Raw genomic sequence first — 57,155 nt, 5'->3', positions numbered from 1 at the left:
GGCCGGGCGCACAGTCGCGTTCTCCGGGCTGACCGTGGCGACCTCGCTCAGCGGGCTGCTGCTGTTCCCGCAGATGTTCCTGCGCTCGATAGGCCTGGGCGCGGCGGCGGTGGTGCTGGTCGCGATGATGACCGCGCTGATCGTGCTGCCCGCGCTGCTGGCCGTACTCGGGCCCAAAGTGGACGCGGTCCGGATCGCACCGGACTTCGGCAGGCACGGCAACGGGACCGGAGCCTGGCGGGCGATCGCCTCCAGCGTGATGCGGCGTCCGGTGGTCTATCTCGTCGGAGTCAGCGTGGTGCTGATCGCGATGGCCGCGCCGTTCGTCCACGCGCGGTTCGGCAGCGTGGACCACCGGGTGCTGCCGGAGCGGTTCGAGAGCCGCCAGGTCGCCGAGGAGATCAACGCGAGGTTCGCCAAGAACGCGATGTCGCCGATCGAGGTCATCGTGCTCATCGAGCGCGATCTCGTCGGGCCGATGACGGTGTCGGCGCCCGGCGCGCTCACCTCGGAGGTGGGAACGCGGCTCGGGCCCGTCGGGGTCGGCAACTCGGGGATCACCCCGGTCACCGAGGTCGGCCCGCTGGACGTGAAGATCTTCATGGAGCGGCTGGAGGCCCTCGACCACGTCACCGGGGTGGACGTCACCGGCGTCTCGCAGAACAACGGCGCGGTACGGCTGGCGGTCCGCTACGACAGGGATCCGATGTCGGACGAGGCCCGCGCGCTGGTCGAGAGGATCCGAGCCCTTCCCCCCGAGCGGAACTTCCGGGACGTGGTCGTCGGCGGACCCACCGCAGCCCAGCTCGACCTGCAGTCCAGCATCGGATCCACCCTGCCGTGGACCGCGCTGGTGGTCTGCCTGATGACGGGCCTGCTGTTGTTCGCCGCGTTCGGCTCGATCCTGCTGCCGATCAAGGCGATCCTGATGAACGTCCTGTCTCTGGGCGCGTCCTTCGGCGTGATCGTCTGGGCCTTCCAGGACGGCAACCTGGCCGACTTCCTCGGGTTCACCCCGACCGGCAGCATCGAGGCGACCATCACCGTGCTGATCCTGGCGGTGGTGTTCGGGTTGTCGATGGACTACGAGCTTTTCCTGCTCAGCCGGGTCCGCGCGGAGTGGCTGAGAACCGGGGACAACACCGCCTCCGTGACGGTCGGCCTGGAGAAGACCGGCGGACTCATCACCAGCGCCGCCCTGTTGCTGCTCGTGGTCATCGCGGCGTTCTCCACCGCCGGGATCACGGTCGTGAAGATGCTCGGCGTCGGGATGTTCGTGGCCATCGTGGTGGACGCGACGCTGGTCCGGGCACTGCTGGTGCCCGCGACGATGCGCCTGATGGGCAACGCCAACTGGTGGCTGCCGGGCTCCCTGCGGAGCTTCCACCGGCGCATCGAGATCCGCGAGCACGACCTCGACGAGCTCGCTCCTGGCTACGCCACGGTGGAACGCGAGGACACGTATGTCACCGTGGAGCGCGCAGACGGCCCCTACGCTCCGGCGGAACGCGCAGACGGCGCCTACGCGATCGTGGAGGACGAAGACGGGGTCTTTGTCACGGTTGAGCGCGAGGACGGGGTCTATGTCACGGTAGAGCGCGAGGACACCTACGTCACGGTGGAACGGGAAGAGGATCCCTACGTCACCGTGGAACGGGAAGAGGACCCCTACGTCACCGTGGAGTGCGAGGACGATCCCTACGTCGCCGTGGAACACGAGGGCGATCCCTACGTCGCCGTGGAACACGAGGACACGTACACGGTTGAGCGCGAGGACGACCCCGGCCGTCCCACCTCCACCTCCACCTCCACCGGAACCGGCATCGGCGCAGGTCCGGCCCGTGCCCTTCCCGCCCCCGCGCGCCGTCTGGAGGCCTCCCCGCCCCGGCAGCATCGGACGAACCCTTACCCCCTTCCGATGCTCGATCCCGAGCCGCCTTTCGCCACCCCGGCAGTCCCCGCGCAGGCCGGCAAGGTCAGGAAGGTCGTCAAGCCCAATCTGGACGGTCCGGGCTGGCACTGGGCCGAGGAGCACGAAGACGACTCCCCGCCGCAGCCCCTGCTGACCGTCCAGGACGCGGTTGGGCTCACCCCGCGTCCGCCACGTGACCCGATCGCCCCTCCTCCCGGAACCCCGGCAGCCTCACCGGCTCCCAGCACACCGGCCATCCCTCCGGCTCCGGCTCCCAGCACACCGCCCGTCCCACAGGCTCCGGCTCCCAGCGCACCGCCCGTCCCCCCGGCACCGGTACGGCCCTCGCTTTCCCCGCCTTCGCCCCCGGCTCCACTCCCACTCTCACCCCCACCCCCCTCTCTCCTCCCGGCGTTGCCCGAACCCCCTCCCTTCCCGGTACGGCGCGAGCCCACCCCGCAGCCGCGTCCCGCGCGGAGCGCGCAGCCCGTCAGCAGCCATCTGATCGACCAGCTGGAGCCGCTCATCCAGCCGGAGCGCATGCCGGTCCCGCCGGTCGTTCGTCCCGTCGAATCTCGTCCGGAGCAGGTGGAGGAACCGCGAGCCATATCTGCACGAGGGGAGGAGCCGCGAGCATCTGCACGAGGGGAGAAGCCGCGGGCCGTACCCGCACGAGGGGAGGAGCCGCGGGCCGTACCTCCACGGATGGGAGAGGAAGCGCGAGCCGTGCCCGCGCGGGTGGAAGAGCCGCCCCTTCCGCATGCCGTACCACCCGTGCCACCGGTCGGGGACCGGCCCGCGCGCTCCGTGGCGGGGCGGCCGGAACCGGAAGCGGACACGGCCGGTGGCTGGGTCGCCGTGCGGACCCGGACCACGCGGGTCGTACGGCCCACGCCGGACGGATCCGGCTGGGAATGGGTGGAGGTGGAGGAATGAGTGATTTCGCCGCGAACTCCACCGAAGCCACGGTCGAGGCCACGATCACCCCTCCGGCGGCTCGTCATGGCTTGTTGCTGCTGGTCGTCGGCCTGGTCGGGTTCGTGACGACGCTGGACAACACGGTCGTCACGGTTGCCCTGCCCACCCTTCAGACCGAGCTGGGCGCGTCGCTGGCGGAGCTCGAATGGGTCGTCACCGGCTACGTTCTCACCTTCGCGGGCTTCATGCTCGCCGGAGGCCGCCTGGCCGACGTCTACGGCCGCCGCAAGGTCCTCATCGCCGGGATCGCGGTCTTCACGGCGGCGTCGGCCGCCGCCGGGCTGGCCACCTCGTCCGGCGTGCTCGTCGCCGCCCGCCTGGTGCAGGGCTCCGGCGCCGCGCTGATCCTGCCCGCGATGCTGGCGGTGGTCTCGGTGGGCAATGACGACCGGCAGCGGTCCGCCGGTGTCGCGGTCTGGATGGCCTCGGGGGCGGGCGCGCTCGCCCTGGGCCCGGTCGTCGGAGGCTATCTGACCCAGCACGTCCACTGGAGTTGGGTCTTCCTGCTCAATGTGCCTCTTGGAATCCTCTCCGTCGTGCTCGCGGCCGTCGCGGTCCCCGAGTCACGCGACGAGGCGGCCGCCCACGTGGACGTCGCGGGGGTCGCGACGTCGGTCGTCGTCCTGTCGGCGGGCACGTTCGCGCTGACCTTCGGCGCCGAGCTGGGCTGGACCTCGCCGGTGATCCTGGTCGCGGCGGCCGTCAGCGTGGTCGCGGCCGTCGTCTTCGTGGTCGTCGAGAGGCGTGGCAGGGACCCGATGGTGGACCTCGCGCTGTTCCGGGCGCGGGCGTTCACCGGCGGGGTGGTCGCCCAGGTGCTGTGGGGACTCGGTGTCAACGGGGTGTTCTTCTTCACGGCGCTGTTCCTCCAGAGGACCCTGGGCTTCAGCCCGACCATGTCCGGGCTGGCGTTCGTGCCGCTGGCGCTGCTCGTCGTCGTGGTCACGCCGCTGGTCCCGTTCGTGGAGCGCAGGTTCGGCGCGGCCCGTGCGGTCGGGCTCGGACTGTTCCTCGTCGCCGCGGGCATGGCCGCCGTGGGGTTCCTGCGCCCCGGCGACGGCTGGATCGACCTGCTGCCCCCCATGTGCGTGATAGGGGTCGGCTCGGCACTGACCATGCCGCTGGGCCCCGCGGTGCTGGGAGCCGCGCCGGAGTCCAGGGCGGGGGTGGCGGGCGGTGTGTTCAGCGTGGCGCGCGAGATGTCCGGGCTGTTCGGCATCGCGGTCATCGGAGTGATCGTCAACAGTTCCGCGAGCTTCACCCTCGGCTACTCGACCGGTCTGCTCACCGCCGCCGGGCTGGTCGTCGTCGGAGCCGTCGTCAGTCTGGTGACCCTCCGTTGAGAATCGCTGTCCTGGCATTCGGGTCGCGGGGGGACACCCAGCCCTGCGTGGCGCTCGGGGCGGGGCTCGCCGCGCGGGGGCACCGGGTCACGGTCGTCGCGTCCGAACGGTACGGCGCCCTGGTCGGGGACGCAGGGCTCGAACTCGCGCCCGTCGGCGTCGACCCGCTGGAGATCGTGGAGTCCGAGGAGGGGCAGGCGTGGCTGCGCAGCGGTCCCGCCGGGTTCGTCCGGGGGTTCCGCGGGATCGTGGAGCCACTCGCCGAACAGCTGGTCACCGAGGTGGACAAGGTCTGCGCCGATGCCGACCTGGTGCTGTCGCCCGCCCTGGGCGGCTTCGGGCACCATCTCTCCGAACGGTACGGCATGCCGTACGCGCTGCTCCATTTCCAGCCAAGCGAGCCGACCAGGACCTTCCCCAACCCGCTGGTCCCGCTGCGCACGCTCGGCGGGGTGGGCAACCGGGCCAGCTACGCGCTGGTCGAGGGGCTGAGCTGGTTGATGCTCGGCCGCATGGTGAACCGGCTGCGGAGGAAGGTGTTCGCACTCGGTCCCATGCGGGGAAGCCCGTTCCGGCGGGCGCGTGCCGACCGGGTGCCGGTGCTGTGCGGGGTGAGCCCCTCGGTCGTCGCGCGCCCGGCGGACTGGCCCAACTACGTGCACCTGACCGGGTTCTGGTCGCTGGAGCGTGCCTGGACTCCCGAGCCCGAGCTGGTGGCGTTCCTGGACGCCGGGCCGCCGCCCGTCTACGTGGGATTCGGCAGCATGGTCCCCGCCGACCCCGCCGGGACGGCGGAGACGGTGGTGGCGGCGTTGCGTCTGGCCGGAGTGCGGGGAGTCCTCCAAGGCCTGCCGTACGGCGGAGCGGACGACATGTTCGTGATCGGCGACGCCGACCACCAGAGGCTTTTCCCGCGAATGGCCGCAGTGGTGCACCACGGGGGCGCCGGGACGACGGGGAGCGGGTTGCGAGCGGGGGTCCCCGGGGTGGTCTGCCCTTTCTTCTCCGACCAGCCGTTCTGGGGGGCCCGAGTGGCACTGCTGGGCGCCGGGCCCGCGCCGCTGCCGGTGCGGAGGGTCACGGTCGAGGCATTGGCCGAGCGGGTGGCGCTTGCCGTACGTGATAGGGGGATCCGAGCGGCCGCGGCCCGGCTGGGGGAGCTGCTGCGCGCCGAGGACGGGGTGGGACGCGCGTGTGAGGTGTTGGGAGTCTGACGAGCGGATGTTTCTCTTTCTCTCTGTTCTTTCCGTTCTCTCTGCGCTCCGACTCTCCATGCTCCGGTTTCTCCGGTCCGGCGAGGGATGAATAAGGCGTATCCGGAGTCTGACGTTTTCCTGACTGGGCCTGTTCGGGTGATGGTGATCTCGATAGAGTGCGAAAACGATCGTTTTGACTGGCTTTCAGGGAGTTTCAGGACATGCGATTTACTTTGCGGCGGGCCCTCGCCGTTGGCGCCATGCTCACGGTCGCCGGTGTCGTGACCCCCGCGGTCGCCGCCTACTCGCAGGACGATCCTCGAAGCTGCAACGATCTGCTGGGGGCCGACACGCCCGCGTACGTCGTGTGCCACTGGCTGGCCACGCCGGAAGAGGCTCTCGGCGTCGCGATGTTCTGGGGCGCCAACGACAACGCCAACCTCAAGGAAGCCACCCCGTTCCAGGGGAAGTTCATCGACTGCTCGGCCTCGGGCAGTTCCTGCCCGGAGCTTGAGGGCGAAGGCGTCATCGGCGACGAGAACTCCCCGGCCCCCGACGGCGTCGAGGACGGCGGAACGCCCGAGTGTGAGACCGGCGAGCAGTGTTCGGTCGACGGGCACGACACGGGCGGCGCCCCCGTGGGGAACGGCTCCGAGCGGACCAGAACCGCCGCCTCCACCGCCTCCACCACCAAGCCGGCGACCACGCAGGAGACCGCCGAGGCCGCGCGGACCCCCACCGGTCAGGCGATCACCGCCGCGAAGGCCACCGGGCTGCGGGTCTGGCTCGACACCGAGCTGGCCGACGACTGGAAGGCGGGCACCGAAAGCTTCGCCGCAGCCGTCAAGCGGATCGGCGCGCTGGCCGCGCGGCCGGAGGTGGCCGGGATCCGGTTCACCTCGCAGCTCGGCTACAACACGACGTTCAAGACGGACGCCGAGGTCAACGCCTTCGTCACGGCCGCGTCGGCGGCGCTGCGCCAGGCGGCCCCCGGCAAGCGGCTGGGCGTGCACACGGTCGTCCCGGAGTTCGCCTGCGGCGCGGACGACGCCTGCAAGACCGAGATGCGCAAGCGCTACCCGCTGGTCGCCCCCGAGAAGGTCGAGCCCTACCTGAGCGCGGGCCACATCGACCAGATCTCCCTGGACACCGGCCTGCTGCGTGGCGGTTACGAGACCTGGAAGATCAACGCCGAGCAGGCCCAGCGCAACCAGTGGATCCAGGTCCGTGCCCGTGCCTGGGACGTCCTGGCCCAGGTGGCCGCCGAGGAGACCGGCCTCGTCGGTCAGGTCACCGCCGAACAGGTCGCCGCCCGGGTGTCGACGCCCGTCATGGACGGCGCCGCCCAGCAGGTCAACCTCTGGACCCGCGTCCAGGACGCCCAGGGTACGGTGAACCGGCTGACCGCCTGGGAGGAGCTGAAGAAGCTCAACCCGATCCAGCGCCGCGTGGCCGCCGTCTACAACCCGGCCACTCCTGAGACGGACGCGGCCACCGACCTCAAGAAGATCGCAGAGGCCTTCGGCCAGGTCTATCTCGTCACCACCTGAGTGGAATGGCCCCGGTGAGACATAGGTTCTAGCTGCCGACATGGCGGAGCCCCGCCCCGGATGATCCGGGACGGGGCTCGGGGCCTCGGTCAGCTTTCCAGGTCATGGGCCAGGCGCAACCATGTGGTGAACAGGTCGGGGTCGATGTCGGCCGGGGTGTGGAGCCTGACGGCGGCCATCTGCCTGGCGGCCGGCTCCAGGCGGCCGGAGGGGTCGGAGATCTCCTGGCCCCGCCACAAGCCGAACGTCACGTAGGAGGAGTAGGCCTTGAAGTAGGCCACCGGGGTCTTGCCCGGGGCCGGGCCGAGACTCCAGACCGGGTGCCCGTGCCAGATCGCACCCGGCTGGGGAAGCGCGGCGTCGACGATGGTCTGCAGCTTCTCGGCGATCTCGCGCAGCGGCTGGTCGAGGGCGGCGGCGTAATCGGTGACGGTGGAGGGCTTGGTCATCTCTGGCTCCTTAGGCGGGCTGGAAGTGGAGGTTCAGTACACCGGACCTGAAGGTGGTCGAATCGACCAGCGTGAGCGGCAGGCGGCCGGTGCTCTCGTCGAACAGCCGGGTTCCGGTGCCGAGTACGATCGGGTGGACCATCAGGTGGAGCTCGTCGACAAGGCCCGCACGCAGCAGTGTCCTGGTCAGCGTGATGCTGCCGGTGATGCTGATGTTCCTACCCGGCCGCTCCTTTGTCCTCCTCAGCTCGTCGATCACATCTCCGCTGATCAGGGTGGAGTTGTTCCACTCCGCCGTCTGCAGAGTGGTGGAGGCGACCAGCTTGGGGATGTTGTTCAGCTGGTCGGCCATCTCGCCGGTCTGGTGGGGCCAGACCGCGGCGAAGGACTCGTAGGTGGCCCGGCCGAGCAGGAGCGTGTCCGCCTCGGCCTGGATCGCCATGACCGCTGCGCCCATCTCCTCGTTCATGTAAGGGAAGTGCCAGGTCTCCGGCGCCTCCACGACGCCGTCCAGCGAGACGAACAGCCCGGCAACGATCTTCCTCATGGTGTTCTCCTCAGGGGGAAGTGGTGTGTGATTCAGGCGGACTTGCGGAAGAGGGCCGCGACCAGGGAGACCCAGGCCATCGCGATCATGACCCCCGCGGCGAGCGTCACCGAGCCGGCGTGCCCGCCGGTCATCGCCCAGCCGTCACCCACGATCAGGGCCACACCGGCCAGGCGGGAGGCGACGGCCGTGCCGCGGGCACCGGTGCGGGTGAAGTACCGGCCGAGGACGAAGCAGGCCGCGGCGAGGGCGATGAACGTCACCGACCCTGCCACCAGGTGCAGGATGGCGTGCCAGCTCATCGCCGCAGGCGGCCCGGCCGGGGTGCCCACAGGGAAGCCATCGGCAGGATCGAGGACGAAGACACCCGCTCCGATCATTCCGATGCCGACGATCAGCGTCAGGCGCGGCACCCAGGTGCCGCCGGGCTTGCCGTACAGAGCCCCGCGGAACCCGAAGGAACCGGCGATGAACAACGATCCGACGATCAGGAAGTTGGTGATCTGGATCCACCCGAGCGAGCCGGTGGAGAGCTGGCTCAAGGGGTGACGGACCAGGTCGAAGCCCTCGCGAGTGAACGCCTGTGCCAGGGCGACCACGGTCCAGACGGGCATGGCGGCCGCCGCGGCGGTGAGCAGTGTGCGGGTGGAGGCGTGGCTACGGGTGGTGGTGGTCATGTTCCCGGTTCCCTTCGTGGTTCTGCCTACGCGTCGTCCAGGCGATGTGACAGGGAACGCAGGAAGGCTAAGGTTGCTGGAACTGAAAAGGAGCGGGAGTACGGCATGCGATTTCTCTTGACGAGCGTGAGCGAGCAGAAGGCGGACGAGACCCTTCAGATCGAGATGGGCAAGTTCATCCAGGAGCTGACCCAGGCCGGGGTGCTGCTGGCGAGCGGCGGGATGGAGCTGGGGGGCAGCGTGCTCAAGTCCGTCGGCGGCGAGCTCATGGTGACCGACGGCCCTTTCGCCGAGGCGAAGGAGATGGCGGGCGGGTTCGCGCTGATCGATGTGGGGTCCAGGCAGGAGGCGCTGGAGCTGTCCCGCCGCTTCTTCAAGATCATCGGCGACGGTGAGGGCCGGATGCAGCAGATCTACTGATGAGTGGCGCCCGGGACGCTCACGGAGCGGTCAACACGGTCTGGAAGCTCGAGTCCGCGCGGATCATCGCGGGCCTGACCAGGATGGTCCGCGACGTCGGCCTGGCCGAGGAGCTCGCCCAGGACGCGCTGGTGGCCGCGCTGGAACAGTGGCCCGAGCAGGGCGTCCCGGACAACCCCGGCGCATGGCTCATGACCACGGCCAAGCGTCGCGCGATCGACCACATCCGCCGCCAGGAGCGGATGGGGCGCAAGCACGAGGAGATCGCCCGCACGCTGGAGCGCCAGGATCTCGAACTCGACGACGACGTGCTGCGCCTGATGTTCATCTCCTGCCATCCCGTGCTGCCCCCCGAGGAGCGGGTCGCGCTGACACTCCGGCTGCTCGGCGGCCTGGGCGCCCTCGAGATCGCGCGGGCGTTCCTGGTGCCGGAGCAGACCGTGTCCCAGCGCATCGCCAAGGCCAAACGCACCCTCACCAAGGAGCAGGTCCCGTTCGAACTGCCGCCGGGGCCGGAGCTCGCCGACCGGCTGACGTCCGTACTCGACGTCATCTACCTGATCTTCAACGAGGGCTACTCGGCGACCTCCGGCGACGACCTGATGCGCCCGTCGCTCGCCCTGGAGGCGCTCCGCCTGGGCAGGCTGCTGGCCGAGCTGGCGCCCCGCGAAGCCGAGGTGCACGGCCTGGTCGCCTTGATGGAGATCCAGGCGTCACGCGCGGCCGCGCGCACCGGGCCTTCGGGCGAGCCCATCCAACTGCACGAGCAGGACCGCGGGCTCTGGGACCAGCTCCTGATCGCCGGCGGCTTCGCGGCGATGTTGCGGGCGAGGGAGGCCGGTGGCCCGCTCGGTCCTTACGTGCTGCAGGCCGCGATCGCCGTCTCCCACGCGCAGGCGAGGACCGCAGACGATACGAACTGGGCGCAGATCGCGACGCTCTACGAGGCGCTGGTACGGCTGACGCCGTCCCCGGTGATCCAGCTGAACCGGGCCATAGCCCTCGGCATGGCCCACGGCCCCCAGGCAGGTCTGGACCTCGTCGAGACGGTGACCGCCGATCCGGCTCTCAAGGACTACCACCTGCTGTCGGTGGTGCGCGGCGAATTGCTGGCCAGGCTCGGCCGGCACGACGAGGCCGGCAAGGACTTCGAACGCGCCGCCGCACTCACCGGCAACGCCGCGGAACGCGCGTTCCTCCTCAAACGCGCCGCCACCGGCGCGGCTCAGGCGCACTCCACGCAGGCAGGCATCACGTTGGGCGAGGCCGCGGAGGGCTTCCTCGCCCGTGGCGACCTGAACGCCGAGACGATCCGCTCCTACGGCCAGACCCTGCGCCGCCTGCGGCTGGACCTCGGCCCCGGCACCCCGTTGGCCGACGTGACCGCAGGGAAGGTGGCCAGGGTCTTCGCCGTCGTCTGGGGGACGGCGGCGCCCAAGACCTGGAACCGACACCGCGCCGCCGTACGCTCATTCTCGTCATGGGCCGCCATCGAGGACCTGTCGGCCGAGCTGGACAGGAAGCCGGAAAGCCGCGAACGGCGCCCAGCGGTCTACGGGCCGGACCTGGAGGCCCTATGGCGGCATCCGTCCCTGCGCGAGCGGACGCTGTGGCGGCTCCTGCATGAGTCGGGAGCGTCCGCGAAGGCGGCCCTGTCGCTCAACATCGAGGACCTCGACCTGACCGCCGGCCGCGGCCGAGTCACCACCAGGACCGGGCAGGTCTGGATCTCCTGGGGGTACGGCACGGCCGCCCTGCTGTCCGAGCTGGTGGCGGGCCGGACTCGCGGCCCCCTGTTCCTGGCCGACCGGAGACCCGCCCCAGCCCGCAGGCCAAAGCCCGCCGACCTGTGCCCGGACACGGGACGGGGGCGGCTTTCGTACGAGCGCGCCGAGTACCTCTTCAAGAAGGCCGCGGGCCACACCCTCCACCAGCTTTCATCCGTACGGCGTCAGATCAGCCGGGTGACCTGCCCGGTGTCGAGGGAGTAGTAGGCGCCGACCACCTTGAGTCGCCCGCGAGCGATGCGGGGTGCGAGCAGGGAGTCGGCCTTCAGTCGCTTGACCACGTCGACGGTGTTGATCCGGATCATCTTGTCGACGTCCCCGCCGGAGCGTTCGTAGGCGGGCCTGAGCGCGGTGACGATGCGCTGCAGTTCGCCGGGCAGCGGCTTGCCCTCGTGCAGGGCGTGCGAGGCCGCCGTCACCGCGCCGCAGCGCTGGTGCCCCAGAACGACGACGAGCGGTGTGCCCAGCTCCACGGGCCCGTACTCCACGGCACCCGTCACCAGCGGGTCGATCGTCTGCGCGGCGCTGCGTACGGCGAACAGGTCGCCCAGCCCGGCGTCGAAGATGATCTCCGGCGCCACCCGGGAGTCGATGCACGACAGGACCACGGCGTACGGATCCTGCTTCTGCGCGGTCTGTGCCCGCCGTTCCGAGTCCTGGTGCGGGTGGAGGGCGCTGTCGGTGACCCACCGCCGGTTGCCGGCGCGAAGGGCGGCCCAGGCGGCGTCGGGGGTGGCCGGGCGGCCGGTGCGCTCGTAGGAACGCACGGCCGCCTGGGCGGAACCGGTCCCGACCAGCAGGCCGCTCGCGGCGAGACCGGCGCCTCGCAGGAGGGTACGGCGATTGACGATCTTCCAGTCCATGACTGGAATTATGATGATTGATTACATCTCTAGGTAATGCCTCCTTTGGGTCATTTCTCGCGGCAGTGGCGTTTCGTGCTCCCACGGGGCCGGTCGACCCCGGCCGCGCCCGATCGGGCGGAGCGCGGGGTCACCTTCGCCAGACGCTGGAGCCGCGTCGAGACACCGTTTGCGATCCTCGCCGGGCTCGGGATCGGCGCGCACAACATCGCGATCCTGCTCAGATGGCGTGACTGAGCGATAATCCGTGCGGCGGGCGATCACTGCGGGCATATAGGCGAGCCTGAAGATCAACGTAGGCAATCTCGCCTCGTGTGACCCCGATCGGCCGGTTATAACCGCCGGGGCTCGGCTAAAAGTGCGTCAACATCGGCCGGGGATGCCCGCCGGACCAACGGCGTAAATCCGGCCTGCCGTCAAACGTCGCCCATCCGGGCATTCGGCCCCGATGGGCGAGTGCCCCCGTTCGGCCCAGACGGATTAATTCGCCGGTAATGATTTTCCATCGGCCCGTGACGGCCGTTTTCCCGTTTCACGGTCGCCCGCCCCCGAGTTTCGCCGATATCCCGGCTTACCCTGGTCCCGTTTCAGCGTTCGTCGCGATTACCACCCGCGGTGGGCCATGCCAGAAGCGATCGAGCCGGACGAATCCGGAAGGAAGGCGTTCCCAAGTGCGCGCGAATTCGGGAAGAGTGCTTGTCGTCGGGGCCGGTGTGAGTGGGTTGACGACCGCGCTGTGCCTGGCCAGGGAAGGATTCCGGGTCACCGTGGTCGCGGAGAAATTCGCGCCCGACATCGTCTCGGTCGTCGCGGGGGCGCTGTGGGAGTGGCCGCCCGCCGTGTGCGGTTACCACCACGACCAGATCTCGCTCGCCCGCTCCAAGAACTGGTGCGTCACCTCGTACAAGATGTTCGAAGAGCTGGCCCGGGCCAGGGTTCCCGGGGTGGCCATGCGCAGGTCCAACTTCTATTTCAAGCATCCCATCGAGGAGAACCCGCACGACCTGCACAAGATGCAGGAGCTCACGGGGAAGGTGCGCGGGTTCGTCCGCGACCGGTCACTTGCCGAGCGCAACGGCGTCAGCCCCGACTACGGCGTGGTGGACGCCTACTCCCACATGGCTCCCATGATCGACACCGATCAGTACATGGTGTGGCTGATGCGGCAGGTCAAAATCCACGGGGTGCAGGTCGTGCGGCACCGGATCGAGGGATTGCTGGCCGACCAGAGAGCCGAGCTCCTCGACCGGTTCGACGCCGAGGTGATCATCTGCTGCGCGGGGCTCGGCACCGCCCAGCTCCGCGGCATCAGCATGTATCCGCTGCGTGGCGCGCTCGTGCGGGTCCGCAACGGCGGGATCCGCGGGCCCCGGATCGGCGAGGCCCACTGCGTCTCCCACGACGAGAGGCAGGACGAGCAGGACATCGTCTTCATCGTGCCGCGCAATCCCAGGCTCCTCGTTCTCGGCGGGCTGGCGGAAAAGGATGAATGGGACACGAGTATCAATCTGGGGAACCACGGGCCCGTGCGGGAAATGTACGAACGCTGCCTGGCCTTCATGCCCGCGCTACGAAACGCGAAAATAGACCCCGATGAGCCGGTGCGGGCCGGTCTGCGTCCGTTCCGGGCGGAGAACGTCTGCCTGGAATGGGACGAGGAAAGCCAGGTGATTTACAACTTCGCGCACGGCGGGGCGGGATTCAGTTTCTCCTGGGGGTGCGCCCGGGAAGCCGTCGGTCTGGTGCGTGCGGCCGTGGAGGACCGTAAATACTCGCGCTCCTTCTGAACGGCTCGCCCGAGACTTCCGAATGGCTCACTCCAGACCGAACGGACGTGAAATATGCGAAGAACCACCAAATATCTTCTGATCGCCGGAACGGGTCTCGCGCTGGTCGCCGTCCTGCCGTTCGATCTCGCGCCCGCCGGCATCGCGTCACCCTGGCATTCCGAGGACCCCGAGCCGAGGCATCCCAGGAACCCCGCGCCTCCTGTAGCGGGCGGGGACTCCGCGCCCCCGGCCGTGAACGAGAGTCCCACGCCCCGGGCCGGACACGGAGGTCCCACGCCCCGGGCCGGACACGCGCCGCCCCGCTTCCCCCTTCTCCGGCTCGGCGACAGCGGGGATCGGGTCCGCGAGGTCCAGAGGCGCCTCAACCAGCTGGGGTTCAACTCCGGGCCGCCCAGTCCCGAGTACGGCCCCGCGCTACGCGTGGCCGTGTGGGCCTTCCAGAAGGCGAACGGGCTGCCGCCCGTTGACCAGATCGACCCGCCGACCTGGCACGCGCTCTCCCGCCCGGCACGCATCAGGCCGCTGGTGCGTTACGGGGAGCCCGCGAGGGTGGAGATCGATCTACGCCGCCAGCTGCTCACGGCGTGGCAGGGCGACAAACCTGCGCTGGTCTCCCACATCTCGACCGGCAACAACAAGCACTACTGCAAGAACGGCCACTGCGGGGTCGCGGTGACGCCACCCGGCGACTTCCGCGCCTGGTGGCGGACACCCGGATGGACGCACGGACCCCTGGGCGACCAGTTCTACACCGTCTATTTCAACGGTGCCATAGGCTTCCACGGCTCAGAACGGGTTCCCCGGCATCCCGCGTCCCACGGATGCATCCGCCTCCCGCTCCACAACGCCAGGCCCCTTTTCAACATGATCCAGACAGGGCAGCAGGTTTACGTCCGCCTTCCCGAACGGGACGCGCGCCGGTCGGGTACGGAGTAGCCCGCCCCGAGCCCCGGTTTTCCCGGAAGCCGGAAGAGATCCGGACGCGTGGCGGGAGGTTCCGATCAGACGTCTCGTGACTCCTCCGCTCCTTTTTCCTGGGAGCCCTTTCCTGGGAGCCCTTTTCAGGGAGCCCTTCACGGGCGGCGGAAGGCTCTCACGGAAGACGGGAGACGTGGGGCGCCGCCGACGGGGACCGAGGGAATCTGCCCGAGCAGGCCCCAGTCGTCGTCGCCGTCCTCCTCCTGCGGCGGGGGCTCCTGGTCCTGCGGGGACGGAGCGTTCAGGTGGAGGGCGGACAGCACCATCGGGAAGGACCGGTTGAACTCGCGCTGCCAGTAGGGCCAGCTGTGGGTGCCGTCCTTGTACAGGTTCACCACGGGCTTGATGCCGTATCGGTGGAGCTTGGCGATCAGGTCTCTCGCGGTGTAGGCGGAGATCGGCTCACCGAGGTGGGCGATGCTCCAGCTGGCACCGGGCGGGTCGAGCTCGCCGGGGCGGGCGGTCGTGCCGCTGGAGATGTAGATGCGCACCCCGCGCAGATTCCTGGCCAGGTAGGCGGGGTCGTTGGCCTTCCAGACGTTCTGGTTGAAGATCGGGTCTCCCCACAGGGCCTTCGGGTCTTTCCGCTCGGCGGACTGCGCCCGCATGATGAGCTCGGGGATGCCGGGGAGACGGGTGGACATGACACCGCTGTAGGAACCGACGAAGCGAAACATCCCGGGGTGCCGCGCGGCGTATTTCATCGCGCCGTAGGCGCCCATGGAGATGCCGGCGACGGCGCGGCGGGTACCGGCCCGATAGCCCAGCTCCAGCAGGCGGCGCACCTCGTAGGTGTGGAAGGTCTCCCAGGCGGGCGGGCCGCCCTTGCCGCCGTTGTACCAGTTGGAGTAGTTCCCGGCCCGTCCGGCCTCGGGCATCACGATGATCGCGTCCATGTCCGCGGCCTTGTCCGCGATGTCCGTCATCCGGGTCCACGAGGTGTAGTCGTCCGCGCCGCCGTGCAGCAGGTAGAGCACCGGCCAGGTGCGGGAGGCCTTCTTGGACCAGCCCTTCGGCACCAGCACCCGGACCGGCAGTATCGCGTTGACCGAAGGTGACGACACCTGGAGGTCGACCATGCGCGGGCTGAACCAGCGCTCCTTCACCACCCGCGCGCCACCGGGCAGCGCGGCGGGCCAGGGGCCGGAGGGACTCCTGCCGGTTCGCGGGCCGGGGGCGGCGTGCGCGGCCGTCGGCAGTCCGACGGCGAGCGCGGTCGCAAGCGCCAGAAATCCGCGTCGAGCAGGTCGCATCGTCTTCCTCCACACAGCCTGACGGCGGGGGCTGTGGCAGGCGACCCTAAGCCTGGTTACCAGGTCGCGACTATGCGCGCCGGCAACGAAATACACGTGCGCCTTGAGCCTGTCGAACAAATCACCTTTGTGTGGCCGTTATCACACTCGTTACAAAACGCGCTGGTGGATTGTGGTCTGTCAGGTCTCCCTTATGCCGATATGTCTCTGTAAGTTTGCCGATCACCCCGCGTGTTCTTTGGGAGCCGCCACGTGGACCTGCTCGGCGAAGACGAGATCCGCCGTTTCCTCACGGAGCGAATCGCGACCCGCTGCCAACTGCCTCTGACAGAGGTCGACCCTGATCGTCCCCTGGAGGAGTTCGGGCTGTCCTCGCGCGACGCGGTCGCGGTGGCCGGCGAGTTGGAGACGTTGCTCGGCCGGGAGCTGGGGCCCACGCTGGTCTGGGAATACCCCACGATCAACCGTCTCGCCCGCGGCCTGGTAGCCGCCCCGCCCGCCGGACCGGCGGCGGACCGGCGGGCGGATCCCGACGAGCCGGTCGCGGTGATCGGCGTCGGATGCCGCCTCCCGGGATCCGTGAGGGGACCGGAAGACTTCTGGCGGCTGCTCCTCGCGGGCGGCGACGCGGTCGGCCTGGTGCCCGAGGGCCGGTGGGACGCCTTCGACGACGGTTCTCCCGCCACCGCCGAGGTGCTGGCCAGGACCACCCGGCACGGCGGGTTCCTGGACGACGTGGCCGGGTTCGACGCGGGCTTCTTCGGGATCGCTCCGGGCGAGGCCGAGACCATGGACCCGCAGCAGCGGCTGCTCCTGGAGACGGCGTGGGAGGCGCTGGAGCACTCCGGGGTCGCGCCCCGGTCGCTGCGCGGCAGCCGTACGGGGGCGTTCGTCGGCATCTCCGGCAACGAGTACGCCTACCTGACCACCGCGGACGCGGCGAAGGTGGACGCCTGGACGGCGACCGGGGCGGCGTTCAGCATCGCCGCGAACCGGCTGTCCTACCTGCTCGACCTGCGCGGGCCGAGCCTGTCGGTGGACACCGCGTGTTCGTCCTCGCTGGTCGCCACGCATCTGGCCGTCCGCAGCCTGCGGTCGGGGGAGAGCGACCTGGCGCTCGCCGCAGGGGTCAACCTGCTGCTGTCACCGGTGATCACCATGGCGTTCGACCAGGGCGGGGGGACCGCGCCCGACGGGCGCTGCAAGAGCTTCGACGCCTCGGCGGACGGGATGGTCCGGGCGGAGGGGTGCGGGGTCGCCGTGCTCAAACGGCTGTCCGACGCCCAGCGCGACGGCGACCGGATCCTGGCGGTCATCCGGTCCACCGCGGTGAACCAGGACGGGCGGTCCAACGGCCTGGTCGCGCCCAATCCCGAGGCCCAGGAGGAACTTCTCCGCGCCGCCTACGCCGGTCTGGCAGGTCCCGACTACGTCGAGGCCCACGGCACCGGCACCTTCCTCGGTGACCCCATCGAGGCCCGCGCCCTCGACGCCGCCCTGTGCGGCGGTCGCGACACGCCACTGCTGATCGGCTCGGCCAAGAGCAACCTCGGCCACCTCGAAGCCGCCGCCGGGATCACCGGCCTGATCAAGACCGTTCTCTCCCTCCACCACGGAGTGATCCCGCCCAGCATCCACTTCCACCAGCCCAACCCGCACATTCCCTGGGACCGCCTCAAGGTCGTCACCGCCCCGACCCCCTGGCCGGGCGACCGTCCCCGTGCCGGTGTCTCCTCCTTCGGCTTCGGAGGCACGAACGCCCACGTCGTCCTCGACCGCGCCCCGAACGACGCGGCGGAGCCTCCCGGCCCCGCCGCCCCGCATGACGAGGTGGAGTCCTCCGGTCCTTCCAGCTCGTACGGCGAGCGGCACGACCGCCCCGGGTCGAAGGTGTTCCTGCTCACGGACGTGTCCGCCGAGCGGGTCCGGGACCACGCCGGAGTGCTCGCGGACTGGATCGGCGAGGACGGCTCCGGGATCCCGCTCGACGACGTCGCGTACACGCTGGCCCGGCGGGCCGGGCGGGGACGGGCCGGGGCCGCGCTCGTGGCCGGGAACCGGGAGGAGCTGGTCGCTGGGCTGCGAGCCGTACGGGAGGGGGGAGGCGTCACCGGAGCGGCGGTGGTCGGCGGGCGGGGACCGGTGTGGGTGTTCTCCGGGTACGGCTCGCAGTGGGCGGGGATGGGGGCCCGGCTCTACGCCGGGGAACGGGTGTTCGCCGAGGCCGTCGACGAGCTGGATCCGATGTTCCGGGAGGAGGCGGGCATCGGGCTGCGGGAGATCGTCGCCGAGGGGCGGGAGGCGACGGGGGTGGTCACGGCGCAGCCGCTGATCTTCGCGGTGCAGGTGGCGCTGGCCCGGGTCTGGGTGTCACACGGGATACGACCCGCCGCGGTCATCGGGCACTCCATGGGAGAGGTCGCGGCCGCCGTGGTCGCGGGCGGAATCGGGCTGCGCGACGCGGTCCGGGTGATCTGCCGCCGGGCCGGGCTGCTCGGCACGCTGGGCGGCGGCGGGGCGATGGCGGTGCTGGAGGTCGCGGCCGACGAGGTTCCGGACGATCTGCACGTCGCCGTTTACGCCTCTCCGAAGCAGTGCGTGGTCACCGGCGATCCGGACCGGGTCACGGCCTTCGCCTCCGAGGTCGGCGCGCGGGGCCTGCTCTCCCGGGTGCTCACCGCCGAGGGCGCCGGGCACTCGCCCCAGGTCAAACCGCTCCTGCCGAAGCTCCGCGCGGCACTGGCCACCATCGCCGGAGGCAAGCCGGAGATCCCCTTCTACTCGACCGTGTTCGACGACCCCCGCGAGGTTCCCACTTTCGAGCCCGCCTACTGGGCCGCCGGAGTCCGCCGGCCGGTGCGGCTGCTCGCGGCGGTCCGGGCCGCCGCCGAGGACGGCCATTCCGTTTTCACAGAGATCAGCCCGCACCCGGTCCTCGCCGCGGCGCTGCGCGACACCCTCCCCTCGGGAACGGTGATCACTCACTCGCTCCGCCGCGGCCACGACGAGGAGCTGTCCACCCAGCTGGCGGCCACCGTGGTGGCCCTGCCCGCCCTGGCCGGGGCGTCCTCCGGCCGGCTCGCCGACCTTCCCTCCTCGCCGTGGAGACATGAGAACCACTGGGCCCGCGCCGCCCGGCGTGCCGCGCTCCCGCCCGGCAGCCACCCCCTGCTCGGCGTGCACGTCGAAAGCCCCGCCGGGCATGTGTGGACCACGACCCTCGACGACCTCTGCGACGTTCCCTGGCGGCTGGACCCCTCGGCCTGGCGGGTGCACGGCCTGCCGATCCTGCCGCTCGCCGCGGTGGCCGCCCTCGCCCAGGCGGCGGCCTTCGACGTCCGGGGCCGGGCCGAGCTGACCGACGTCACCCTGAACGCGCTGCTGCCCCTGCCCGCCACGATCACCACGACCCTCACCCCGTCCGGCGAGGTCGAGATCGACGCGAAGAACGCCGCGGGCGTCTGGGTCCGGTACGGCACCGCCACCATCACATCAGGTCCGCCCCAGCTCGAGACCATCCCGAGCCCCGCCGAGCTGGACGAGCGGCTGCGAGGGGCGCCGGAGGCGGAGGACGGGCGGTCATGGGGCCCGGAGGAGGAACCGCGGGCGGAGGACAGGCGGTCATGGGAGCCGGAGAAGGAACCGGAGGCGGAACGGCCGCGGGATCCGGAGGCCGAGCGGCCGGGGGACGTCGCCAGGGTGCCGATCGAGATCGAGCGGCTGGGGCAGGACGGCACTCCGGCCGGGGTGCTGAGCAGGGAGATCCCCGCCACCGCCGTGCCCGTCCCGCTGGCGGGCAAGCTCGTGGCACGTGTGTGGACGCCGAGTTCGGGTGTGGAAGCCGTACCGGCGGGGAATGGATCCGACCCACGCCCGGCTCGCGGCTGGCTCATCGTGGCCGGTAAGGGGGATTCGCGAGCCGGGCGTCTCGCCTCCGGCCTCGTCGCCGCCGGGCACGCCGTCCACCGCCTCACCCTGCCCGGGATGCCCCGGGCGGGATCCACACCGTCTCTGGTTCCGGCCCAGCGCCCGGCACCGCATACGACTCGCCCGGCGGCATCGGTCACGGTTCCGGCGAACGACGAGGTCGTCGTGCTGGTCCCGGGCGGGCTGAACCCGGCGGGTGCCGAGGCGCTGTTCCTCGCCGTCACCCGGATCGCCGGCGACCTCGCCGGGACCGGGTCACGCCTGCGGCTCGTCACCGATCGGGCGCAGGCCGTATTGGCCTCGGAGCGTGGCGACCCCGGCGCCGCCGCGCTGCGCGGCCTGCTCCGGGTCCTCGCCTTCGAGCACCCGGACCTGCGGGTCTGCCTGGTCGACGTGGACGACCCCGACGTGCTCCTGGCCGAGCTGACGGCCGACACGCCCGATGACGAGGTGGCCTGGCGGAACGGAGTCCGCTACACCGCCCGCCTGTCCGCGATCGCCGATCCCGGAAGCGAGGTCCCGCCCGCGGGCGGACGGCCCGGCGGCCGGAGCCGTGTCATGGCGGGCAGGCCGGTGGTACGGCGAGGCGGGGGCTACCTGATCACCGGCGGATACGGCGGGCTGGGGCTGGTGGTGGCCCGATGGCTGGCCGAGAGAGGGGCCGGGCGGATCGTGCTCAGCGGACGGTCGGGGCCGTCCGCCGAAGGGGCCGAGACGATCGAGAGGCTGCGCGGCCTGGGCGTGGACGTCCAGGTGGTGGCCGGGGACCTGGCCGTGCCGGGGGTGGCCAGGGGACTGGTCGACGCGGTCAGGGCCGACGGGGTCCGGCTGCACGGGGTGGTGCACGCGGCGGGGGTCCTGGACGACCACCTCGTCGCCGACATCGGCCCCGAGGATCTGCACAGGGTCTGGTCGGCCAAGGTCCACGGGGGTCTGGCGCTGCACGAGGCGACCCGGGACGTCGGTCTGGACTGGTGGGTGGCGTTCTCCTCGGCGGCGGCGCTGATCGGCTCGCCGGGACAGGCCGCGTACGCGGGGGCGAACGCCTGGCTGGACGCGCTGTGCGACCTTCGCCGGTCGGAAGGGCTGCCGGGAACAACGATCAACTGGGGCACGTGGGCCGAGGTCGGCGGGGCGAGCCAGACGGCGCTGCCCGCGGTCTCGCCCCTCACCCCGGACGAGGGCGTCGAGGCGCTGGAGGCGCTCCTGGCCCGGGGTACGCCCGCCGCGGGCGTGCTGCGGCTGGACGCGGCGACGGCCGTCGCGGTCTTCCCCGGCATCGCGCGCATGCCGTACTTCGCGGATCTGGCGGGCGCGGTCCCGGCCGACGGCGATTGGGCGGGTGGCGACGCCCTGACCTCGATGGAGCCCGAGCAGGCCCTTGAGGTCATCTTCGCCAAGATCGCGGAGCGGACGGCTGTCGTGCTGGGGTTCGAAACCACCTGGCTGCGGGAGAGCACGGTGCTCACCGAGGCCGGGCTCGACTCGCTCGCGGCCACCCGGGTGCGTGGCACGATCGAACACGACTTCGGGGTGGCCGTCCCCACCGCGTTGCTGCTCCAGGGCGCGACGCTCGGGGACGTCGTCAGGGCCGTGGCCGCCGAGCTGGGCATCCACGGCATCGCCGGGACCCGCCCGGTCGAACCCAGAGACGCGGCGGAGCGGCAGGTCGTCGCGGCTCTTACCCGGATCCTCGGGCACGAGCCCGGAGTCACCGACGAGATCCCGGCGGACGTCCTGCCCGCCGTGCTGGACGTGCTCGGCCAGGAGGCCGGCCGCCCGTTCACCGCCACGGGCGTGCTGACCGGCGCCCAGGTCGCCGACCTGCTCCGGGAGGTCGATGAGGAGGAGGCGGCCCAGGGCGTCATCCGTCCGCTCACTGAGGCGGCCCGCGAGTACCTGGCCGCCCGCCGTGCGGGGGCGGTCACCGTACCGGCGTCTTCGGAGGGCGGACGGGCACGGCCGGAGGAGGTGCCGCTGTTCCTGGGGCACCCGGCGGGCGGGACCACGGGGGTGTACTCGCTGCTGGCAAGGGGGCTGGGACCGGGCCGGGTGGTGTTCGGGCTGGAGCGCCTGGACGACGTGGGGCCGCTCGGGGCGGAGCCGGGGGTGAGCGAGCGGGCGGCCCGGTACGTGGAGGAGATCAGGAAGGTGCAGCCGGCGGGGCCGTACCGGCTGGGGGGATGGTCGTTCGGGGGGATCCTGGCGTTCGAGATCGCGCGGCAGCTCGGGACGGAGAACGTGGAGCTGGTCGCGATGATCGATTCGGGGCTGCCGGACGAGGTGGCTCCCGCGGAGCGGAGAAAGATCATCGCCAGGCGGTATGCCGACTTCGCCGCCTACCTCGCCGCGACCTACGGGGTCAGGGTACGGCTCACCTACGACGAACTCACAGGACTGGGCGAGGCGGACCAGCTCACGCTGGTGGAGACGCGCGTCGCCGAATCGGGGGTGCTGGAACTGCTGGGGGAGGCCATCCTCCGGCATCAGATCACCTCACACTCCGACACCCGGGCCCTTGAGGGGTACCGGGCCGGAACCTACGAGGGCCGCGTGGTGCTCTACCGCTCCACGGACCCGACCCCGTGGGCGGTCGAGGATGTTCGATACGCCCACGCCGACGACCCCACAAGGGGATTCGGCCCGTTCAGCCCGGGGCTGGAGATCGTCACGGTCCCCGGGTCACACCATCTCAACCTGCTCGACCCGCCGCATGTCGAAGTCATCGCCGCTCACCTTGGAGGCCAGCTGTGACACTCGCACAGGCCGTCGTCGACGGTGCCGATCCCGAAGAGCTCGCGCGGCTGGAGGTCCCCTCGACCTTCCGCGCCGCCCACACCCGCAAGGACGAGGTCGGCATGTTCGGCCGCAGTCCGCACGGCGTCAACGGTGTGGACAAAGACATCACCAAGTCCATCCATGTGGGCGACGTGCCGATGCCGGAACTGGGTCCGGACGAGGTGCTGATCGCCGTCATGGCCAGCGCCATCAACTTCAACACCGTGTGGACGGCCATGTTCGAGCCCATCCCCACGTTCGCGTTCCTGGAGCGGTTCGGGCGCGTGGACCCGCGCCATGACCAGGACTTCCATGTGCTCGGCTCGGACGCCTCCGGGGTGGTCGTCCGGATGGGCGACGCCGTACGGCACTGGAAGATCGGTGACAGGGTCGTCGTCTCACCCGCCTACGTCGACGCGCAGGACCCGGTCACCCACTCCGACTCCATGCTCGGCTCCGACCTGCGCGCGTGGGGGTTCGAGACCAACTACGGCGGATTGGCCGAGTTCGCGGTGGTCAAGGCCACCCAGCTGCTCCCCAAGCCCAAGCACCTGACCTGGGAGGAGGCCGCCTGCAACATGCTGTGCGCCTCCACCGCCTACCGGATGCTGGTCAGCGAGCACGGCTCCCGGATGAAGCAGGGCGACGTGGTGCTGGTCTGGGGCGCGACCGGCGGGCTCGGCGCGTACGGCGTGCAGCTCGTCAAGAACGGCGGGGGCGTCCCGGTGGGCGTCGTCAGCTCCGAGGAGAAGGCCGACCTGCTCCGCAGGATGGGCTGCGAGCACATCGTGGACCGCTCGCAGTTCGAGCATCTCAACGACGAGAAGGCCTGGCGCAGGCTCGGTGCCGAGGTCCGCCGTCAGGTGGGGGAGGATCCGCACATCGTCTTCGAGCACACCGGAAAGGACACCTTCGGCGCGTCCGTTTACGTCGCGCGGCGAGGTGGCTCGGTCGTCACCTGCGGATCGTCCAGCGGCTACGCCCACGAGTATGACAACCGGCACCTGTGGATGAAGCTCAAGCGGATCATCGGCTCCCACGGGGCGAACTACCAGGAGTGCCACGAGGTCAACCGGCTGCTCTCGCTCGGCGTGCTCCAGCCCACCCTGTCCACGGTCTACTCCCTCGACCGGACCGGCGACGCCGCTCGTGCCGTGCAGCTCAACAAGCATGTCGGCAAGGTCGGCGTGCTGGCCCTGGCACCTGCCGAGGACCTCGGCGTCGAGGACCACGCGCTCAGGGAGCGCATCGGCGAAGACCGGATCAGGATGCTCCGGAGCTGACGGACTGCCGGGCACGCAGGACGATCTCCAGCTCGAACCGGATGTCGGGGTCGCTGAGCTGGTCGCCGTAGAGCTCCTCAAGCTGCCGCAGCCTGTAGCGCACGGTCTGCGGGTGCACGTGGAGCCTCGCGGCGACCTCCCCGGCGCCCCGGCCGTGCCGCAACCACGCCAGCAGCGTCTCGGCCAGCCGGTCCTGCTGGCTGGGGCGCAGGTGGGCCAGGGGGGCCAGCCGCACCTCGGTGAGGGCGCTGACCAGCTCCTCGTCCTTGAACACGATCAGGGTGGCCATGTGGTCGGCGCAGCGGAGCAGGCCCCGCTCCTCGACGAGGACGCCTCTCCTGCGCAGGTCCAGCGCCTCGCGGGCCCAGCGCAGGGAGGTCGCGGCGGCGGCCAGCGGTACGGCGGGGCCGATGGCCGCCTTCCAGCCGCGTAGCCCGGCCTCCAAGGTCTGGGCCTGACCGGGGCCGTTGGGGTCGGGCACGATCAGGCAGGGGGCGGGCCGGTCGAGGCCGGTCAGGACGTCCGGCGGGAGCGGGAGGTTGCGACGGCCGTTGGACCGCTCGTCCAGCGCGACCCCGGCCACGGTTCTGGGCAGCCGCCACCCCGCGGCCTTGGCCAGGTCGGCGATCGCCTCGGGGGAAGCGGCCGGTTGGCTGAGCAGCAGGTCCATCAGCCGGTGGCGACGGCGCCCGATCTCCCCGGCCGCACGGGCCCTGGCCTCGTCGAAGCCCTCGGAGGCGGCGTCGGCGAGCTGGTCGAGGTAGACGAAGATGGCCTCTCCCAGGTCGTAGAGGTGTTGCGGGGTGAGGCCGAGGTGCTCGGACTGCTCCGTCAACCGCCGCCAGGCCACCCGGGCGCCCAGCCGCATCGCGGTCTGCAGCGGGTCGAGGTTGCGGCCCTCGTTCGCCTCTCCGCGGCCGATCGTGCGGAACACGTCGGGATCCCACGGCCTGCTGGGGTTTTCGATCCGGTCCACGAACTGACGCAACGCCTCATCCACAGCCAGCCGGATGGCTTTGATGTAGGTCTCGTCGGCCGGCCGGGCGTATTCGGGAACCCGGGCCGTGATCTCTTTGATCACCTGGTCGGCCACTTCGGTGAGCCCCGGTCTCAGCCGTCTGGCCACCTCCGCCGGAGCCGATCCCCAAAGCCGCTGGTCCGAGGCGTTGTGAGCTCTCCTCTTGCGGCCGCCGGAGATTGCTACGACGATTCCGGTGTCCTGCTTTGTCGCCATGAACCCTCCCGTCGGAGTGCGCCTCACATTCTGACGTCATTGACATTTTGAGCGAGTAGCAAACGCTTGTTCTTGTCTCAAATGCAACATCTAGGCGCGCTCCGCGGGAGACGTACGGCTTACTGGAGGTAACCGGCGAACTCCTCCAGGGAGATGAGCCCGTCACCGTCCAGGTCGATCCTGTCCATGGCCGCCTTGGCGGCCTCGGGAGTGAGCGGCTGGCCGAGCACCTCCATGAGGCGCATCATCTCGGCAGCCGAGATCAGGCCGTCACCGTCGACGTCGAGGATTCTGAAAGTCGTCGCGTAGTCGTCCATCGTGAGCGCATCCGCCTTTGACAACAGGGAAATCGGACGCCAAGCACATTAGCGGGACGGCGTGTCCCACAGGAGGGGCGAGGACCCGTGGAGAGCTTGTGGAGAGCTCGTGGAGGCGCCGTGGAGGGCTCGTGGAGGTGTGGTGGAGGGCTTGTGGGGGTGCGGTAGAGGGCCTGTGGGGGCGGCGGCCGTCCGGAAATTCGGTCCTATCGCCGGTGCTACGCGAACATAAGCCACTTGGTCCACCTAATTCGCATGGTGTGAACATTGGGCTTTATGTAGGGAATTAAATTGGCGGCGGGTAAGGAAGTGTGTTTCCTTGGGCAGGTGTGCCGGTCGGATCTCAAAAGCATCGCCCCGTAGGTTTCCGGCTGGCCCAAGAGTTTTCGTTCCAGGTTTCCTCGTGAAGGCGAGGGGAGAGACAAGACGACATGTCCACGCTTATGAAAAGAGTCCTCGCGGGCGGCGTGCTCGCTGGGGCCGTTCTTGTCAACTCGCCTGTTCCAGCAGGCGCCGAAACAACGTTGACCGGGCCGCCCGGCCAGGCGCAAGCCGCCGGTGAGGTGGGCGTTCCCATTCGGCACAAGCCGGCCGGCCTTCGTTCCAAGAGAGCTCGTTCCGGTTATGTGGCGAAGCCCGGGAAAATCGGCCGCGCGCTCCCGGAAACCGGGTTGCCGGCCGATCCGTCGACGTACATCCGGCTGTGCGAGGCGATTGGCATGCCACAGATTTACTGCCAGGTCGTCCCGATCCCCAAAAATGCCAACAAAAGCACCAAGAGCGTGACGGGCTCGGGAGAGGCCAACGGCCTGCAGGAGTCGATCAGCTCCACCACGCCATAATCTCTGGCGAGGGGACTGCCGGGTTTGCCTGGCAGGAGAATCGCTTCCCTGTTGCGGTTTTCTTGCTTGAAACGGTCAGGGCTCGGCCGTCGCCTACCTCAGCCGAGGGAAGCGAGAAGCCGCTCTCTTCAGGGAGCGGAGGAGTCACAGGAATCCGGTCGATCTTACCGGTCTACCGAATCGGCGCGCCACGCCGGGAACCTCGAAGGTCGAGGGTGCCGACCGGCGCGGTTGAGCAGGACAGATGGCCTGGCAGATGAACCAAAGGGAGGTGCGGGACGTTTCTTCCCGCACCTCCCCGGCTGTTCTTCCGGCGCCTTCCCCTCCGCTGATCTTTCAAAGAACGGTGCTCTTCAGACGGTGCCGTTCAGATGGTGCCCTTCGAGCGAGGCTCTTCAGGCAGCGGCCGTCAGACGACGGCGCCCGATCCCGTGCGAGGCCGGACCGGCTGCCCGTGCCGGGGTTGCGGAGGCGGGAGGGAGCTGCGCTTGTCGAGCTCGATCGCCAGAGGGGCGGCCACCAGCGCCGAAGAGAGTGTGCCGACGACGATGCCGACCAGCAGGGCCACCGCGAAGTCGGTCAGCGAGGCGCCGCCGAGCACCGCCAGCGCGGCCAGTATGAACAGCGCGCCCAGGCCCGTGTTCACCGTGCGAGGCACGGTCTGCAAGATCGCTAGGTTCGCCACCTCGGCGAGTGGCGTCCTGCGCCGTGCTCCCCACAGCTCACGGATCCGGTCGAAGACCACGACCTTGTCGTTGACCGAGTAGCCGATCACCGTGAGCATCGAGGCCAGGAACACCCCGTCAACGGGCTTGCCCAGCCACGCGAACACACCCACCACGATCGCCGCGTCGCCCACCAGGGCCAGCACCGCGGCCAGGCCGAACGTCCAGCGGAACCGGAAGGCCAGGTAGGCGAGCTGCGCCGCGAGGGCGAGGGCCAGGGCGATCAGCGCGTTGCGGCGCAGTTCGTCACCCAGACTCGGGCCGATGAGCTCGTCGCGTTCCTTGGTCAGCTTCCCGGCGTCACCCTCCAGCGCCGCCTCGATCCTTGTCACGTCGGTGGAGCTGATCTGACCGGTTCGCACGGAGATGCCAGAGTCGGAGGACTGCACCACCGCGTTCGGGAACCCCGCGTCGCCGACCAGCTCGCGGGCGGCGTCGACGCTGATCGGGGTGCTCATGGAGTACTCCATGATCCGTCCGCCGGTGAACTCCACCCCGAAGTTCAGCCCTCGGATCGCCACTCCGGCCACCGACACCGCCACCAGCAGGGCGGTGATCGCGAGATACGCCGTCCGCCGTCCCATCACGTCGGGCTCACGTTCGTTCAGCCATGTACGGACCCGTCCGATCCCGGCGAGCCCCGTGATCTCCGGCCGCTTCGTCACGGCCTGACGGGTCACCGCCCAGTGGGCGAGGATCCGGGTGATGACCATCGCGGTCACCAGTGACGCGATCACACCGATGCTCAGCGTGACACCGAAGCCGCGAACCGGCCCCGAGGCCAGGAAGAACAGCAGTCCCGCCGCGAGCAGCGTGGTCACGTTGGAGTCGGCCACCGCGCTCCAGGCGTTGCGGAACCCCTTCTCCAGGGCGGGTTTGAGCTTCGGCCCGGCCGCGTACTCCTCCCTGGCCCGCTCGAAGACCAGCACGTTGGCGTCCACCGCCATGCCGATCGCGAGCACGAAGCCCGCCAGGCCCGGCAGGGTGAGCGTGGCGCCGAGCGCCACGAGGGCCGCGTAGGAGATGAGCGCGTAGCAGGCCAGCGCGATGGCGGCGATCATGCCCACCAGCCGGTAGGCCACGATGATGAACAACGCGGTGAGCGCGACGCCGATGACCGCCGCCTCGGCGCTGGCGGCGATCGCGGCGGCGCCGAGCGTCGGACCGACGATCCTCTGCTCGACGATCTTGACGGGCACCGGCAGCGCACCGCCCTTGATCAGCGCGGCCAGGTTCTCCGCCTCCTCCGGGGTGAAGGAGCCGGTGATCTCGGTGGAGTCGCCCGGCATGCCCACATTGCAGGCCACGCCCTGGTTCACCTGCGGTGAGAGGATGACCTTGGAGTCGAGCATGATGGCGACCCGTCGTTTCGGGTCGCCCAGCGGGTTGCAGGCGGCCTTGCCGGTCAGGTCGGCCCACGCCTGGCGGCCCTTGTCGCGGAAGCCGACGGTGACGAACCAGCCGCCGCCTCCCTGGGAGTCGAGCCCGGCGCGGGCGTCGTTGACGCTGTCGCCGGTGAGCTTGGCCGGGCCGATGAGCAGCCTGGCGCCGTTCTCGTCGGTCAGCAGCCGTTCGCCCTGTCCGGCCTTGGCGCTCTGGTCGGGCACGGCGATGACGGGGTGAAAGGTGAGCTGGGCGGTCTTGCCGATGACCTCGGCGGCCTTGGCGGGATCCTGCACGCCGGGCAGTTCCACGATGATGCGCCGATCGCCCGAGCGGGCCAGCGGCGCGTCCGCCACGCCCAGGGCGTCGGCCCGGCGGCGAAGCACCTCAAGAGTGCGGTCGGTCGCCTCGGCGTCGGCCTTGGCGTGGGGGGCGTCCTGGGTCTCCAGGACGATCTGGGTGCCGCCGCGCAGGTCGAGGCCGAGGCGCGGGGACGTGGTCAGTGTTATCAGCAGTGAGATGGCGATGACGGCGAACGCCGCTATCGCGCGCACCACGGGGGCACGCGACATGGAAGCCTCCACGGGCTGGGGGAAGTTTTCGGGCATGGCGAAGCACCCGGAGCGGCTCCGGAGTGCCTCAGTTGTCCGTGGAGGGAGGGGCGCGGCCGGGCCTGACCAGCAGGGCCGCGAGTGGGGAGGAGTCGTTGTCGCGGGCGGGGCGCGAGTCGAAGCCGGGAGTGAGGGACGGGGGCCGGGTGTCCGGCACATGGGCCGCGGGCGATGGGCCGCCCCCGGCGCCGGTTCCGGTGAGCCCTGTGACGAAGGCCTGCCGCTGCCACCCGGCGAGCGCCTCGCGTGACGGGGAGGGGCGTTCTCCGGCGACCTTGGCGATGGTCGTGTGCGGTGAGAAGGCGGTGATGCCGCCCCCGCCCAGACCCGCGGAGACGAACAGCGGGAAGAGGAGGGCGAACAGCCAGCCGAAGGGCGCGCCGCGCCTCAGCTGTCGCATGCCGTCCTCCAGGTGTCGGAGTCCACCGTAGCCCTCGAAGGGCGGGACCGGGCGCCGATGAAGGGCATCTGCCGGATCGGACTCATGAACTCCCCGAGCACGGGTAGTGCGAGCCCATGAGACTGACCTACACGGCCGACCTGTGGTGGAAGAACGCCGTGGTCTACTGCCTCGACGTCGAGACCTACAAGGACGGCAACGGCGACGGCATCGGTGACTTCCGAGGTCTCACCCAGGAGATCGACCATCTGCGGCGGCTCGGGGTGACCTGTATCTGGCTGATGCCGTTCTTTCCGACGCCCGACCGCGACGACGGCTACGACATCACCGACTTCTACTCCGTCGATCCCCGGCTGGGCACCCTGGGCGATTTCGTGGAGTTCATGCGTACCGCCAAGGACCGGGGCATGCGGGTGATCGCCGATCTGGTCGTCAACCACACCTCCGACGAGCATCCCTGGTTCAAGGAGGCCCGCGCCAGCCGGGATTCCGCCAGGCGTGACTGGTACGTGTGGCAGGACGAGCCCGATCCGGTCGACCCCAAGACGATCGTCTTCCCCGACAAGGAGGACAGCATCTGGGAGTTCGACGAGAAGACCGGCCAGTACTACCTCCACACCTTCTACCGATTTCAGCCTGACTTGAACGTGAACAACCCCGAGGTCCGCGACGAGATCGCGCGCATCCTCGGTTTCTGGATGGAACTCGGGCTGTCCGGCTTCCGGGTGGACGCGGTGCCGTTTCTGATCGAGGGCGTCGGGGGTGACCCGCACGAGTTCCTCGCCGACCTGCGTGCCTTCATGAACCGCCGTGACGGCACCTCGATCCTGCTGGGTGAGGTCAACCTGCCCTATCCGGAGCTGATGAAGTACTTCGGCGAGGGCAACGGCGACGAGGTCACCATGTGCTTCGACTTCATCGGCATGCAGCGGTTCCATCTGTCGATGGCCCGCCGGAATCCGCGGGCTCTCGCCGAGGCCCTGCGTGAGAGGCCCAAGGCCCCCGACGACTCCCAATGGGCCACCTTCGCCCGCAACCACGACGAGCTCACCCTGGACAAGCTCACCGACGCCGAGCGGCAGGAGGTCTTCGACGCCTTCGGCCCCGAAAAGGACATGCGGCTCTTCGGCCGGGGTCTGCGTCGCCGCCTGCCGCCGATGCTCGGCGGCGATCCGCGGCGGCTCAAGCTGGCCTACAGCGTGCTGTTCTCCCTGCCGGGCACGCCGGTGCTCTTCTACGGAGAGGAGATCGGCCTCGGGGAGAACCTGGAGGCCGAGGGCCGGATGGCGGTCCGGGTTCCGATGCAGTGGTCCACCTCCGGAGGCTTCTCTCCTGATCCCAAGGTCTCCGTCCCGTCTCCCGACGGTGAGTACGGCCCGCGGAACGTCAACGTGGACGACCAGCGCCGCGATCCGGGCTCGCTGCTCAGGTGGATCATGCTGCTGATCGAGCGCTACCGGGAGTCGCCCGAGCTGGCGTGGGGTGACTACGAGGTGCTGGAGGCCGGTGACGACGCCGTGCTGGCCCATCGGACCGACGCCGAGGGCGGCACGGTGATCGCCGTCCACAACTTCGCCGACCGCGAGGCGGGGGTGGAACTCGCCCTGTCCGGTCTCGGCCACTGCGACGTGCTGGTCGACCTGCTGGTGGACGGCAGCCTCGACCTTCGTTCAGACGGCCGGGTCACCTTCACGCTGGAACCATACGGCACCCGCTGGCTCCGCGCCTCCGTCGCCGACGCGCCTCCGGAGGACACCTCGGCCCTGAGCCAGTGACCACCCGGTAGCCCGGCACGCGTTCTCGAGCAGGCGTCCGTCCCCGAGTGAAGTGGGTGCCTCGGGGTGATCATCCTTCTCCCGCCGGCCAGGCGAGCATGGCCAGGGCGGCGACCCGCTTCAGATCCTCATGGGTCGCGCCGTCGCGGGCCTGGGTGGACATGCCCTGGATGACGCCGGCGTAGAACGTGGCGAGGGCACCGGTGTCGGTGTTCTCGGGGATCAGGCTCGCCGTGACCCCGCCGGCGGCGGTTCGGGGCCGGTGGTGAAGCCCGCCGGGGCGGTGTCACGGGCGGTGGTAGGGAGCCTTGCCGCGCGGGTCCCGCCTGGTCTTGAGCTTGTCCAGCTGGCGGATCAGCTCGTCGCGGACCTCGATCAGCGCGGCGGGCAGCTCCGGCGCGGTCGAGGTGGCCACCAGCGGCGGCACCCGGGAGACCCGGCATTCAAGGGTCACCCGCTGATCGTCCTGGTCGCGGTTCTTGACGCTCAGCTGCAGGTCCACAGACTCCTTGGGAAAGGAGCGCAACCGCTTCCGCAAAGGGACGAATCGTTCGACGATCTCGTCGCGGTCGGCCTCGGTGAAGCCCGCGCCCAATCTGAGCCGCTCGGCGACGGCGGGTGTCTCCTCGTCATCCACGTCTTGCATGATCTCCCCATTTCCATTGAATGTAGTCATCACACTACATTCAGTGACGAAAGCGGTCTCGGTTGGCGCCGTACCGGGGTCATTGGCTAGCTTCCCGGTCATGCTGCACGGCCGGAAGAACGAACTGGCGGAGATCGATCGCCTTCTCACGGACGCCAGGGCGGGGCACAGCTCGGCGCTGATCGTGCGAGCCGAGCCGGGCTGCGGGAAGTCGGCCCTGCTCCGTCACGCGGAGCAGGCCGCGGACGGGTTTCGGATCCTGCGCGGCACCGGCATCGAGAGCGAGGCCGAGTTGCCCTTCGCCGCCCTGCAGATGCTGCTGGCACCCGTCGCCGACCGCATCGACACGCTTCCCGGCCCGCAGGCGGCCGCGCTCCGGGGCGCGTTCGGGCTGGCACCCGCCACCGGTGCCGACCGGTTCCTCATCGGGCTGGCCACCCTCACGCTCCTGGCGGAGCTGGCCGAGCAGGGGCCAGTGCTGGGCCTGATCGACGACGCCCAGTGGCTGGACGGGTCCTCGGCGGAAGCGCTTCTGTTCGCCGCGCGGCGGCTGCACGCGGAGGGGGTGGTGCTGCTGTTCGCCGCGCATGAGGACTTCGCCGCCCCGGCGCTGCCCACGATGCGGCTCGGTGCCCTCGAACCCGCCGCCGCGGCGGCGATGCTGGCCGAGCGGGCACCGGACCTGCCGCCGCACCTGCGGGACCGGATCCTGGCCGAGGCGGAGGGCAATCCGCTGGCGCTGGTCGAGCTGCCGAGAGCGGACGCCGGCTCGCCGCCGGTCGGACCGCTGCCGCTGCCGCACCGGCTGCGGGAGGCCTACCAGCGGAGGATCGCCGAGCTGCCCCCGCGGACGCGGACGTTCCTGCTGGTGGCCGCGGCGGATGAGCGATGCGAGCTGGCCACCGTCCTGCGGGCTCTTGCGGTCCTGGGCGTCGCCGGGGACGCGCTGGAGCAGGCCGAGCGGGCCGGGCTCGTCACGGTCTGCGAGCGGTCGGTGGTCTTCGAGTACCCGCTGATGCGCGCCGCCGCCTACCAGGCGGCGTCCTTCACCGAGCGCGCCGCCGTACACCGCGCCCTCGCCGAGGTGCTCGCGGTGGACCCGGACCGGCAGGCCTGGCACCTCGCCGCCGCCGCGACCGGTCCGGACGAGGAGGCCGCCGCGGGGCTTGAGTCAGCCGCGGAGCGGGCCAGGCAGCGGACCGGGTACGCCGCCGCGGCGACCGCGCTCGAACTCGCGGCGCGGCTCACCCCCGACCGGGAGCGGCGGGTGAACCGTCTTCTCAAGGCGGCCGAGACGGCCTCCCGGGCGGGACAGCCGATCCGGGCCATGGCCCTGGCCGATCAGGTGGTCGCGCTGGCCGAGGATCCGGGGAAGCTCGTGAGGCTGGCCGTCCTGCGGGCCGGGGTCGAGTTCGAGCACGGTTCCCTGCGCGCGGTTCACGAGATCCTCATGGCCGCGGCCGAGGCGGCCCCCGACCCCGCCGCCGCTGTCGCGCTGCTGCTGGACGCCGCGCGGGCGGCCTGGTCCACGGGCGATCCGGGTCGGTTGAAGGCGGTGTACGGCAGGGCGCGGGCACTGCCCCTGCCGCCCGATGACGCCACCGTCATCTCGATCGGCGCGATAATCGAGCTCGTCACCGGTGATCCGGCCACCGGCCTGGCCCTGCTGCGGAGCCACGCGGAGAAGGTGCCGGGCCGCGCGCTCAGCCACGACACCGTCATCGCCTTCCTCTCCGGGGACTTCGAGTCGGTGCGGGAGGGCATGCTGGCGCTGGCCGGAGAGTGCCGCGCGCAGGGCATGGTCGGCTGGCTGCCGTCCACCCTCGCCGCCCTGGCCGAGGCCGAGATCCACCTGGGCCGCTTCCGCGACGCCTCCGCGACGGCGGCGGAGGCTTTGCGCGTCGCCGAGGACACCGGCCAGTCGCACCGCGCCGCCCATTTGCATGGCGTTCTCGCCTTCGTCGCGGCCGTCGGCGGCGACGCGGACCGGTGCCGCGACCTCGCCGAGCGGAACCTGAGCCACTTCACGCTGGACTGCAACGCCTCGGGCGCGGCCTGGGGGGAATGGGCTCTGGCGACGCTCGACCTCGGCTCCGGCCGCCTGGGGGCGGCCCTCGACCGGCTGGAGGCCGCCGCGGACGGGCCGATCGGGTACCAGAATCACGCGAGCCACTTCGCCCCGGACCAGGTGGAGGCGGCGGTGCGGCTGGGCGTCCCCGAGCGGGCCGCCGGGCCGCTCGCCCGGTTCGAACGGTGGGCCGCCGCGGCCGGCGCCCCCTGGACGGATGCCGTCCTGCACCGCTGCCGTGCCCTGCTGGCCGCCGATCCGGAGCCTCACTACGCGCGGGCCGTACATCTTCACACGACCGGCGGGCGGCCGTTCGACGCGGCCAGGACCCGGCTCCTCTACGGTGAGTGGCTGCGCCGCCTGCGCCGCAAGTCCGAGGCGCGCGCTCACCTGCGCGCCGCGCTGGAACTCTTCGAGCGAATCGGGGCGACGCCCTGGGCGGACCACGCGCGGGTGGAACTGCGAGCCGCGGGCGAGGCCGTCACCTCGGCCGAACCCGACGTGGCGGCGCTGCTCAGCCCGCAGGAGCTCCAGGTCGTACGGCTGGCCGCCACGGGCGCCACCAACCGGGAGATCGCCGCGCAGCTGTTCCTCAGCCCCAAGACGGTCGGCCACCATCTCTACCGCGCCTTTCCCAAGCTCGGGGTCTCGACCCGGGTCGAACTCGCCAGGCTCGCCATCTGAGACACGCCCGCCGGGCCGGTGCGGTCAGGTGCCATACGGGTGCGAGTATGAGGCTGCCCTCCGGCTCACATATGCTGCGCATGGCCATTTTTGTGGTTTCAGCAGGGCTTAAAGGGAGGAAATGACCGTGTACAAGGAGTTCGCAGTCGAGGCTGTGGTGTGGCTGATCCCCGTCATCGTGCTGCTCGGCCTGGCCTTCATGATCACTGCGACCTGACCTGGGCACGGCCGAAGGTCCACCAGAGCCACACCTGCGATGCCACCAGCAGGGGAGTGATCACCAGCAGTGAGGGAGTGAGCAGGGCGAGGGTCGCCGGGTCGGCCAGGTTCTCCGCCAGTGGCAGGCGGAATCCGGCCAGCAGGCAGACCAGTGCCATCCCGCCCGAAGTCAGGGCGTAGATCGTACGCTCGCCCGAAGAACCGGAGAAGCGCCGGGCCCGCTCCTGCAAACCGTCGCGCAGCCTGAGGCCGGCCAGTGCCAGCCCGTGGACGCAGAACAGCGCGGCGACGGCGGGCACGACGATCAGCGAGCTGAGGCCGGCGGCGAGGCCGGTGAAGACAGAACCCCAGCTCAGTGTGACCGTCCAGCTTCCCGCGACCACGGCGCCGTCACATCCCGCCCGCCAGGCGCCGCGGTCGACCCGGCCGCGCAGCCAGATCCCGGCGTCCCGGACCACCCAGCCGAGCAGCAGGGTCACGAACGGCACGTACATCCCGCTGAGCAGTTCCCCTTCCAGGGTGGGAAAGGCGCCGGTGAGGATCCCGGCCGCGGCGACCAGCCACACCTCGTTGCCGAGGAAGAACGGGGTGATCGAGGCGAGGACCAGGCCGCGCTCGGCGGAGGTGCGGCCGAGGTACGGCAGGAGCATGCCGACCCCGAGGTCCGCACCCGCGAGAACGAAGTAGCCGACGGCGAAGAACGCCAGAAGCGCGATTTCCATGGCGGAGATTCCTTGGGAGGGTCTGGGGTTTAGAAGGTCAGGGCGGGGAGCGGCTCGGCGGGGAGGGAAGCACGGCCGACGACGACCGCCTGAGGACCTCGGCGGGCGTTGCGGGCGAGCATCCAGGTGTTGATCGCGATCAGCAGGCCGAACACCGAGGCGAAGGCGATCAGCGAGAACCGGATCGCGCCCGGCGAGAGGTCGCTCAACGCGTCTTCGGTCCGCAGCAGGCCGTACACCACCCAGGGCTGGCGGCCCACCTCGCGGAACACCCAGCCGGCGAGCATGGAGACGAACGGCAGCGGGATCGCCACGGTCAGCAGCACGTGCCAGATCCGCAGCCGGCGGACCGCCCAGGGGATCAGCGCCAGCAGGGTGCTCAGCCCCGAGATGAACAGCATCAGCGCGAAGACGATCATCATCGTGGTGGCGCTGCCCTCCACCAGCCCGGCGGGCGGGGTGTAGTCACCCGCGCCGTGCGCGGCGGCCATCTCGGCCTGAAGCCGCGCGACGGTCTCCGCCTTGCCGCTGTAGACGGCTATCTTCATCGGCTGGGCCGTGCCGAACTGGATCCCGCCGAACGCCGCGGTGGCCATGAGCGCGGGCAGGGTGGTGAACACGCCGATCCGCAGGGACCGGCGGAAGAACTCCTGCTCCTCGGTCTTCCTGCGCAGGTGGTAGGCACTCACTCCGGCCATGAAGAACCCGGCGACCACCAGCGCGCCGCAGAGGATGTGGCCGAACGCGGCCAGCGCCGCCGGGTTGGTGAGCACCGCCGTCGCGTCGGTGAGCCGGAGCACGCCGTTCACGACCTCGGCGCCGACCGGGTTCTGCAGGAAACCGTTGGAGACCAGGATCCAGTAGGCGGAGGCGTAGGCGGTGAGCGTCACCACCCAGATCACGCCCAGGTGCGCCCACCGGTTCAGCCGGTTCCAGCCGAAGATCCACAGTCCGAGGAACGTCGACTCGACGAAGAAGGCGGTGAGCGTCTCCATCGCCAGGGAGGCGCCGAACACGTTGCCCGCGAAGTGCGTCAGCCCGCTCCAGGTCAGCCCGAACTGGAACTCCATCACCAGGCCGGTGACGATGCCCATCGCGTAGTTGATGACGTAGAGCTGACCCCAGAACCGCGTCATCCGCCGATGCACGGCGGAACGGGTCAACGTCGCCCGGGTCTGCATGATCGCCACCAGGGTGGCCAGGCCGAGGGTGAGGGCGACGAACAGGAAATGGGATCCCGCGGTGAGGGCGAACTGCAGGCGGGCGAGGTCGAGCGTTTCCATGCCCGCAGATTTCCGGTACGGCCACCGCCCGCGCGTCCTTCCCCGGTGTGCAACGGCCGTACTCCAGAAGTTGCGGCCCGTCCGCGGGCCGTACGACTTCCGGGGTGCCACCGGTGCCGGTCATCCGGCCGGGATCTCGCGACGGGCGACCAGGGCGAACCCCTCGACGAGGGTGTCGAGGGCGAGGTCGAAGCGGGCCTGGTGGTCCTCGGGTGTGCCGAGGCCGGCCTGGATCGCCTCCGCGATGTTGGGGAACTCCTCCGGTGCCACCTCGGGAACCCGGGGCGGGGTTCCGCCGGGCGGGTCGACCTCGGCCAGGCAGTGGCCGGTGGTGAACATCGCCACCGTGTTCATGACGTGGAACGCCTCCCGCAGGCCGAATCCCGCCTCTCGCAGGACGGTCACCCCCGCTTCCAGCATGCGCATGGCGTCGGGCGTCGTCACCGGCCGGGTGGCGACCAGGTGCAGTACCCCGGGGTGCCTCAGCAACTCCCGCCTGAGGGAGACGGCGAAGTCGCGTAGCAGGTGCTGCCAGCCGGCCCTGGGGTCGATCGCGAACGCGCGCGTCATGACCCGCTCGACCAGTCCGTCGAGGACGGCGTCCTTGTTGGGCACGTAGTAGTAGAGCGTCATCGCCTCCACGCCCAGCGCCGCGCCCAGCTTCCGCATCGACAGGCCGCCGACACCCACCTGGTCCACCAGTTCCAGCGCCGCGTCCAGCACCCGTTCCCGGGACATCTTCGTCATGCGACCCTCTTGACTCTCTTACACCGTAAGAAGCATCATAGCCGCAACGCGAAATCTTACGATGTAAGAGAGATTGATCATGGATAACAAGCAGGCCGTGCGTGAGTTCCTCGACGCGATCAGCGAGCGCAGGCAGGATGACCTCGCCACCTACATGGCGGCTGACGTCGTCGACCACAACAAGATCATTCATGGTGAGCCCGACGAGCCGGGCGCCGCGTTCGAGGGCATCCGGCAGCAGCTGGCGGCGTTCGACCCGCTCCGGATGCACGTCGAGGAGCTGATCGCCGAGGGTGATCGCGTGGTGGCCCGGATCACGATGTCGGGGGCGCACGTCGGGACGCACCCCCGGATGCCTCAGCCGACGAACAGGAGCTTCAGGAACGAGGCGATCTTCGTCTTCACGATGGCGGGCGGAAAGATCACCGAGATTCGCGGGGTCAGCGACCGCCTGGGGATGTTCCTGCAGCTCGGCTGGGCGTGGCCCGAGATCGACTGACCGGGCGTGAACCCTTGGGGCGGCATGCCGGCGGGGCTGTCGCCGAGGGTCCTGGCCTCAGCCCATCCACCCCGGCGTGACCACGCCCTCCTCGTAGGCGAGGACCACCAGTTGCGCCCGGTCCCTGACCCGCAGCTTGGTCATGATCCGGCTCACGTGGGTCTTGGCGGTGGCCGGGCTCAGTACGAGCCTCGCGGCGATCTCGTCGTTGGACAGCCCCGCGGCGACCAGCCCCAGTACCTCGCGCTCGCGCTCGGTGAGTCCGTTGAGCTCCGGCCCCGGCGTGGGCCGCTTCACCCGGCCGGCGAACTCCGAGATCAGCCGCCGGGTGATCGAGGGGGCGATGAGCGCGTCGCCCCTGGCCACCACCCTGACCCCGTGGATGAGCTCGATCGGCTCGGTGTCCTTGACCAGGAACCCGCTGGCTCCGGCACGCAACGCGCCGTACACGTAGTCGTCGAGGTCGAACGTGGTCAGGATGATCACCTTGGTGGCGGCCAGCCGGTCGTCGGCGACGATCCGCCGGGCGGCCTCCAGTCCGTCCAGCTCCGGCATCCGGATGTCCATCAGCACCACATCGGGGTTCAGCTCCCTGGTGAGCTCCACGGCCCGCAGCCCGTCGGCGGCCTCCCCGACCACCTCGATGTCGTCCTCGCCGTCCAGGATCGACCGGAATCCGGCGCGGACCAGCGTCTGGTCGTCGGCGAGCAGCACGCGAATCATGAGGTTCCTCTCAGGGGGAGCCGTGCGGAGACCCGGAAACCGCCGCCGGGACGGGGCCCGGCCTCCAGCGAACCGCCCAGGACGGTGGCCCGCTCCCGCATGCCGGTGATCCCGAAACCGGTTCCGTGGCCGGTACGGGACTCCGGGGTGCCGGTGGGCGAACCGGTTCCGGGTTCCCCGCCCGGGACGTCACGCCCGTGGTCGTCGATGCCCGGGACGTCACGCCCGTGGTCGTCGATCTGGAGGGTTATGCCGGTGTCACCGTACCGGATGACGATCTCGGCGGCGCCGGCGCCCGAGTGGCGGGTGACATTGGTCAGGGACTCCTGGATGATGCGCACGGCCGCGTGGTCCACCTCGGCGGGCAGGGGCAGGACCTCGCCGATGATCTCCGTCCGCACGGTGAGCCCGGTCCGATCGATCACCTCCTGGATGCGGTCCAGGCTCGGCCCCGGATTGGTGGGGGAGGCCTCGTCCACCTGGCGCAGCACGCCCAGCGTGGCCCGCAGCTCCCGCAGGGCCTCCTTGCTGGTCGCCTTGATGGTCCTCAGCGCCGCCTCGGCCTGCTCGGGCCGATCTTTGATCCGGTGCAGCGCGGCCCCGGCCTGCACGTTGATCATCGAGATGTTGTGGCCGAGTGTGTCGTGGAGCTCCCGCGCGATCCGCAGCCGCTCCTCGACCGCCCTGCGCCGGGCCTCCTCCTCGCGGGTGCGCTCGGCCTCCTCCACACGCCGCCCGGCCTCCTGTAGGTAGGCGCGCCGGTTGCGGGACACCGCGCCCATCGCCAGGGTCGCGAACACCCAGCCGCCCAGCAGCAGGAACTGGCTGGCGTCGAGGTGCCGGGTCGGGCCGCGCACCTCGCCGAAGACGATCGCCAGCAGGCCGATGACCGTGATGGTCGCCGCCGCCACGAGATGTCCCAGGTCGGCCGCGGTGAACAGGGCGAGGAGCACCGCGAGGAAGATCAGCCCGTCCAGGTGCGCCAGGGGGTAGTAGAGGCCGGCCGTCACCGCGGTCACGAGCAGCGCCGCCACCGGGAAGCGGAGGCGGAACGCCAGCGCGGCGCAGGCCAGCAGCGGCATCGCGTAGTCCCAGACGTTGAGCGTCGCGTGCGGCTGGAACGCGGCCACGGCGACGGTCCCGGCGAGCACCCCCACGATCACCAGAGCGGTGACGACAGTCGCGGCCGGGAAGCGGGGAAAGCGCACCTTTCGTACTTTATCGATCACTTTTGGCCCCGGGTACGGCCTGCCGTCGCTCGCCTCCGTGTCCCTCAGCGTTCGGCGAGGACGATCACTGAGTCGCCGGGCCCCAGGCGGAGCGGTTGTGATTTATCGGGATTGAGGACGACGCCGAAGTGGGGGGCCTCGTTCACCCGGTCCGCCAGCCGGTAGCCGATCGCGGTCTCGCCACGGCGACGGGCCGACTCGATCACCGAGGCGAAGCTGATCGGGGCCCCGGCACGGACATACTGACCGGCCGGCCGGGGGTAGATCTCCGAGCCGCGCGAATCGAAAAGGTAGCCGAACACCTCTGCCAGGTGCTGGTTCTCGGCCAGCTGGGCCAGGAGCAGTCCGATGACCGTGTCACTGATCACGATGTCGTCGGCCTCGGTGACCTCGGCCAGGCTCCGGTTGTTCTCGTCGTGCATCTCGCTGACGATCGAGTAGCGCTCGCCGAGCGAGGTCTGCATGTCGCGGAGCTGCAGGAGGGTCATCAGGGTCCGGGTGTCGGCGTGGTCGGGGGCGTAACGGTCGTCGGAGAGGACGATCACATGCTGGTAGGTGCCCAGGCCCAGGGACTCCAGCGCGTAGCGGTCCGCGATGTCGCACTCCTTGACGTTCACTGTGAGGTTGCGCAGCCCCTCGAAACCGATCGCGGCCTCGGGGTGGTCGGAGGCGATGTCCAGGACGGAGCCGGAGGTGACGTAGCCGTCGAGGTAGCGGACGATCTGGCGTCCCCGGCCGTTCCAGTTGAGGACCAGGGTCCGCTCCGGGCCCGGCCTGGTGTGCTCGACCAGGACGATCGACTCCTCCTGGGCCTTGGGCATGCCCTCGGCCAGATGGATCAGCGAGTCGTCATGGGCGATCACGATGATCTCGTCCTCGGCGGTGATCACGGTGTCCATGGGCGGGTTCAGCATGACGCCGCTGGCCCTGCGCAGTCCGATGACCGTGGCGGTCTGGTAGGCGGGAAGCGCCTGGCCGTACGTCATGCCGACCAGATCCGCGTCCGAGCGCAGATAGATCTCGCCGTCATCGAAGTTGAGCAGGTCCATGCAGACCACGGACATGCCCGACTGCCTGGACGACTGCACGATGAGCCGGGAGGCGGTGTCGTCGGAGTCGACCAGATGGACGTCCGGGCCGCCGGCCAGCCGGGCGGCGGCCATGTTCGCGGTGCTCGCGATCGCGGCCACCACGGGCGGGCGGTCGCCGGAGCGCTTGGCCAGGGCGAGCAGCGTCTTGATGACGTGCGCGTCGGGGTCGTCGCCCTGCGGGGACAGAACGACCACGGAGCGGGCCGTGTCCAGGTTCATCAGGTCGAGGTCCGTCGGCTCGGTGGGCCGCCCGGTCCGGCAGACCAGCTTGGTCCTGCCGGTGTCGCCCGCGTGCTGGCGGATGTCGTCCTCCATGTCGATCTTGTCCCTGTCGGCCAGGATCGAGATGACCGACCCCCGGTCGCTCGCGTGCGCCTGGACCAGCTCCGCGACGATCGTGAAGACTTGGTCCGACCAGCCCAGGATCACGATGTGCCCGCTCTCGATGATCCGGGACCGGCCCTTGCGCAGCTGCTCGAACTTGATCTTGAGTCCGTTGGAGAGCACGCCGACCAGTGCGCTCACGATGAAGATCCCGCCCATGGACGCGGCGAACATGAGCGCGATGAACGGCGCGCTCCCGGTGTCGCTGGCGACCTTGCCCGGGCTCAGCGTGCGCATCAGCGACATCCACAGCATGCCCGGCAGGCCGTTGTTCTTCGCCGCCTCGACCGGCGTCAGCCACAGACTCAACGCCGTGACCAGCAGGATCAGCCCCATGGAGATCAGGGCGAGCCAGCCGATCAGGGCCACCGTGCCGCGCGACATGGTGTTGTCGAACCAGTATCGCGTCCGCTCCCGGAACGTCGCCCTGGACACCGGAATACCTCCTGTGGGTAAACGCACGACAAACAGTCGCACCAAAAAGTACATGTCGCTCAGGTGTTCGCAAATTCGCAAAGCATGGCTGTTTTCCGCAAGCTCTGGAGCTGGGAAATCGTGCTGCCACGCCGCCACGCCGCCGTACCGCCGTGCCGCCGCACGGGCCACGCCTCCGGGCATGCCGGGCGCGGCCGGAGCCGGCGATCGGCCCGGTGTCCTCTACCCGGGAACGCCCCTGTGGAGCGCGTCGTAGATGGCGGCCTGAGCGTCGTGATCGAGCATGCTCCACACTCTAGAAGGACATTCGGGGACGATCGAACATGGAGATTTCGCACCTTTTATCGGTGGAAGAGCATTGTCACTGGGCCCGGATCTCCCCTTTAATCGGATCTCGCGAAGATCGGACGAGGACATGAGCGACGGGCATCGCCGGACACAGACCGCGATCCGGGCCGTTCTCCGGATCCCCTCCGCGTCCCGGTGCTGGTTCCTGGGGAGAGGTTTGTGATCGTCGAGCTGCGAGGGGCCTCGGTCCGCTACCGGTCCACCGGCCGGCAGGTTCTCGGCGAGGTGGACCTCGCCGTGGGCCCCGGGGATCTGGCCCTCGTCAGCGGGCCCTCCGGCGGCGGCAAGAGCACGCTGCTCCGGCTTCTCAACGGGCTCATCCCGCACGCCTACCGGGCCGAGGTCACCGGCGAGGCGCTGGTCGGCGGACGGCCCGTGGCCGGGCAGACCGTCAGGGAGCTGTCCACCACCGTCGGCACCCTCCTCCAGGACCCCCGCAAGCAGATCGTCGGCACCACCGTGGACACCGAGCTGGCCTTCGGCCCGGAGAACCTGGGCCTGCCGCGTGCCGAGATCCGCCGCCGGATCGCCGAGGTGGTCGAGCGGGTGGGCATCGGGCACCTGCTCGGCCGGGCCACCGCCGAGTTGAGCGGTGGCGAGCTGCAGATGGTCGCGTTCGCCGGGGTGCTGGTGATGCGGCCCCGCGTCCTCCTGGTGGACGAGCCGCTGGCGAACCTCGACCTGGAGGCGAGCCTGCGGCTGATGGGCGAGCTGCGCCGGTTCGTTGACGAGGGCGGCGCCGCCGTGGTCGTCGAGCACCGGGTCGAGGAGATCCTGGACTTCGCGCCCACCCAGGTCCTCTACCTGGAGGACGGCCGGAGCCGGTACGCGGGGGATGTGAACGGCTTCCTGGCGGTCGCGCCCGTGGCCCACGTGAAGCTGCCGTTCGAGACGCTGGTCGCCAGGGCCGCCGAGCTTCCCGGCGTGCCCGCCGTGCCGCACCGAGAGGGCCACGGCGACAGGCGGGACGACGGGCGGGACGACGGGGGGAACACCGTGGTGCCGGACGGCCGGAGCGGCGGTTCGGGCAGTCCGGCCGGGGGAGACGTCGCGAGGCTGGACTACCGGCGGGTCACCCTGGGGTACGGCGAGCGGACCGTGACGGACGGCGTGGACCTGGCGCTCGGGGCGCGCGAACGGGTCGCGGTGCTCGGCCGGAACGGGGCCGGGAAGTCCACCCTGCTGCGCGCCGCCGTACGGCTCCTGGAACCGCTGCGCGGCGCCGTGCACGTGGACGGCGCGCCGGTCACCGGGCGGTCGACCAGGGATCTGGCCACGACCTTCGGATACGTCTTCCAGAATCCCGGCCAGGCGCTGTTCTGCGCGACGGTCGGCGAGGAGCTGGCCTTCGGCCCCCGCAACCTGGGCTGGTCCGCCGGGCAGATCGAGCGGGCCTCGCTGGAGGCGCTGCGCGCCATGCTCCTCGACGAGGAGCCCGGCATCATGGACCGCTCGCCGCGCACGCTCTCCTTCGGCCAGCAGCGCCGCCTCACCGTCGCCCTGGCCCTGACCATGCGGCCCCGCACGCTCATCCTCGACGAGCCCACCGCCGGCCAGGACCTGCGCACCACCACGCGGTTCATGGCCCAGGTCCTGGAGGCCAGCGAGAGCGTCTACTTCATCACCCACGACGTCGATCTGGCGCTGACCTCGGCCGACCGGATCGTCGTGGTCGACGAAGGCCGGGTCGTCGCCGACGCCTCACCTGCCGAACTCACCCGGGACGCGGACGTCTGGACGCGCGCCGGGCTCCGCCAGACCAGCCTGGTCCGGGCCGCCCGCGACCACCTTCACGGCGCGGGAGGGATTCCCCACCCGTTCGACCTCGCGCGCCTCACCCCCCACCAGGAAGGAAGCCCCCCTTCATGAGTACCGAGGCATTATCGCCACGCCACTCCCCGTGGACGATCAGCTCCAGGACGGTCGTGTTCGGCGCCGTCGGCGCGGCGCTCTACGCCGTGCTCGGCCTGTTCAGCTTCCTCATCCCCGGCACCCAGAGCGTCACCGTCCGGCCCGCGTTCGCGCTGGTGCCGTTCTTCGGCAAGCGCTTCGGCGTGATCGCGGGATTCTTCGTCGGCTTCGTCGGCAACGTCATCATCGACCTCCTCCAGGGGGCCGGCCTGCTCTGGTGGAACTGGAGCGTCGCCAACGGCCTGGTCGGCGCCCTCTCCGCGCTGATCTTCGCCGCGATCCCGCCGATCTCCAGCGAGGCCGTCCGGCACGTGGTCACGGCTCTCGCGGCGCTCGCCGCCACGGCGATCGGCCTGCTCTTCACGGTCACCGACGTCTGGCTCGTGGAGGGGGTCGACTTCAGCACCTTCTTCTTCGCGAACTACCTGCCGGCGCTGCTGGCCAACGGCCTCGCGGTCGTCATCCTGGTCCCGGCGCTGGACGCCGCCTGGGAGCCGCTCGCCAAGCGGGCGGGTCTGTAGTAGCCGATGGACGTCACGCCACGCTACCTGGGTGCGGGTTCCTTCCTCGCACGCCGCGACCCGCGCGTGCTCCTGCTGGTGCCCGTGCTCTACCTCGTGGCGGTGGCGAACATCGCCGACCTTCGCGGCATGCTCCTGTGCGCCGCGATCGCCCTGGTGTACTACCGCGCCGCGGGCATCCCGTGGCGCGGTGTCAGGGCCAACTGGATCTTCATGCTGATCTTCACCCTGCTGCTGCTGGTGGTGAACAGCGTCTTCACCGTGGCGGACACCCGCTCGGGGGCAGGGGAGACGCTGTTCACCGTCCCGGTCGCCGGGACCGAGGTCACCTGGGTCACCCTGTCGTACGCGGCGACCCTGCTGGTCCGCTACGTCTCCCTGGCGATGGTCGGCTTCCCGGTGGCGTTCAACATCGCCCCGGCCGACTTCGGCACCGCCTTCGCGCGGCTCGGCCTGTCGCAGCGCCTGGCCTACGGGGTGGACCTGACGTTCCGGTTCCTGCCGTCCACGGCGGCCGCGATCCGGGAGACCGTCGACGCTCAGCGGGTCCGCGGCTACGAGCACAGCCGTAGCCGCAATCCGATCAGGAAACTCGCCTCGATGCGGCCCGTCGTCGTCCCGGTGACGGTGAACGCGCTGATCGACGCCGAGGACACCGCCAACGCCATGGACCTGCGCGGGTTCGGCGCCAAACACCGCACCTGGATGCGCGAGCTCGGCTTCGGCCGCACGGACTACCTGGTCCTGGCCGGGTTCGCGGCGCTCGCCGCGGTGATGACCGCCGCCAAGCTCCTCGGGCCGTTCGGTGAGGTGTGGACGCCGTGATCCACTCGGCACCGCTGATCCTGCCGGTCAGCGCCCCTGTTCTCCGTGAGGGCGCCATGGTCGTACGGCACGGCCGGATCGCCGCGCTCGGTCAGCGCCGGGAGATCGTCGACGCGTGGCCCGGCGAGGAGGAGACCCGCTGGGACGGGACGATCGTCGCCGGGCTGGTCAACGCCCACACCCACCTGCAGTACACGCACATGGCCGAGGTGGGGCGCCGCCGCTACGCCTCCTTCGAGGAGTGGTCCACGGCCTTCGACGACGTCTACTCCGGCTCCTCGATCGACTGGGCGGCCAGCGCCCGGGACGGTGCCCGGCAGGTGCTGCGATCGGGAACCACCTCGGCCGCCGACGTCGTCACCGACCTCGTGGCGGCCACCGCGCTGCGGGACACGGGGCTCGGCGGCCTGCCGTACCTGGAGACTCTCGGCGACACCGACGCCGGCTGGGCCGCGTCGGGACGGGAGCGCTTCGTCGCCCTGCTGGAGCAGGCGGGCCTGCCGATGGGGATCTCCCCGCACGCGCCGTACACGCTGGACACCGGGACCCTCAGGGACCTGGCCCGGCTGGCCCGCTCCAGGGGGCTGCGTCTGCACATCCATCTCGCCGAGGGCGAGCACGAGCGGGAGTACACGGTCTCGGGCACCGGGCCGCTGGCCCGGATGGTCAGGGAGCTGGAGTTCGACTTCGCGATCCTGCGCGAGGGCGGCACCGGCCTCACGCCCGCCGCGTTCCTCGACGAACTCGGCGTGCTCGGGCCCGAATGCCACATCGCGCACGGTGTGCACCTCGACGCCGACGACCGCGCCCTGCTCCGCGCGCGCGGCACGGCCGTCGCGCTCTGCCCCCGATCCAACCGGACGGTCGGCATGGACGGTCCGGACGTGGCCGCGCTGCTCGCCGAGGGCAATCCCGTCGCGGTCGGCACGGACTCGCTGTCCTCCGCGCCGTCGCTGGACCTGCTGGAGGATGTGGCGGTGCTGCGCGACCTCGCGGTACGGCAGGGCTACCGGGCCGCCGACCTGGACCGGCGGCTGGTCGAGGCCGCGACGCTGGGCGGGGCCCGCGCCCTCGGGATTCCCGGGGGCCTCGGCCCCGGCGGGCCGGCCGATTTCGCCGTCTTCGACATCGCCGGGGGGCGGGAGCCGTACCGCGCGCTGATCGAGGAGGGGGCGGGCCGGTGCGTCGCGACGATCACCAGTGGGAAGATGGCTTGGGATTCCCGGACATCGACCACTGTCGGGTGTTAATCTGCTACCTTTCGTTATTTTTATCGATATTGCAGGCATGGGGTTATGGCATCCCGGACCATTCGCTTCAAGCTCTACGCGCTGCTCAGCCTCCCGATCGTGGCACTCGTCGCGCTCTGGTCGTTCATCACCGGTCACGTCGTCGGGGACTTCTTCGACCTGCGCCAGGCCACGACGCTGTACGAGCAGGTGTCCGAACCCGCCACCGCCCTGGCCATCGCGATGCAGGACGAGCGCAAACTCTCGGCCGTCGCGCTGAGCGCCGCGGAGCCCCAGACCGAGTCGCTGGCCGCGGCGCGCAAGCGGACCGACCAGGCGGTGACCTCCTTCCGCCTGAAGGCCACCTCCCTGCAAGCCACCTCCCTGCAAGCCAGGACGACCACCGGTCCGGAGCTGCAAAAGGCGACCGCCCAGGTCATCAGCGAGGCGGAGAAGCTGCGCGCCGTCCGCCGTGACGTCGACGGCCGGACATCGGACAGGCTCGACGCCGTCCAGGCGTTCAGCCGCATCGTCGACGCGGTCTACCGGCTCCAGGACCAGCTGGTCACCGTGTCCGAGATCGGACTCTACCGGCAGGCCGTCGGGATCCAGCGGATCGCCCACGCGCGTGACCTGATGTCCCGGGAGGACGCGCTGATCTCCGGCGCGGTCCTCAGCGGCGCGCTGACCCACGACGAGTACGAGGCGATCGAGGTGCTCTCGCCGAACCGGTGGCTGCTCCTCACCGAGGGCACGGCGGCGCTGGACGAGCAGCTGCGCGGCCCCTTCGAGGCCCTCATCTCCTCCCCCGGCCACGGGAAGCTCGCCGAGCTCGAAAAGGAGATCATCGAGACCTCGCGGCTCCCCCGGAACCGGGGCGCCTGGCAGCCGGCCGCCGCCAAGGTCGGCGGCGAGATGGACCAGCTCCTCGTCACCCGGGCGGAGCTGCTGAACGAGCGCGTCACCGCCGCCGCAGGCGGGATCATCACGCAGATCGTCATCGCGGGCGGTCTCGGGCTCGCCGCGATCCTGGGCGCGGTGATCCTGTCCGCCCGGCTCGGCCGCGGGCTCTCCACGGAGCTGGGCGACCTGCGCCTGGCGGCCGTGGAACTGGCCGAGGTACGGCTGCCGCAGGTCGTCGAGCGGCTCCGCAGGGGCGAGTCCGTGAACGTGGAGACCGAGGTGCCGGCCATTTCCACGACCGGCACCACCCTGGAGATCACCGACGTCGGCCGGGCGTTCTCCAGCGTCCAGCGCACGGCCGTGGAGTCCGCCGTGGGGGAGGCCAGGCTCCGCCAGGGATTCAACCGGGTCTTCCGCAACCTGGCCCGGCGCACCCAGTCGCTGGTCCAGCGCCAGCTCGTCCAGCTCGACTCCATGCAGCGCAAGACCGCCGATCCGGAAGCGCTGGAGGACCTCTACCGGCTGGACCACCTCACCACCCGCATGCGGCGGCAGTCGGAGGGCCTGGTCATCCTGTCCGGGGCCACGGCCGGCCGCACCTGGCGCAACCCCGTCTCCTTCGTGGACGTCGTCCGCGCGGCCGTGGCCGAGGTCGAGGACTACCGCCGGATCGCCGTCTTCCCCATGCCGGACGCCAAGCTGGCCGGTGCCGCCACCGCCGACGTCACCCACCTGCTGGCCGAGCTGCTGGAGAACGCGACCGTCTTCTCCCCGCCGACCACGTCGGTCAACGTCCGCGGGGAGATCGTCGGGCGGGGCTTCGTGATCGAGATCGAGGACCGGGGCCTCGGCCTGCCGGACATGGAACGGGAGAGCATCAACGCGCGCCTCGCCACGCCGCCCGAGTTCGACGTGGCCGACAGCGAGCAGCTCGGCCTGTTCGTGGTGAGCCAGCTCGCCGCCCGCCACGGCATCAAGGTGACCCTGGCCCGCTCGCCCTTCGCGGGCACCACGGCGGTCGTGCTCATCCCGCAGGCCGTGCTGGCCTCCTCCGAGGAGGCCGGCGCCGTACCGGCTCTCGAATAGCGGGCCGTACCAGCTCTCGAACGGCGAGCGCGGCGGCGAGGCAGGCGATCGGGACCACCGGCAGGACGTATCGGTGGTCGAAGTCCAGCACCGCCACCGGGGCCACCAGCAGCGCCACCGCCACACCCCAGGGCAGCAGCACCGCCCGCCGCCGCAGCACCGCGCCCGCCGCTCCCAGCAGCAGGATCGCACCGAGCGGCGGGCCACGCAGATACGCCGGGTACTGGTAGGCGATCAGGAGATCGGCGTACGGCCGGACCGAGTACAGGCCGCGGATGCCCGGGTCGTACTCCCGCTTCACCTCGCCGATCAGCGGTTGCTCAGGCAGCGGCCGGCTCCCGTGCGCGAAACCGAACGCCGGGGTGACCCGTTGGTCGGCCGGGGGTTTGAGCACCGCGCAGTCGGCGAAGGTCATCGTGCGGGCCCACAGCGCGACCCCGTCGGCGCTGTTGAGGGCGAACCTGCCGTAATGGTGGTCGTACCAGCCCGCGTAGGCGACGAGCGGCAGGATCCCGGCGATCGCGGCGGCCGCCAGCGGCCGCCACCCGACCCGCCGGACGGCCAGCAGGACGAGGACCAGGAGGAGCAGGGGCAGCGCGATCGTCCTGGTGAGCGCGGCCATCGCGAACAGCAGGCCCGCCCCCGTGGCGGCCCGTGTCGAGAGTTCCGGCGACCACATCAGGGTGGTGAGCCCGGCGACGATGAGGAAGATGAACTGGGTGTCCGACAGGACGGCGTGTTCGAGCCGCAGGAACGAGGCGTCGAACAGGACGGGAACGGTGGCCAGGGCCGCGCCCCAGGCGGGCAGCGACCTGCGGCGGAGCAGGGCGTAGATCATCACTCCGGTGCCCAGGCCCATGGCGTGCTGGACGCCCGCGATCACCCCCACGCTGTGGAAGGGCCACAGGACCCTGAGCAGGAGCGGGTAGCCGATCGGATGGAAGGCGAACGACGGCTTGAGGTGGACGGCGGCGTCCAGATAGGTGAAGGAGTCGTACCAGTAGAGCTGGGCGGGGCGATAACCGAGCATCGTGACCACGCGCAGGGCCGCCGCCAGCGTGAGGACGGCGGCGAACAGGCGGTGGCCGGTGAGAGCGGTGAAGATGGAGCGGGTGGGGCGGGCCTCGGGGAGGCCCGCCGGGCGGATGTCTGTGAGCACGCCGAATCCGATCGTCTTGGGGAACCGGCGCATGCGAAGGAGAACGCATGGCGAAGAGGGGGGGTGCGCCCGGGTCGGCGCGGCTCAGGCCCAAGAGGCTTGGCCGGTGACCGGCATGGCTGCCTGGCACGGTCCGGTCCGGGCCGGGGCGCTTGACCGTGCTGCTCGTCCCGCACCTGCCGATCAGGTGCGCGCCCCCGGCTTTGAGAAGCACGAGCGCCGACCCGGAAGCCGGGCGGTGAGGCTCTCACCCGGACACGTCCGGAGCGTGTCCAGGATGAGGTCGTCAGGTGCTCAGGAACCCTTCCCGCAGCGGTTCTCCGGAGCGTCAGGCGCCGTTTCCGGCGGGGCGGGCTTCCTGTCGGGTGAGACCAGAATGAGCGCCGAGGTCGCGGACTCCAGGACGCCGTCGTGGACGTACCACGATCCGGCCTCCGGAATCCGCGTGTTCGCGTTGCCGCCGTAGGTGACGGGCTTCAGGCTGATGCCGCGCTTCTCCAGCAGCGGCCGCACCTCGTCGAGGGTCTTGTTGACGAAGTCGACGCAGTGGAGCAGCTCACCGGACGAAGAGAGGCTGGCTCGCCACTTGTACATCTCGCCCGGACGGGCCTTGCGCGCGAGGGAGATCTCGGCCTCTCCCTTGTAGCTGACGGGGACCTTGAGGCCGATCGGGCAGCCCATCATGCGATCACACGGCCCTGGACGGTCGACCGTCGTGATGAGGTCCTCCCTGGTCGCCAGCTCCACGTTGGACAGGCCGTTGGCCTGCGGATCCATCACCATCATCTGGCCTTCGAGACTCGGCGGCGCCGGTTCGACATCGAGAGCGATCTTGAGGCCACGGGCGTTGAGCTCGCGCTCGTACATCTTCGGATCGGCGAACAGGTCCTTGACCGTGATGACGTAGGAATCTCCCTCCTGCTTGATGTCGAGGGCGGCCGAAGCCGGTGCCGTGCCGAGGTTGCCGGGAAGCACCCAGCCCAGGGCCACCGTCGCGGTGGCGAGTCCGGCGACGGCCGGTACGGCGAACCGCCAGGGGCGGCGCTGCCCTGCGAGACGGCCGGGGCCGTGGGCGGACCGGAGGAAACGCCGCCGGGCGGGTGCGGTGGCCGGAAGTGCCGTGATCTCGTTGAGCAGTTCTCTGCCGCCGGGGGTCATGCCCGGTCCGGGGTCGGGCGCGATTTTTCCGACGAGGTGGTCGATGTCGTTCATCACAGATGTCCCTTCGCCAGCGTGATCGCACGCGATCCGTATCTGGCCATGTCGAATCCGGCGGAGTCCAGTTCTCTGGCGAGTCGCTTCCGGGCCCGGTGCAGCCGCAGGCGCACCGCGCCGCGCGAGCAGCCCAGCACCTTCGCGACCTCCTCGCTGCTCAGGCCCTCCCAGCTGACCAGGGAGAGCAGCTCCCGGTCGTCGGGGCGCAGGCGCATGAAGGCCTGGCGGACTCCGGAGGGGTCTTCCTCCACGACGTTCTCGGCCCAGACGGCCAGCTCCGAGCGGAGCCGTACGGCCAGCGCGCTCCGCCGGGTCTCCTCCCGTCGTCTGTTGACCAGGACCCACCGGGCCACGCCGTACAGCCAGAGCCTGGCGTCGTGCCCCGAGGGAATGTCGTCCCGGCGGCGCCAGGCCGTGGTGAAGGTCTCGGCGATCGCGTCCGCCGCGTCATCGGGGGTGTCGGTGCGCCGCCGGACGTAGGCGAGGAGATCCGGGTAGTGCGCGTTGTAGATCTCCTCGAAGCGCTGCTCGGGGTCAGGGGGGCCCACGTTGTTCCTTTCGACGGGTGTTCGTTGCCTACACCTGTCCGGGTACGAGGGCTTGTTTCACCTCTGATGTGATTTTTTGATCGAGGTGGTTCCGGTCAGGTGGCGGGCTTCCCGAAGGATCCGTCGGCCAGGACGAGACCGAGAAGGCCGGGGAAGCGGGCGTCGAGGTCGTCGCGGCGGAGGGCGATGTAGAGCTTGCGGCCGGAGGGGCGCTGCCGGATGACGCCGCTCTCGCGCAGCACCCGCCAGTGGTGGGTGAGGGTCGACTTCGGCACGCCGGGGACGATCGCACCGCAGCACATCTCCTCGCCGGAGGAGAGCGCCCGCACGATCGACGCGCGGACGGGATGACCGAGCGCGGCCAGCACCTCTTCGAGTTGGAGCTGCTCGCGGGACGGGTGGAGGGCGGTCATGGGGCGATTGTACGAAAGAGACGAACTTGACGGCTTAGCATCAATTGTACGATTATCCCGAACAGTCAGACCGCTCGTCCTCATCGAACGACCCGAAGGAAGCCATGTCCTCCCCAGCCATTAGCCTCGATGGTTTTGACGGTTTCGACGTCGTGGTGGTCGGTGGCGGCCCGGTGGGCATGCTGCTCGCGGCCGAGATCGCCCTCCAGGGAGTCCGGCCGGTGGTCCTGGAACGGCTGCCGGAGCCGACGGGGGAGTCCAAGGCCGGAACGCTGCACGCCAGGACCGCCCAGAGCCTGAACCGCCGAGGCCTGCTCGACGCGGTGGGCAGGTCCTCCTACGGCGGCGTTCGTTTCCACTTCTCCGGCATGTTCGAGCTGGACCTCGGCGCGGTGGCCGGAGAAGGGCCCAGCATCGTCGGCAGCCCGCAGGCCTGGGCGGAACAGGTGTTCGCCGACCGTGCCGCCGAGCTGGGCGCGGAGATCCGGCGGGGGCACGAGATCGTCGGGCTCACCCAGGACGCCGATCGCGTCACGCTCACCGTGGAGGGCCCGGCGGGGCCGTACGAACTGGTCACCCGCTACGCGGTCGGCACCGACGGCGCCCGGAGCGCGGTCCGCAAGCTGGCGGGCATCCCGTTCACCGGTGCCCCGGCGAGCGTCGCCGCGCTGATGGGCGACGTCCGGCTACTGGATCCCATCCCCGGCGGCTGGCACCGCACCCCGAGAGGCTGGCTTCTGATCTGGGGTGGGGGAACCTACGGCCACAGCCGGATCAGCACCTACGACTTCCGCGGCCCGCATCTGGAGCGGGAGGCGCCGGTGACCCTGGAAGAGCTGCGGAGCGTGGCCGAATACATCGCCGGCCGCCCGATCCGCATGACCGAACCGCGCGGCCTGAGCCGGTACGGCGACGCGGCGCTCCAGGCGGAGACCTACCGCCGGGGGCGCGTGCTCGTCGCCGGGGACGCCGCCCACGTGCACTTCCCCTGGGGAGGGCAGGGGCTCAACACCGGCATGGAGGACGCCATGAACCTGGGCTGGAAGCTCGCCGCCCAGGTGCGGGGGTGGGCTCCGGACGGGTTGCTCGACAGCTACCACGGCGAGCGGCACCCGGTGGCGGCGCGGGTCCTGTGGAACGTCCGCGCGCAGGGCGCCCTCGCCGACCCCGACCCCCGCGTCGACCCCCTGCGGGAGCTGTTCGCCGATCTCATGCGGCTGGAGCAGGTCAACGACTATCTGAGCGGCATGGTCAGCGGCACCGCCACGACCTACGACGTCGGCCACCCCGGGGCCGGCCGGTTCGCCCCGGACGCCAAGATCAAGACCGCCGACGGTGCCGTCACCCTGGTGGAGCTGCTCCACGCCGGCCGGCCCCTGTTCCTGGGCGACGACGACGAGCTCGTGGACGTCGCGGCGGAGTGGGCCGGCCGGGTGGACACCGTACGGGCACGGTGCGAGCCGCAGCTCGTCCGGCCGGACGGATATGTCGCCTGGTGCGCTCCGGGCGACGCGTCCACCCTGCGGACCGCGCTTCACCGCTGGTTCGGCGAGCCGCCCGGCGGCCGCCGGTGACGGCGAAGGGCGCCTCAGGGGAGTTTCGTCCACGGGCCGGGAGGGTGGTCGTCCTTCGGAATCCACAGTGACGGCTGGAGCTCGCGCAGTTTCGGCGCCGAGCGCGCGTCCCAGGGATACAGCCCGGCGGCGTCGGGCCAGACCACCTCCATGAAAGGCAGCGGGGGCTGCTGGTAGAAGTGCAGCGCCATGCCGAACAGCGACCGGTACCAGCTGGTGTCCACGTTCCTCGTGACGACCGAGTAGTTCCTGATGACGTCGTCCCGCTCCTGGTCGGCGACGAGATGGCGCCCGGCCGCGATCTCGTTCGCCAGGGTGTCGAGGCAGTTCTTCATCACCTCGACGCGCAACCCGAACATGGCCGCCTCGGGCGAGCGGAACGTGTGCCACAGCCCGACGGTGAACGCCCACCCCGGCCCGTCATCGTCCTCCGGCACCATGATGACGGCCCACCCGTGCTCCCGGACGCTCCGTATCGTGCTGATGTCGATCTCGTCGAGCTCGACATCGCGTTCGATGCAAAGGAGACAACGGCATACAAACTGGGCGGGCATGCCACCGAGCGTAGTGGTCCGGCCCGGGTGAGGCCGCCAGGCGTGGTTCGGGGAAGGATCTCGCTCAGCCGACGGTGTCGACGGCGGAGCCGGCCGGGTCTTTTGCGTCGGCCGGGTCCTTCTCGCCGGCCGGCCCGAAGGCCGCCGTGATGGCTCGCAGCCCCTCCAGTATCTCGGCCCCGGACGGGGAGTGCTCGGGGTCGGTCAGCCACTGGAACATCACCCCGGACAGCAGGGCCATCTGCACCGAGCCGAGCGTGCGCACCGTGGCGTCCTGAACCTCGTCTTCCGCGACGCCCTGCAGGAGCGCCGCCAGACCGCGACGTCCTTCGCGCTGGCCGGAGGCCAGATGCTGCCGTAGCTCGGACGAGTGCTCGGCCTGCAAGAGCGCCTCGATGGTGGCTATCCACAGCTTCCGGTGCGTGGTGAACGACTCGATGATCCGTGCCCACATGGCTTCGTACTGCTCCGCGGGGGTGGAGCCGGGGGCGCCGTAGCCGGCCAGTGCGCGCCCGGTCTCGGTGCCCCATTCGTCGATCGCCTGGATGAGCGCCGCGTTCAGCAGCGCCTCTCTGGAGCCGAAGTGGTAGCCGATGGCCGCCATGCTGACTCCTCCTGCCGCTGCCGTGATGTCGCGGACGGTCGTCCGCGCCCACCCCTTCTCCTCCAGGCAACGCCTGGCGCCGGCGAGCAGATCCTCACGATTTCCCATACCAGGGATGCTACTTCCCCTGGCCAGGACATGATCCGGATTTGAGATAACCGTCTTAGGCATATGCATTAGGCGTTTGTCTTGTGCAAGCGCCCAACTTGTCTGTAGTGTTCATGGCACGCAAGCAACACGAAGCGACACGAAAGAGGCAGTCATGAGCCAGGGCATCACCTCCCAGCCGATCACCCCCGTCCGCGCCGAGCTGGACATCGCCGGTCGGCGCCTGTCCTACCTCGACTTCGGCGGAACCGGCCGGCCCCTCGTCGCCCTGCACGGCCACATGTCCGAAGGGGCGAGCTTCGCCGACCTGGCCGCCGCGCTGGCCCCCGAATGGCGCGTCATCGCCCCCGACCAGCGCGGCCACGGAGAGTCGGACCGGGCATCCGACTACTCCCGTGAGGGCTACATAGCCGACGTCGTCGCCCTCCTCGACCACCTCGGCCTCGACCGGGCCGTGGTCCTGGGGCACTCGCTCGGCGCCATCAACACCTACCAGCTCGCCGCCCGCCACCCCGAGCGGGTCAGCGCCTTCGTCAACGCGGAAGGGGCGGCCTCGCTCGGTCTCGACGGCTCCAACCCGCTGGCCTTCGTGCTCGCCCTGCCCTACGAGGCTCCCACCCGCGAGGCGCTGATCGAAGGCCTCGGCCAGATGGCTCCCTTCTTCGGCGACATCCTGAAGGAGAACCCCGACGGCACCTGGCGCCTGCCCTTCCACCCGCAGGACATCGTCGACTCCGAAGAGCTGGTCCACGGCGACCACTGGAACGACTGGCTGGCCGGCGACTGCCCGGCCCTTCTGGTGCGGGGCACCGAGGGCGTCGTCCCCGCAGAGCAGGCCCGGGCCATGGCCGAGCGCCGCCCGAACACCCGCCTCGCCGAGCTGGCGACCGACCACTTCGTCTACGCCAAGGACCCCGAGGGATTCGCCAAGGTCGTCCGGGAGTTCCTCCAGTCCCTGGACTTCTCCGAGTGAACCCGATCCTCGCTCGCCCAGGCGACATGGCCGTCGGGCCGGATGAGCGCGGCGCGTACACCGGACCAGCCCTCGCGCGGCTCCGAGAGCGGCTCGCTGTGGAGGATGACTCCGGGGCCGGTGGCGCGAGCAGGCCGCATGGAGGCCGTGCCGGTGGGGTCCAGCAGGACGTGACGACCGCCGCGCAGCAGCCCGAACAGGCTGTGCCCGGAATCGAAGACCAGATCCGGAGCCCGCAGGCCGGTCAGCGGGTGCGTCCCCATGGCCGCCGGGGGCGGGTAGGCCACCGAAAGGCCTGACAGGCGTTCGGCCAGCTCCCGGGAGAAGCCGGGCACGGTGGCGATGAGCCGGCTGAGCAGGGCGCGCAGCGCCTGCCCTTCCGGGGAGTAGGCGGTCATCAGCGCGGTCTGCGCCTGAGTGCTGATCAGCAGGTCGGCGCCGATCGGGTGCCGCTCGGCGTGGTAGCTGTCCAGAAGGTCGTCGGATGCCCGGCCGGCCACCGTCGCCGCCAGCTTCCAGCCCAGGTTGGTGGCGTCCTGAACACCGACGTTGAGACCCACGCCGCCGGCGGGGAAGTGCATGTGCGCGGCGTCGCCCGCGAGCAGGACCCGCCCCTTGCGATACTGGGCGGCCTGGCGGGTGGCATTGCCGAAACGCGACAGCCAGCGCGGGTCGCGCATGCCGAAGTCGGTGCCGGTGATCCGTGCGACCTTGGCGCGTAGTTCCTCAAGGGTGAGTTCGCCGGGCCGGTCCGGGCGGATGTCGTCCGGGTCGCCGCCGACGATCCGGTGGACGCCGCCGGGCAGCGGGAGCACCATCACGCCGCCCTCGGGACCCGACAGGCTGAGAACCGGCGCCCGTGGCGGCTCGTCCAGGATGACGTCGCCGAGCCAGCCCCAGGTGGTGGCGTCGGTGCCGGGAAAGGCGATCCCCGCGGACTGGCGCACGGTGCTGCGGGTGCCGTCGCAGCCGACGACGTAGGCCGCTCGAAGTGTGTACGGACCGTCCGGGCCTTCGATCTCAAGAGTCACCGCGTCCTCGTTCTGCGCCAGGCCCGTGACCCGGTGCCCGCGCCGGATTCGCGCGCCGGCCGACCGCGCGTGCTCCTCCAGCAGTTCCTCGATGCGAACCTGCGGAAGCGCCAGGGTGAACGGGAACGGCGTGTCCAGCGCGCCGAAGTCCATCCGGTCGTCCAGCCCGCCGAAGTGGCCGTTCGGGATGCGCCGGCCCTCGGCGAGGAAGCGCTCGGCGATGCCGCGAAAGGCCAGGATCTCCAGCGTCCGCGGGTGGACGGTGAGCGCCTTGGAGTGCGGGTCGCGCTCCTGCCGGGCCTCCAGAACCGTGACGGGCGCCCCGCCCAGCCGCAGCTCGGCGGCCAGCCACAGCCCGACCGGTCCGCCTCCGACAACGACGATCTGCTCCACGACTCCTCCTTG

General features: G+C 70.5%; 45 protein-coding genes (1 of these 45 running past the window's edge). 22 read left to right on the top strand and 23 right to left on the bottom strand.

What is annotated here, in order from left to right; genetic code table 11:
- The 4 genes from ACFY2X_RS18170 to ACFY2X_RS18155 form a co-directional block, all read left to right on the top strand.
- On the top strand, nucleotides 1-2,848 hold the 3' portion of the coding sequence (locus ACFY2X_RS18170) for an MMPL family transporter (RefSeq protein WP_389939499.1). It extends 821 nt beyond the left edge of the window; the window shows 2,848 of its 3,669 coding nt (coding positions 822-3,669); its start codon lies off the left edge, out of view; it ends in the stop codon at nucleotides 2,846-2,848.
- On the top strand, nucleotides 2,845-4,233 hold the full coding sequence (locus ACFY2X_RS18165; RefSeq protein ID WP_389939497.1) for an MFS transporter: 1,389 nt from the start codon (nucleotides 2,845-2,847) through the stop codon (nucleotides 4,231-4,233). The genes ACFY2X_RS18170 and ACFY2X_RS18165 overlap by 4 nt, the downstream gene beginning before the upstream one ends.
- Nucleotides 4,230-5,447: a glycosyltransferase gene (locus tag ACFY2X_RS18160; RefSeq protein ID WP_389939495.1), complete on the top strand. Its 1,218-nt coding sequence runs from the start codon at nucleotides 4,230-4,232 to the stop codon at nucleotides 5,445-5,447. Before ACFY2X_RS18165 ends, ACFY2X_RS18160 begins: the two co-directional genes overlap by 4 nt.
- Nucleotides 5,448-5,650: 203 nt before the next feature.
- Entirely contained in the window at nucleotides 5,651-6,979 is a 1,329-nt protein-coding gene (locus tag ACFY2X_RS18155; protein ID WP_389939493.1) for a hypothetical protein, read from the top strand.
- Between the two features lie 89 nt (nucleotides 6,980-7,068).
- On the opposite strand, the gene ACFY2X_RS18150 is transcribed toward ACFY2X_RS18155, so the two are convergent.
- The 3 genes from ACFY2X_RS18150 to ACFY2X_RS18140 are packed head-to-tail and all read right to left on the bottom strand — an operon-like array spanning nucleotide 7,069 to nucleotide 8,652.
- Entirely contained in the window at nucleotides 7,069-7,428 is a 360-nt protein-coding gene (locus ACFY2X_RS18150; RefSeq protein WP_389939492.1) for a DUF1801 domain-containing protein, read from the bottom strand.
- 10 nt (nucleotides 7,429-7,438) lie between these two features.
- On the bottom strand, nucleotides 7,439-7,975 hold the full coding sequence (locus tag ACFY2X_RS18145) for a dihydrofolate reductase family protein (RefSeq protein WP_389939490.1): 537 nt from the start codon (nucleotides 7,973-7,975) through the stop codon (nucleotides 7,439-7,441).
- A 32-nt stretch (nucleotides 7,976-8,007) separates the two neighbouring features.
- Nucleotides 8,008-8,652 carry a DUF998 domain-containing protein gene (locus ACFY2X_RS18140; RefSeq protein ID WP_389939488.1) on the bottom strand — a complete coding sequence of 215 codons (645 nt, stop codon included), beginning with the start codon at nucleotides 8,650-8,652 and terminating at the stop codon, nucleotides 8,008-8,010.
- 105 nt (nucleotides 8,653-8,757) lie between these two features.
- Between ACFY2X_RS18140 and ACFY2X_RS18135 the strand changes: the two genes are divergently transcribed.
- Both ACFY2X_RS18135 and ACFY2X_RS18130 read left to right on the top strand, forming a co-directional pair.
- On the top strand, nucleotides 8,758-9,072 hold the full coding sequence (locus ACFY2X_RS18135; RefSeq protein ID WP_389939486.1) for a YciI family protein: 315 nt from the start codon (nucleotides 8,758-8,760) through the stop codon (nucleotides 9,070-9,072).
- Complete coding sequence (locus ACFY2X_RS18130; protein WP_389939484.1) at nucleotides 9,072-11,063, top strand: sigma-70 family RNA polymerase sigma factor; 1,992 nt, start codon at nucleotides 9,072-9,074, stop codon at nucleotides 11,061-11,063. Before ACFY2X_RS18135 ends, ACFY2X_RS18130 begins: the two co-directional genes overlap by 1 nt.
- On the opposite strand, the gene ACFY2X_RS18125 is transcribed toward ACFY2X_RS18130, so the two are convergent.
- Nucleotides 11,024-11,722 (bottom strand): carbonic anhydrase, encoded by a 699-nt coding sequence (locus ACFY2X_RS18125; RefSeq protein WP_389939482.1) that lies wholly within the window; start codon nucleotides 11,720-11,722, stop codon nucleotides 11,024-11,026. The two genes, ACFY2X_RS18130 and ACFY2X_RS18125, sit on opposite strands and share 40 nt — an antisense overlap.
- 45 nt (nucleotides 11,723-11,767) lie before the next feature.
- Between ACFY2X_RS18125 and ACFY2X_RS18120 the strand changes: the two genes are divergently transcribed.
- The 3 genes from ACFY2X_RS18120 to ACFY2X_RS18110 all read left to right on the top strand — a co-directional run bounded on the left by ACFY2X_RS18120 (nucleotide 11,768) and on the right by ACFY2X_RS18110 (nucleotide 14,448).
- Nucleotides 11,768-11,959 carry a hypothetical protein gene (locus ACFY2X_RS18120; protein ID WP_389939480.1) on the top strand — a complete coding sequence of 64 codons (192 nt, stop codon included), beginning with the start codon at nucleotides 11,768-11,770 and terminating at the stop codon, nucleotides 11,957-11,959.
- 434 nt (nucleotides 11,960-12,393) lie between these two features.
- Nucleotides 12,394-13,509: an FAD-dependent oxidoreductase gene (locus ACFY2X_RS18115; RefSeq protein ID WP_389939478.1), complete on the top strand. Its 1,116-nt coding sequence runs from the start codon at nucleotides 12,394-12,396 to the stop codon at nucleotides 13,507-13,509.
- Between the two features lie 54 nt (nucleotides 13,510-13,563).
- A complete protein-coding gene (locus tag ACFY2X_RS18110; protein WP_389939476.1) occupies nucleotides 13,564-14,448 on the top strand; it encodes a L,D-transpeptidase family protein in 885 nt (294 codons plus the stop codon).
- Nucleotides 14,449-14,585: 137 nt separating this feature from the next.
- On the opposite strand, the gene ACFY2X_RS18105 is transcribed toward ACFY2X_RS18110, so the two are convergent.
- Entirely contained in the window at nucleotides 14,586-15,743 is a 1,158-nt protein-coding gene (locus ACFY2X_RS18105) for an alpha/beta hydrolase (protein ID WP_389939474.1), read from the bottom strand.
- A gap of 252 nt (nucleotides 15,744-15,995) precedes the next feature.
- Here ACFY2X_RS18105 and ACFY2X_RS18100 point away from each other — a divergent pair, with 252 nt between their 5' ends.
- Together ACFY2X_RS18100 and ccrA are read left to right on the top strand one after the other, a co-directional pair.
- The gene (locus ACFY2X_RS18100) at nucleotides 15,996-22,424 is read left to right on the top strand and encodes an SDR family NAD(P)-dependent oxidoreductase (RefSeq protein ID WP_389939472.1); all 6,429 of its coding nucleotides are present in this window, start codon (nucleotides 15,996-15,998) and stop codon (nucleotides 22,422-22,424) included.
- A complete protein-coding gene (ccrA, locus tag ACFY2X_RS18095; RefSeq protein WP_389939470.1) occupies nucleotides 22,421-23,731 on the top strand; it encodes a crotonyl-CoA carboxylase/reductase in 1,311 nt (436 codons plus the stop codon). The genes ACFY2X_RS18100 and ccrA overlap by 4 nt, the downstream gene beginning before the upstream one ends.
- On the opposite strand, the gene ACFY2X_RS18090 is transcribed toward ccrA, so the two are convergent.
- Nucleotides 23,712-24,965 (bottom strand): PucR family transcriptional regulator, encoded by a 1,254-nt coding sequence (locus tag ACFY2X_RS18090; protein WP_389939468.1) that lies wholly within the window; start codon nucleotides 24,963-24,965, stop codon nucleotides 23,712-23,714. The genes ccrA and ACFY2X_RS18090 overlap by 20 nt on opposite strands.
- Nucleotides 24,966-25,084: 119 nt before the next feature.
- Nucleotides 25,085-25,306 carry an EF-hand domain-containing protein gene (locus tag ACFY2X_RS18085; protein ID WP_389939466.1) on the bottom strand — a complete coding sequence of 74 codons (222 nt, stop codon included), beginning with the start codon at nucleotides 25,304-25,306 and terminating at the stop codon, nucleotides 25,085-25,087.
- A 407-nt stretch (nucleotides 25,307-25,713) separates the two neighbouring features.
- Between ACFY2X_RS18085 and ACFY2X_RS18080 the strand changes: the two genes are divergently transcribed.
- Nucleotides 25,714-26,124, top strand: coding sequence for a hypothetical protein (locus ACFY2X_RS18080; protein ID WP_389939464.1), 411 nt, complete (start codon nucleotides 25,714-25,716; stop codon nucleotides 26,122-26,124).
- Between the two features lie 409 nt (nucleotides 26,125-26,533).
- Here ACFY2X_RS18080 and secD read toward each other — a convergent pair whose 3' ends face one another.
- Together secD and ACFY2X_RS18070 are read right to left on the bottom strand one after the other, a co-directional pair.
- Nucleotides 26,534-28,804 (bottom strand): protein translocase subunit SecD, encoded by a 2,271-nt coding sequence (gene secD, locus ACFY2X_RS18075; RefSeq protein WP_389939462.1) that lies wholly within the window; start codon nucleotides 28,802-28,804, stop codon nucleotides 26,534-26,536.
- 67 nt (nucleotides 28,805-28,871) lie between these two features.
- Entirely contained in the window at nucleotides 28,872-29,243 is a 372-nt protein-coding gene (locus tag ACFY2X_RS18070) for a hypothetical protein (protein WP_389939460.1), read from the bottom strand.
- Between the two features lie 116 nt (nucleotides 29,244-29,359).
- On the opposite strand from ACFY2X_RS18070, the gene ACFY2X_RS18065 reads away from it, so the two are divergent.
- Nucleotides 29,360-31,018, top strand: coding sequence for an alpha-amylase family protein (locus tag ACFY2X_RS18065; RefSeq protein ID WP_389939458.1), 1,659 nt, complete (start codon nucleotides 29,360-29,362; stop codon nucleotides 31,016-31,018).
- A gap of 286 nt (nucleotides 31,019-31,304) precedes the next feature.
- Here the strand turns inward: ACFY2X_RS18065 and ACFY2X_RS18060 are convergent, their stop codons facing one another.
- Nucleotides 31,305-31,664 (bottom strand): HPF/RaiA family ribosome-associated protein, encoded by a 360-nt coding sequence (locus tag ACFY2X_RS18060; protein ID WP_389939457.1) that lies wholly within the window; start codon nucleotides 31,662-31,664, stop codon nucleotides 31,305-31,307.
- A 100-nt stretch (nucleotides 31,665-31,764) separates the two neighbouring features.
- Here ACFY2X_RS18060 and ACFY2X_RS18055 point away from each other — a divergent pair, with 100 nt between their 5' ends.
- Nucleotides 31,765-34,416 (top strand): LuxR C-terminal-related transcriptional regulator, encoded by a 2,652-nt coding sequence (locus ACFY2X_RS18055; protein ID WP_389939455.1) that lies wholly within the window; start codon nucleotides 31,765-31,767, stop codon nucleotides 34,414-34,416.
- Between the two features lie 203 nt (nucleotides 34,417-34,619).
- Here the strand turns inward: ACFY2X_RS18055 and ACFY2X_RS18050 are convergent, their stop codons facing one another.
- The 3 genes from ACFY2X_RS18050 to ACFY2X_RS18040 form a co-directional block, all read right to left on the bottom strand.
- Entirely contained in the window at nucleotides 34,620-35,357 is a 738-nt protein-coding gene (locus ACFY2X_RS18050; RefSeq protein WP_389939453.1) for a cytochrome d ubiquinol oxidase subunit II, read from the bottom strand.
- 29 nt (nucleotides 35,358-35,386) lie between these two features.
- Nucleotides 35,387-36,640, bottom strand: coding sequence for a cytochrome ubiquinol oxidase subunit I (locus ACFY2X_RS18045; RefSeq protein ID WP_389939451.1), 1,254 nt, complete (start codon nucleotides 36,638-36,640; stop codon nucleotides 35,387-35,389).
- A 120-nt stretch (nucleotides 36,641-36,760) separates the two neighbouring features.
- Complete coding sequence (locus ACFY2X_RS18040; RefSeq protein ID WP_389939449.1) at nucleotides 36,761-37,387, bottom strand: TetR/AcrR family transcriptional regulator C-terminal domain-containing protein; 627 nt, start codon at nucleotides 37,385-37,387, stop codon at nucleotides 36,761-36,763.
- Between the two features lie 79 nt (nucleotides 37,388-37,466).
- Between ACFY2X_RS18040 and ACFY2X_RS18035 the strand changes: the two genes are divergently transcribed.
- Nucleotides 37,467-37,886, top strand: a complete 420-nt coding sequence (locus tag ACFY2X_RS18035) for an ester cyclase (RefSeq protein ID WP_389939448.1) — start codon at nucleotides 37,467-37,469, stop codon at nucleotides 37,884-37,886.
- Nucleotides 37,887-37,943: 57 nt separating this feature from the next.
- Here ACFY2X_RS18035 and ACFY2X_RS18030 read toward each other — a convergent pair whose 3' ends face one another.
- From ACFY2X_RS18030 to ACFY2X_RS18020, 3 genes are all read right to left on the bottom strand, one after another.
- The gene (locus ACFY2X_RS18030) at nucleotides 37,944-38,609 is read right to left on the bottom strand and encodes a response regulator (RefSeq protein WP_389939446.1); all 666 of its coding nucleotides are present in this window, start codon (nucleotides 38,607-38,609) and stop codon (nucleotides 37,944-37,946) included.
- Nucleotides 38,606-39,817 (bottom strand): sensor histidine kinase, encoded by a 1,212-nt coding sequence (locus ACFY2X_RS18025; RefSeq protein ID WP_389939444.1) that lies wholly within the window; start codon nucleotides 39,815-39,817, stop codon nucleotides 38,606-38,608. Before ACFY2X_RS18025 ends, ACFY2X_RS18030 begins: the two co-directional genes overlap by 4 nt.
- A 65-nt stretch (nucleotides 39,818-39,882) precedes the next feature.
- Nucleotides 39,883-41,748 (bottom strand): potassium transporter TrkA, encoded by a 1,866-nt coding sequence (locus ACFY2X_RS18020; protein ID WP_389939442.1) that lies wholly within the window; start codon nucleotides 41,746-41,748, stop codon nucleotides 39,883-39,885.
- 507 nt (nucleotides 41,749-42,255) lie between these two features.
- Between ACFY2X_RS18020 and ACFY2X_RS18015 the strand changes: the two genes are divergently transcribed.
- From ACFY2X_RS18015 to ACFY2X_RS17995, 5 genes are read left to right on the top strand one after another with little or no spacing between them, the layout of a single operon-like run.
- The gene (locus tag ACFY2X_RS18015) at nucleotides 42,256-43,965 is read left to right on the top strand and encodes an ABC transporter ATP-binding protein (protein WP_389939441.1); all 1,710 of its coding nucleotides are present in this window, start codon (nucleotides 42,256-42,258) and stop codon (nucleotides 43,963-43,965) included.
- On the top strand, nucleotides 43,962-44,528 hold the full coding sequence (locus ACFY2X_RS18010; RefSeq protein ID WP_389939439.1) for an ECF transporter S component: 567 nt from the start codon (nucleotides 43,962-43,964) through the stop codon (nucleotides 44,526-44,528). The genes ACFY2X_RS18015 and ACFY2X_RS18010 overlap by 4 nt, the downstream gene beginning before the upstream one ends.
- A 6-nt stretch (nucleotides 44,529-44,534) precedes the next feature.
- Nucleotides 44,535-45,353: an energy-coupling factor transporter transmembrane component T family protein gene (locus ACFY2X_RS18005; protein WP_389939437.1), complete on the top strand. Its 819-nt coding sequence runs from the start codon at nucleotides 44,535-44,537 to the stop codon at nucleotides 45,351-45,353.
- Nucleotides 45,350-46,603, top strand: coding sequence for an amidohydrolase family protein (locus tag ACFY2X_RS18000; RefSeq protein WP_389939435.1), 1,254 nt, complete (start codon nucleotides 45,350-45,352; stop codon nucleotides 46,601-46,603). Before ACFY2X_RS18005 ends, ACFY2X_RS18000 begins: the two co-directional genes overlap by 4 nt.
- A 45-nt stretch (nucleotides 46,604-46,648) precedes the next feature.
- A complete protein-coding gene (locus ACFY2X_RS17995) occupies nucleotides 46,649-48,571 on the top strand; it encodes a nitrate- and nitrite sensing domain-containing protein (RefSeq protein ID WP_389939433.1) in 1,923 nt (640 codons plus the stop codon).
- On the opposite strand, the gene ACFY2X_RS17990 is transcribed toward ACFY2X_RS17995, so the two are convergent.
- The 4 genes from ACFY2X_RS17990 to ACFY2X_RS17975 form a co-directional block, all read right to left on the bottom strand.
- The gene (locus tag ACFY2X_RS17990) at nucleotides 48,510-49,763 is read right to left on the bottom strand and encodes a hypothetical protein (protein WP_389939431.1); all 1,254 of its coding nucleotides are present in this window, start codon (nucleotides 49,761-49,763) and stop codon (nucleotides 48,510-48,512) included. The two genes, ACFY2X_RS17995 and ACFY2X_RS17990, sit on opposite strands and share 62 nt — an antisense overlap.
- Nucleotides 49,764-50,024: 261 nt before the next feature.
- A complete protein-coding gene (locus tag ACFY2X_RS17985; RefSeq protein ID WP_389939429.1) occupies nucleotides 50,025-50,942 on the bottom strand; it encodes a hypothetical protein in 918 nt (305 codons plus the stop codon).
- On the bottom strand, nucleotides 50,942-51,493 hold the full coding sequence (locus ACFY2X_RS17980; protein WP_389939427.1) for an RNA polymerase sigma factor: 552 nt from the start codon (nucleotides 51,491-51,493) through the stop codon (nucleotides 50,942-50,944). The genes ACFY2X_RS17985 and ACFY2X_RS17980 overlap by 1 nt, the downstream gene beginning before the upstream one ends.
- Nucleotides 51,494-51,588: 95 nt before the next feature.
- Nucleotides 51,589-51,906 (bottom strand): ArsR/SmtB family transcription factor, encoded by a 318-nt coding sequence (locus tag ACFY2X_RS17975; RefSeq protein ID WP_389939425.1) that lies wholly within the window; start codon nucleotides 51,904-51,906, stop codon nucleotides 51,589-51,591.
- 104 nt (nucleotides 51,907-52,010) lie between these two features.
- Here ACFY2X_RS17975 and ACFY2X_RS17970 point away from each other — a divergent pair, with 104 nt between their 5' ends.
- Nucleotides 52,011-53,480, top strand: a complete 1,470-nt coding sequence (locus ACFY2X_RS17970) for an FAD-dependent monooxygenase (RefSeq protein WP_389939423.1) — start codon at nucleotides 52,011-52,013, stop codon at nucleotides 53,478-53,480.
- 14 nt (nucleotides 53,481-53,494) lie between these two features.
- Here the strand turns inward: ACFY2X_RS17970 and ACFY2X_RS17965 are convergent, their stop codons facing one another.
- The gene (locus tag ACFY2X_RS17965; protein ID WP_389939421.1) at nucleotides 53,495-54,034 is read right to left on the bottom strand and encodes a DUF4262 domain-containing protein; all 540 of its coding nucleotides are present in this window, start codon (nucleotides 54,032-54,034) and stop codon (nucleotides 53,495-53,497) included.
- A gap of 64 nt (nucleotides 54,035-54,098) precedes the next feature.
- On the bottom strand, nucleotides 54,099-54,746 hold the full coding sequence (locus ACFY2X_RS17960; protein WP_389939419.1) for a TetR/AcrR family transcriptional regulator: 648 nt from the start codon (nucleotides 54,744-54,746) through the stop codon (nucleotides 54,099-54,101).
- 154 nt (nucleotides 54,747-54,900) lie between these two features.
- Between ACFY2X_RS17960 and ACFY2X_RS17955 the strand changes: the two genes are divergently transcribed.
- Nucleotides 54,901-55,719, top strand: a complete 819-nt coding sequence (locus ACFY2X_RS17955) for an alpha/beta fold hydrolase (RefSeq protein WP_389939417.1) — start codon at nucleotides 54,901-54,903, stop codon at nucleotides 55,717-55,719.
- On the opposite strand, the gene ACFY2X_RS17950 is transcribed toward ACFY2X_RS17955, so the two are convergent.
- Nucleotides 55,647-57,143, bottom strand: coding sequence for an FAD-dependent monooxygenase (locus tag ACFY2X_RS17950; RefSeq protein ID WP_389939415.1), 1,497 nt, complete (start codon nucleotides 57,141-57,143; stop codon nucleotides 55,647-55,649). The two genes, ACFY2X_RS17955 and ACFY2X_RS17950, sit on opposite strands and share 73 nt — an antisense overlap.
- Between the last annotated feature and the right edge of the window lie 12 nt (nucleotides 57,144-57,155).

The organism is Streptosporangium sp. NPDC000396, assembly GCF_042898655.1.
GTDB lineage: Bacteria > Actinomycetota > Actinomycetes > Streptosporangiales > Streptosporangiaceae > Streptosporangium.
This window is presented reverse-complemented; position numbering and strand designations above follow the sequence as displayed.

Excerpts from the sequence above, each read along its gene's own strand:
- ACFY2X_RS18060 (WP_389939457.1), bottom strand. The coding sequence starts at position 31,664 with ATGCAAGACGTGGATGACGAGGAGACACCCGCCGTCGCCGAGCGGCTC.
- ACFY2X_RS18125 (WP_389939482.1), bottom strand. The coding sequence starts at position 11,722 with ATGGACTGGAAGATCGTCAATCGCCGTACCCTCCTGCGAGGCGCCGGT.
- ACFY2X_RS18040 (WP_389939449.1), bottom strand. The coding sequence starts at position 37,387 with ATGACGAAGATGTCCCGGGAACGGGTGCTGGACGCGGCGCTGGAACTG.
- ACFY2X_RS17965 (WP_389939421.1), bottom strand. The coding sequence starts at position 54,034 with ATGCCCGCCCAGTTTGTATGCCGTTGTCTCCTTTGCATCGAACGCGAT.
- ACFY2X_RS17995 (WP_389939433.1), top strand. The coding sequence starts at position 46,649 with ATGGCATCCCGGACCATTCGCTTCAAGCTCTACGCGCTGCTCAGCCTC.
- ACFY2X_RS18105 (WP_389939474.1), bottom strand. The coding sequence starts at position 15,743 with ATGCGACCTGCTCGACGCGGATTTCTGGCGCTTGCGACCGCGCTCGCC.
- ACFY2X_RS18090 (WP_389939468.1), bottom strand. The coding sequence starts at position 24,965 with ATGGCGACAAAGCAGGACACCGGAATCGTCGTAGCAATCTCCGGCGGC.
- ACFY2X_RS18140 (WP_389939488.1), bottom strand. The coding sequence starts at position 8,652 with ATGACCACCACCACCCGTAGCCACGCCTCCACCCGCACACTGCTCACC.
- ACFY2X_RS18155 (WP_389939493.1), top strand. The coding sequence starts at position 5,651 with ATGCGATTTACTTTGCGGCGGGCCCTCGCCGTTGGCGCCATGCTCACG.
- ACFY2X_RS18005 (WP_389939437.1), top strand. The coding sequence starts at position 44,535 with ATGGACGTCACGCCACGCTACCTGGGTGCGGGTTCCTTCCTCGCACGC.
- ACFY2X_RS17960 (WP_389939419.1), bottom strand. The coding sequence starts at position 54,746 with ATGGGAAATCGTGAGGATCTGCTCGCCGGCGCCAGGCGTTGCCTGGAG.
- ACFY2X_RS18080 (WP_389939464.1), top strand. The coding sequence starts at position 25,714 with ATGTCCACGCTTATGAAAAGAGTCCTCGCGGGCGGCGTGCTCGCTGGG.
- ACFY2X_RS17975 (WP_389939425.1), bottom strand. The coding sequence starts at position 51,906 with ATGACCGCCCTCCACCCGTCCCGCGAGCAGCTCCAACTCGAAGAGGTG.
- ACFY2X_RS18030 (WP_389939446.1), bottom strand. The coding sequence starts at position 38,609 with ATGATTCGCGTGCTGCTCGCCGACGACCAGACGCTGGTCCGCGCCGGA.
- ACFY2X_RS18130 (WP_389939484.1), top strand. The coding sequence starts at position 9,072 with ATGAGTGGCGCCCGGGACGCTCACGGAGCGGTCAACACGGTCTGGAAG.
- ACFY2X_RS18065 (WP_389939458.1), top strand. The coding sequence starts at position 29,360 with ATGAGACTGACCTACACGGCCGACCTGTGGTGGAAGAACGCCGTGGTC.
- ACFY2X_RS18150 (WP_389939492.1), bottom strand. The coding sequence starts at position 7,428 with ATGACCAAGCCCTCCACCGTCACCGATTACGCCGCCGCCCTCGACCAG.
- ACFY2X_RS17970 (WP_389939423.1), top strand. The coding sequence starts at position 52,011 with ATGTCCTCCCCAGCCATTAGCCTCGATGGTTTTGACGGTTTCGACGTC.
- ACFY2X_RS18035 (WP_389939448.1), top strand. The coding sequence starts at position 37,467 with ATGGATAACAAGCAGGCCGTGCGTGAGTTCCTCGACGCGATCAGCGAG.
- ACFY2X_RS18070 (WP_389939460.1), bottom strand. The coding sequence starts at position 29,243 with ATGCGACAGCTGAGGCGCGGCGCGCCCTTCGGCTGGCTGTTCGCCCTC.
- ACFY2X_RS17985 (WP_389939429.1), bottom strand. The coding sequence starts at position 50,942 with ATGAACGACATCGACCACCTCGTCGGAAAAATCGCGCCCGACCCCGGA.
- ACFY2X_RS18165 (WP_389939497.1), top strand. The coding sequence starts at position 2,845 with ATGAGTGATTTCGCCGCGAACTCCACCGAAGCCACGGTCGAGGCCACG.
- ACFY2X_RS18135 (WP_389939486.1), top strand. The coding sequence starts at position 8,758 with ATGCGATTTCTCTTGACGAGCGTGAGCGAGCAGAAGGCGGACGAGACC.
- ACFY2X_RS18055 (WP_389939455.1), top strand. The coding sequence starts at position 31,765 with ATGCTGCACGGCCGGAAGAACGAACTGGCGGAGATCGATCGCCTTCTC.
- ACFY2X_RS18045 (WP_389939451.1), bottom strand. The coding sequence starts at position 36,640 with ATGGAAACGCTCGACCTCGCCCGCCTGCAGTTCGCCCTCACCGCGGGA.
- ACFY2X_RS18050 (WP_389939453.1), bottom strand. The coding sequence starts at position 35,357 with ATGGAAATCGCGCTTCTGGCGTTCTTCGCCGTCGGCTACTTCGTTCTC.
- ACFY2X_RS17955 (WP_389939417.1), top strand. The coding sequence starts at position 54,901 with ATGAGCCAGGGCATCACCTCCCAGCCGATCACCCCCGTCCGCGCCGAG.
- ACFY2X_RS18145 (WP_389939490.1), bottom strand. The coding sequence starts at position 7,975 with ATGAGGAAGATCGTTGCCGGGCTGTTCGTCTCGCTGGACGGCGTCGTG.
- ACFY2X_RS18010 (WP_389939439.1), top strand. The coding sequence starts at position 43,962 with ATGAGTACCGAGGCATTATCGCCACGCCACTCCCCGTGGACGATCAGC.
- ACFY2X_RS18110 (WP_389939476.1), top strand. The coding sequence starts at position 13,564 with ATGCGAAGAACCACCAAATATCTTCTGATCGCCGGAACGGGTCTCGCG.
- secD (WP_389939462.1), bottom strand. The coding sequence starts at position 28,804 with ATGTCGCGTGCCCCCGTGGTGCGCGCGATAGCGGCGTTCGCCGTCATC.
- ACFY2X_RS17990 (WP_389939431.1), bottom strand. The coding sequence starts at position 49,763 with ATGCGCCGGTTCCCCAAGACGATCGGATTCGGCGTGCTCACAGACATC.